This window comes from Rhizobium sp. NFACC06-2 (genome assembly GCF_900101425.1).
GTDB lineage: Bacteria > Pseudomonadota > Alphaproteobacteria > Rhizobiales > Rhizobiaceae > Agrobacterium > Agrobacterium leguminum.
In genome coordinates this window covers 1-57,075 of record NZ_FMVA01000010.1, presented here as the reverse complement: position 1 = coordinate 57,075, position 57,075 = coordinate 1, and the positions used below count along the sequence as shown (strand labels likewise).

At 60.1% G+C, this 57,075-nt stretch carries 53 protein-coding genes and 5 pseudogenes (1 of these 58 only partly in view); 36 read left to right on the top strand and 22 right to left on the bottom strand.

Going from position 1 to position 57,075, the window contains the following annotated elements:
• The 3 genes in view from F3H58_RS17450 to F3H58_RS17440 are tightly spaced (at most 51 nt apart) and all read right to left on the bottom strand, a layout consistent with a single transcriptional unit that may run on beyond the window.
• Positions 1-493, bottom strand: the 5' portion of a protein-coding gene (locus tag F3H58_RS17450) for a PhzF family phenazine biosynthesis protein (RefSeq protein WP_149743062.1). 353 nt of this gene lie to the left of the window's left edge; only the first 493 of its 846 coding nucleotides appear in the window; the start codon lies at positions 491-493; the stop codon falls past the left edge of the window.
• A gap of 51 nt (positions 494-544) precedes the next feature.
• Positions 545-1,174: a LysE family translocator gene (locus tag F3H58_RS17445; protein ID WP_149743061.1), complete on the bottom strand. Its 630-nt coding sequence runs from the start codon at positions 1,172-1,174 to the stop codon at positions 545-547.
• A gap of 37 nt (positions 1,175-1,211) precedes the next feature.
• Entirely contained in the window at positions 1,212-1,616 is a 405-nt protein-coding gene (locus F3H58_RS17440) for a VOC family protein (RefSeq protein WP_149743060.1), read from the bottom strand.
• A 127-nt stretch (positions 1,617-1,743) separates the two neighbouring features.
• Between F3H58_RS17440 and F3H58_RS17435 the strand changes: the two genes are divergently transcribed.
• From F3H58_RS17435 to F3H58_RS17385, 11 genes are all read left to right on the top strand, one after another.
• Complete coding sequence (locus F3H58_RS17435; protein ID WP_188128970.1) at positions 1,744-3,096, top strand: aminotransferase-like domain-containing protein; 1,353 nt, start codon at positions 1,744-1,746, stop codon at positions 3,094-3,096.
• A 51-nt stretch (positions 3,097-3,147) separates the two neighbouring features.
• Complete coding sequence (locus tag F3H58_RS17430) at positions 3,148-3,768, top strand: nucleotidyltransferase domain-containing protein (RefSeq protein ID WP_149743058.1); 621 nt, start codon at positions 3,148-3,150, stop codon at positions 3,766-3,768.
• A gap of 340 nt (positions 3,769-4,108) precedes the next feature.
• Positions 4,109-4,876, top strand: coding sequence for an aspartate/glutamate racemase family protein (locus tag F3H58_RS17425; protein ID WP_149743057.1), 768 nt, complete (start codon positions 4,109-4,111; stop codon positions 4,874-4,876).
• A gap of 16 nt (positions 4,877-4,892) precedes the next feature.
• Positions 4,893-5,831, top strand: a complete 939-nt coding sequence (locus F3H58_RS17420) for an ABC transporter permease (RefSeq protein ID WP_149743056.1) — start codon at positions 4,893-4,895, stop codon at positions 5,829-5,831.
• The gene (locus tag F3H58_RS17415) at positions 5,831-6,634 is read left to right on the top strand and encodes an ABC transporter permease (RefSeq protein WP_149743055.1); all 804 of its coding nucleotides are present in this window, start codon (positions 5,831-5,833) and stop codon (positions 6,632-6,634) included. Before F3H58_RS17420 ends, F3H58_RS17415 begins: the two co-directional genes overlap by 1 nt.
• A gap of 64 nt (positions 6,635-6,698) precedes the next feature.
• Positions 6,699-7,802: a type 2 periplasmic-binding domain-containing protein gene (locus tag F3H58_RS17410; protein ID WP_286169694.1), complete on the top strand. Its 1,104-nt coding sequence runs from the start codon at positions 6,699-6,701 to the stop codon at positions 7,800-7,802.
• Between the two features lie 71 nt (positions 7,803-7,873).
• Positions 7,874-8,932: an ABC transporter ATP-binding protein gene (locus F3H58_RS17405; protein WP_149743053.1), complete on the top strand. Its 1,059-nt coding sequence runs from the start codon at positions 7,874-7,876 to the stop codon at positions 8,930-8,932.
• A gap of 95 nt (positions 8,933-9,027) precedes the next feature.
• Positions 9,028-10,569: a hydantoinase/oxoprolinase N-terminal domain-containing protein gene (locus tag F3H58_RS17400; RefSeq protein ID WP_149743052.1), complete on the top strand. Its 1,542-nt coding sequence runs from the start codon at positions 9,028-9,030 to the stop codon at positions 10,567-10,569.
• Between the two features lie 10 nt (positions 10,570-10,579).
• Positions 10,580-11,668, top strand: coding sequence for an S-methyl thiohydantoin desulfurase family protein (locus F3H58_RS17395; protein WP_149743051.1), 1,089 nt, complete (start codon positions 10,580-10,582; stop codon positions 11,666-11,668).
• A 1-nt stretch (position 11,669) separates the two neighbouring features.
• Complete coding sequence (locus tag F3H58_RS17390; RefSeq protein WP_149743050.1) at positions 11,670-12,758, top strand: S-methyl thiohydantoin desulfurase family protein; 1,089 nt, start codon at positions 11,670-11,672, stop codon at positions 12,756-12,758.
• Between the two features lie 90 nt (positions 12,759-12,848).
• Positions 12,849-15,593, top strand: coding sequence for a LuxR C-terminal-related transcriptional regulator (locus F3H58_RS17385; protein ID WP_286169690.1), 2,745 nt, complete (start codon positions 12,849-12,851; stop codon positions 15,591-15,593).
• Between the two features lie 53 nt (positions 15,594-15,646).
• Here F3H58_RS17385 and F3H58_RS17380 read toward each other — a convergent pair.
• A pseudogene (locus tag F3H58_RS17380) lies at positions 15,647-16,316 on the bottom strand (hypothetical protein); the annotation flags it as partial.
• A gap of 200 nt (positions 16,317-16,516) precedes the next feature.
• On the opposite strand from F3H58_RS17380, the gene F3H58_RS17375 reads away from it, so the two are divergent.
• The 4 genes from F3H58_RS17375 (at position 16,517) to F3H58_RS17360 (ending at position 20,920) form a co-directional block, all read left to right on the top strand.
• The gene (locus tag F3H58_RS17375; RefSeq protein WP_149743049.1) at positions 16,517-17,446 is read left to right on the top strand and encodes an MYG1 family protein; all 930 of its coding nucleotides are present in this window, start codon (positions 16,517-16,519) and stop codon (positions 17,444-17,446) included.
• 220 nt (positions 17,447-17,666) lie between these two features.
• The gene (locus F3H58_RS17370; RefSeq protein WP_059761233.1) at positions 17,667-18,215 is read left to right on the top strand and encodes a TRAP transporter small permease subunit; all 549 of its coding nucleotides are present in this window, start codon (positions 17,667-17,669) and stop codon (positions 18,213-18,215) included.
• Between the two features lie 18 nt (positions 18,216-18,233).
• Positions 18,234-19,739 (top strand): TRAP transporter large permease, encoded by a 1,506-nt coding sequence (locus F3H58_RS17365; protein ID WP_065654907.1) that lies wholly within the window; start codon positions 18,234-18,236, stop codon positions 19,737-19,739.
• Positions 19,740-19,807: 68 nt separating this feature from the next.
• On the top strand, positions 19,808-20,920 hold the full coding sequence (locus F3H58_RS17360; RefSeq protein WP_065654906.1) for a TRAP transporter substrate-binding protein: 1,113 nt from the start codon (positions 19,808-19,810) through the stop codon (positions 20,918-20,920).
• Positions 20,921-20,983: 63 nt separating this feature from the next.
• Here the strand turns inward: F3H58_RS17360 and mctR are convergent, their stop codons facing one another.
• From mctR to F3H58_RS17345, 3 genes are all read right to left on the bottom strand, one after another.
• Positions 20,984-21,616: a two-component system response regulator MctR gene (gene mctR / locus F3H58_RS17355; protein ID WP_059761235.1), complete on the bottom strand. Its 633-nt coding sequence runs from the start codon at positions 21,614-21,616 to the stop codon at positions 20,984-20,986.
• Entirely contained in the window at positions 21,613-23,010 is a 1,398-nt protein-coding gene (mctS, locus tag F3H58_RS17350; RefSeq protein ID WP_149743048.1) for a two-component system sensor histidine kinase MctS, read from the bottom strand. The genes mctR and mctS overlap by 4 nt, the downstream gene beginning before the upstream one ends.
• 170 nt (positions 23,011-23,180) lie before the next feature.
• Positions 23,181-24,464 carry a cystathionine gamma-synthase family protein gene (locus F3H58_RS17345; protein ID WP_149743047.1) on the bottom strand — a complete coding sequence of 428 codons (1,284 nt, stop codon included), beginning with the start codon at positions 24,462-24,464 and terminating at the stop codon, positions 23,181-23,183.
• 123 nt (positions 24,465-24,587) lie between these two features.
• On the opposite strand from F3H58_RS17345, the gene F3H58_RS17340 reads away from it, so the two are divergent.
• A complete protein-coding gene (locus F3H58_RS17340; protein WP_149743046.1) occupies positions 24,588-25,046 on the top strand; it encodes an Lrp/AsnC family transcriptional regulator in 459 nt (152 codons plus the stop codon).
• Positions 25,047-25,101: 55 nt separating this feature from the next.
• Here the strand turns inward: F3H58_RS17340 and F3H58_RS17335 are convergent, their stop codons facing one another.
• Entirely contained in the window at positions 25,102-26,790 is a 1,689-nt protein-coding gene (locus tag F3H58_RS17335) for a dihydroxyacetone kinase family protein (RefSeq protein ID WP_149743045.1), read from the bottom strand.
• 235 nt (positions 26,791-27,025) lie between these two features.
• Between F3H58_RS17335 and F3H58_RS17330 the strand changes: the two genes are divergently transcribed.
• The 9 genes and pseudogenes from F3H58_RS17330 to gst all read left to right on the top strand — a co-directional run bounded on the left by F3H58_RS17330 (position 27,026) and on the right by gst (position 35,051).
• Positions 27,026-27,388, top strand: coding sequence for a hypothetical protein (locus F3H58_RS17330; protein ID WP_149743174.1), 363 nt, complete (start codon positions 27,026-27,028; stop codon positions 27,386-27,388).
• 84 nt (positions 27,389-27,472) lie between these two features.
• Positions 27,473-27,865, top strand: a pseudogene (locus tag F3H58_RS17325) (GFA family protein).
• A gap of 120 nt (positions 27,866-27,985) precedes the next feature.
• Positions 27,986-28,291, top strand: coding sequence for a hypothetical protein (locus tag F3H58_RS17320; RefSeq protein WP_065654962.1), 306 nt, complete (start codon positions 27,986-27,988; stop codon positions 28,289-28,291).
• A 26-nt stretch (positions 28,292-28,317) separates the two neighbouring features.
• A pseudogene (locus F3H58_RS17315) lies at positions 28,318-28,686 on the top strand (EAL domain-containing protein); the annotation flags it as partial.
• 83 nt (positions 28,687-28,769) lie between these two features.
• The gene (locus F3H58_RS17310) at positions 28,770-30,038 is read left to right on the top strand and encodes a sugar ABC transporter substrate-binding protein (protein WP_149743044.1); all 1,269 of its coding nucleotides are present in this window, start codon (positions 28,770-28,772) and stop codon (positions 30,036-30,038) included.
• A 17-nt stretch (positions 30,039-30,055) separates the two neighbouring features.
• The gene (locus F3H58_RS17305; protein ID WP_149743043.1) at positions 30,056-31,144 is read left to right on the top strand and encodes a carbohydrate ABC transporter permease; all 1,089 of its coding nucleotides are present in this window, start codon (positions 30,056-30,058) and stop codon (positions 31,142-31,144) included.
• Positions 31,144-32,022: a carbohydrate ABC transporter permease gene (locus F3H58_RS17300; protein ID WP_188128969.1), complete on the top strand. Its 879-nt coding sequence runs from the start codon at positions 31,144-31,146 to the stop codon at positions 32,020-32,022. The genes F3H58_RS17305 and F3H58_RS17300 overlap by 1 nt, the downstream gene beginning before the upstream one ends.
• Before the next feature lie 307 nt (positions 32,023-32,329).
• Positions 32,330-34,087 (top strand): gamma-glutamyltransferase, encoded by a 1,758-nt coding sequence (gene ggt, locus F3H58_RS17295; RefSeq protein ID WP_149743041.1) that lies wholly within the window; start codon positions 32,330-32,332, stop codon positions 34,085-34,087.
• 265 nt (positions 34,088-34,352) lie between these two features.
• A complete protein-coding gene (gene gst / locus F3H58_RS17290; protein WP_149743040.1) occupies positions 34,353-35,051 on the top strand; it encodes a glutathione transferase, Atu5508 family in 699 nt (232 codons plus the stop codon).
• A 527-nt stretch (positions 35,052-35,578) separates the two neighbouring features.
• Here the strand turns inward: gst and F3H58_RS17280 are convergent.
• The 9 genes from F3H58_RS17280 to F3H58_RS17240 form a co-directional block, all read right to left on the bottom strand.
• Complete coding sequence (locus tag F3H58_RS17280; RefSeq protein WP_149743039.1) at positions 35,579-36,340, bottom strand: SDR family NAD(P)-dependent oxidoreductase; 762 nt, start codon at positions 36,338-36,340, stop codon at positions 35,579-35,581.
• A gap of 3 nt (positions 36,341-36,343) precedes the next feature.
• Positions 36,344-38,026 (bottom strand): SMP-30/gluconolactonase/LRE family protein, encoded by a 1,683-nt coding sequence (locus F3H58_RS17275; RefSeq protein ID WP_149743038.1) that lies wholly within the window; start codon positions 38,024-38,026, stop codon positions 36,344-36,346.
• Complete coding sequence (locus tag F3H58_RS17270; protein WP_149743037.1) at positions 38,023-39,006, bottom strand: NAD-dependent epimerase/dehydratase family protein; 984 nt, start codon at positions 39,004-39,006, stop codon at positions 38,023-38,025. The genes F3H58_RS17275 and F3H58_RS17270 overlap by 4 nt, the downstream gene beginning before the upstream one ends.
• Positions 39,003-40,085, bottom strand: a complete 1,083-nt coding sequence (locus F3H58_RS17265; RefSeq protein WP_149743036.1) for an ABC transporter ATP-binding protein — start codon at positions 40,083-40,085, stop codon at positions 39,003-39,005. Before F3H58_RS17265 ends, F3H58_RS17270 begins: the two co-directional genes overlap by 4 nt.
• Positions 40,086-40,087: 2 nt before the next feature.
• Entirely contained in the window at positions 40,088-40,918 is an 831-nt protein-coding gene (locus F3H58_RS17260; RefSeq protein WP_149743035.1) for a carbohydrate ABC transporter permease, read from the bottom strand.
• Between the two features lie 10 nt (positions 40,919-40,928).
• Positions 40,929-41,855 (bottom strand): carbohydrate ABC transporter permease, encoded by a 927-nt coding sequence (locus F3H58_RS17255; protein ID WP_149743034.1) that lies wholly within the window; start codon positions 41,853-41,855, stop codon positions 40,929-40,931.
• A 70-nt stretch (positions 41,856-41,925) separates the two neighbouring features.
• Positions 41,926-43,197, bottom strand: a complete 1,272-nt coding sequence (locus F3H58_RS17250; RefSeq protein WP_149743033.1) for an ABC transporter substrate-binding protein — start codon at positions 43,195-43,197, stop codon at positions 41,926-41,928.
• Positions 43,198-43,221: 24 nt separating this feature from the next.
• Complete coding sequence (locus F3H58_RS17245) at positions 43,222-44,388, bottom strand: mandelate racemase/muconate lactonizing enzyme family protein (protein ID WP_149743032.1); 1,167 nt, start codon at positions 44,386-44,388, stop codon at positions 43,222-43,224.
• Positions 44,385-45,293, bottom strand: a complete 909-nt coding sequence (locus F3H58_RS17240) for a dihydrodipicolinate synthase family protein (protein ID WP_149743031.1) — start codon at positions 45,291-45,293, stop codon at positions 44,385-44,387. The genes F3H58_RS17245 and F3H58_RS17240 overlap by 4 nt, the downstream gene beginning before the upstream one ends.
• Positions 45,294-45,408: 115 nt before the next feature.
• Between F3H58_RS17240 and F3H58_RS17235 the strand changes: the two genes are divergently transcribed.
• Positions 45,409-46,320, top strand: coding sequence for a 2-dehydro-3-deoxygalactonokinase (locus tag F3H58_RS17235; protein ID WP_149743030.1), 912 nt, complete (start codon positions 45,409-45,411; stop codon positions 46,318-46,320).
• A 65-nt stretch (positions 46,321-46,385) separates the two neighbouring features.
• Positions 46,386-46,634: pseudogene (locus tag F3H58_RS27730) on the top strand (lysophospholipase); the annotation flags it as partial.
• Here the strand turns inward: F3H58_RS27730 and F3H58_RS27265 are convergent.
• A complete protein-coding gene (locus tag F3H58_RS27265; RefSeq protein ID WP_188128968.1) occupies positions 46,558-46,893 on the bottom strand; it encodes a hypothetical protein in 336 nt (111 codons plus the stop codon). The pseudogene F3H58_RS27730 and the gene F3H58_RS27265 sit on opposite strands and share 77 nt — an antisense overlap.
• A 233-nt stretch (positions 46,894-47,126) precedes the next feature.
• Between F3H58_RS27265 and F3H58_RS17225 the strand changes: the two genes are divergently transcribed.
• The 5 genes and pseudogenes from F3H58_RS17225 to F3H58_RS27395 form a co-directional block, all read left to right on the top strand.
• Positions 47,127-47,414, top strand: a complete 288-nt coding sequence (locus tag F3H58_RS17225) for a BufA1 family periplasmic bufferin-type metallophore (RefSeq protein ID WP_149743029.1) — start codon at positions 47,127-47,129, stop codon at positions 47,412-47,414.
• Between the two features lie 67 nt (positions 47,415-47,481).
• Positions 47,482-48,363 (top strand): MNIO family bufferin maturase, encoded by an 882-nt coding sequence (gene bufB / locus F3H58_RS17220; RefSeq protein ID WP_149743028.1) that lies wholly within the window; start codon positions 47,482-47,484, stop codon positions 48,361-48,363.
• Positions 48,360-49,142: an HvfC/BufC N-terminal domain-containing protein gene (locus F3H58_RS17215; protein ID WP_149743027.1), complete on the top strand. Its 783-nt coding sequence runs from the start codon at positions 48,360-48,362 to the stop codon at positions 49,140-49,142. The genes bufB and F3H58_RS17215 overlap by 4 nt, the downstream gene beginning before the upstream one ends.
• Positions 49,139-49,639 carry a DoxX family protein gene (locus tag F3H58_RS17210; RefSeq protein WP_149743026.1) on the top strand — a complete coding sequence of 167 codons (501 nt, stop codon included), beginning with the start codon at positions 49,139-49,141 and terminating at the stop codon, positions 49,637-49,639. The genes F3H58_RS17215 and F3H58_RS17210 overlap by 4 nt, the downstream gene beginning before the upstream one ends.
• Positions 49,640-49,867: 228 nt before the next feature.
• A pseudogene (locus F3H58_RS27395) lies at positions 49,868-50,051 on the top strand (hypothetical protein); the annotation flags it as partial.
• Positions 50,052-50,310: 259 nt separating this feature from the next.
• Here F3H58_RS27395 and F3H58_RS17200 read toward each other — a convergent pair.
• Entirely contained in the window at positions 50,311-50,955 is a 645-nt protein-coding gene (locus tag F3H58_RS17200) for a TetR/AcrR family transcriptional regulator (RefSeq protein WP_286169679.1), read from the bottom strand.
• 161 nt (positions 50,956-51,116) lie between these two features.
• Here F3H58_RS17200 and F3H58_RS17195 point away from each other — a divergent pair, with 161 nt between their 5' ends.
• The 3 genes from F3H58_RS17195 to F3H58_RS17185 are packed head-to-tail and all read left to right on the top strand — an operon-like array spanning position 51,117 to position 55,524.
• Positions 51,117-53,252, top strand: a complete 2,136-nt coding sequence (locus F3H58_RS17195) for a TonB-dependent siderophore receptor (RefSeq protein WP_149743024.1) — start codon at positions 51,117-51,119, stop codon at positions 53,250-53,252.
• 7 nt (positions 53,253-53,259) lie between these two features.
• The gene (locus F3H58_RS17190) at positions 53,260-54,384 is read left to right on the top strand and encodes an ABC transporter substrate-binding protein (protein WP_210246919.1); all 1,125 of its coding nucleotides are present in this window, start codon (positions 53,260-53,262) and stop codon (positions 54,382-54,384) included.
• An 18-nt stretch (positions 54,385-54,402) separates the two neighbouring features.
• Positions 54,403-55,524 carry a siderophore-interacting protein gene (locus F3H58_RS17185; RefSeq protein WP_149743023.1) on the top strand — a complete coding sequence of 374 codons (1,122 nt, stop codon included), beginning with the start codon at positions 54,403-54,405 and terminating at the stop codon, positions 55,522-55,524.
• Positions 55,525-55,584: 60 nt separating this feature from the next.
• On the opposite strand, the gene F3H58_RS17180 is transcribed toward F3H58_RS17185, so the two are convergent.
• Positions 55,585-55,878, bottom strand: a complete 294-nt coding sequence (locus tag F3H58_RS17180) for a type II toxin-antitoxin system RelE/ParE family toxin (protein ID WP_149743022.1) — start codon at positions 55,876-55,878, stop codon at positions 55,585-55,587.
• Positions 55,875-56,183, bottom strand: a complete 309-nt coding sequence (locus F3H58_RS17175; protein WP_080854968.1) for a type II toxin-antitoxin system RelB/DinJ family antitoxin — start codon at positions 56,181-56,183, stop codon at positions 55,875-55,877. The genes F3H58_RS17180 and F3H58_RS17175 overlap by 4 nt, the downstream gene beginning before the upstream one ends.
• 28 nt (positions 56,184-56,211) lie before the next feature.
• Here F3H58_RS17175 and F3H58_RS27260 point away from each other — a divergent pair, with 28 nt between their 5' ends.
• Positions 56,212-56,382: a hypothetical protein gene (locus tag F3H58_RS27260; protein WP_188128967.1), complete on the top strand. Its 171-nt coding sequence runs from the start codon at positions 56,212-56,214 to the stop codon at positions 56,380-56,382.
• 229 nt (positions 56,383-56,611) lie between these two features.
• Here the strand turns inward: F3H58_RS27260 and F3H58_RS17170 are convergent.
• The coding region (locus F3H58_RS17170) for an ATP-binding protein (protein WP_188128966.1) at positions 56,612-57,075 on the bottom strand (464 nt) is incomplete at its 5' end.

Here is a 57,075-nt window from a genome sequence, read left to right as displayed (position 1 = left end):
GCCTGATTCCGAGCCAGCCGGGGCCATTGTCGACCCAGGCGGCATCGATGATATCGCGAGCCTCGATCCCCAGGAGCTGGCGCGCCTCTTCCAGTTCGACCGGCGTCGGTGCGCCGGAACGGATCAGCGGCGGAGCGGCAAAACAAAGTCGTCCATGCGAGCGCCGGATCGTGACGAGCCCCGCGCCGCATTCCTGAACGATAGCGGCTTCATTGCTGGGCATGCCATTGGCGGAGAGCCAGGCATGACAGCTGCCCAGTGTGGGATGCCCGGCAAAGGGCAACTCCCTGTCCAGCGAGAATATCCTGACCCGGTAGTCAGCCTGCGGGTGGGTGGGCCGCAGCAGGAAGGTGGTTTCGGAGAGGTTGAACCATCGCGTCAATCGCTGCATTTCATCCGTCGATAAAACATCGGCACCGCTGACGACCGCCAGCGGATTGCCGGAAAACGGCCCGGAGCCGAATACATCAATCATATGGATCTCGAAGGTCATGACACGGTTCTTTCGGTTGGGATCGATTGGCAATGGGGACGGGTCGGCCTGTCAATTCTGCCAGAGAAGCAATTTCAGCCCCGCGGCGGCAAATACCGCAGAAAGTACGGATTCGATCCAGCGCCGAAATCTGGTATAGAGCGCAATCATCGAGGCGGTGGAAAAGAGAATTGCATAGCTTCCGAACACGATGATGCCGAGAAGGGCGCAGCCGCCAATGATCGCCGGCAACATGCCCGCGGGCGCGTCCTCGCGAAATCCCAGCGACATGATCGCTATCCAGGCCATGATCGCCTTCGGGTTTCCGATATGCATGAGGAGACCCTGCCGGTAGAGCGCCCGATAGGGCGGCGTCGCACGCCCGGTATTCGTCCCGGCAAGGTCGGAGACCGGCTTCAGGGCCGACCGGCCCGCTCGAAAGGCCAGATACAGCAGGTAAATGCCGCCCAATATCTTGATGATGAAAAGCGCCTGGGCATAGGCCGCCAGCACGGCGGACATGCCCGTCGCCGCAAGGATCGCCCAGAAGAGTGAGCCGCTGATGACACCGGCCGCCAAAGCAAGGGCGGGCAGCCGGCCGTCACGCATCGCCGTGCCCATGATCGCCATGTTGCTCGGCCCCGGGCTGGCGGTGGCGACGATATAGGTGCCGTAGACGAGGGCGATCTGGCTGACGATCATTCCGATTTTCTCCGCAAACAGGACACCTCTCCAAGCACTATTGCTGGAGATCTCCGCGATGAACGATGTGGACCTTGTTGCCATCAGGGTCACGCAGATAGGCGCCAAAATAGCCGTCTCCGTAATGCGGGCGTGGCCCCGGACCTCCTTCATCCGTGCCGCCATGCGCAAGGCCGCCGGCATGGGCCGTCTCCACCGCCTCTTTCGACAATGCCAGAAAGGCGACCATGCCGCCGTTGCCAACCGTGGCCGGCTCGCCGTTGAAAGGGCGATAGACATAAAACCGGGGCAACGGGGAGTGTGCTCCTATCCAGCAAAGCGCCGCAGGCCCGCCATCCGGGGCAACGACCCGCTGCGTCAGACCGAGCGGGGCAAGCACGGCATCGTAGAAGTGTTCCGCCCGCTCAAGATCACGCGTTCCGACGGTCACATGGCTGAACATTCGATCCTCCAGGCACGCCGCATGATCGCCGCCCGCCGTAAAGTGTGGATTTCAATCAGCCTCGTCATAGCCTATGTTACACTTGCTGTTTATTGAAATAGTGTAACGTGACACTTTTATCGAAGGTATGATCGTGCTGCTGCAATCCGCCTGGACTCCCCGTCTTGCAGACATTGAGGCGAATGCCGCAGAGCGGCTGGTGCTTGCGCTTGCCGATGACATCATCGAGGGGCGGCTGACGGGCGGCGACCGTCTGCCCGCCCATCGCGATCTCGCATGGAAACTGGGGGTGGGGCTTGGCACGGTGACAAAAGCCTATTCAGTTCTCGAACGGCGCGGGCTGACACGCAGCGTCAAGGGACGGGGAACATTCGTGGCGCTTCAGGAGGCGCACAAGGATGGGCAGTTCGACCTCTCCTCCAATGCGCCGCCGGCCACGCTTAATGCCCGCATTCTGGCCAGAACGCTAACGGGGATCGCCCGCAGGATCGATGCGGATCACATCAATCTTTACGCCCCGCCCGCCGGACATCTGGAACACCGCCGCATTCTGGCCCACTGGCTCGAAACGCTGGGCCTGACCGTCGATCCGTCACATCTGGTGCTGACAAGCGGCGCCCGCCAGGCGCTGGCCCTGGCCTTCGATCTCGCCTGCGGCCCGAAGGGTCTGCTCCTGACCGAACGGATCACCTATCCCGGCGCGATCGCACTGGCCCGGCGTAAAGGATACCGGATGCAGGGCGTTGAAATCGATGCCGAAGGCATGGTGCCGGAAGCGCTTGCCGCAGCGCTCGCCGGCACGACGTCGCGTGACGGCACAGCAGTATATCTGACGCCGACGCTGCATAATCCGACAACCGTCACCATGGGCGCAGCGCGGCGGCAGATCATTGCGGATATTTGCCGCCGGGCGGGCGTATGGATCATCGAGGACGGTGTTTATGCAGCATCGGCCGAGGCCTTGCCGCCGCTCGCCTCATTGGCTCCTGAAATCTCGTTTCATGTGAACGGGCTCTCCAAGTCCCTTGGTCCCGGCCTGCAGATCGGCGTGCTTGCATTGCCGGAAGGGCTGCACGACACCGCCGAAGACCTTCTGCAGGACATGCCGATGGCCCCATCCACACTCTCCTGCGCGGTGGTTGGAGATTGGCTCACCTCCGGCATCATCTCGTCAATCCAGCGGGACTTGCGCCATGAGGCCCGACGGCGCTCCAGCCTGGCTGTTTCACTGCTCGGCACGAACCAGCTTGGCTCGCATCCCGATGCATACAACGTCTGGCTGCCGATGGAACGCGACGCCGCCAATCGTTTCGCATTCGCCGCTGCGGCGATGCGTATCAAGTTGACCCCTCCCGAATCCATGCTGGTGAATCCCGACGATCCGGCGAGCGGTATTCGGCTCTGTCTCGGCGGCCCGTCATTCGACGATCTCACGGAGGCGCTGAGGCTTCTGGCGGGGCTGCTGAAGCGTTGGCCTTGAGGCCACCGGCAAATAAACGACAATACGAAAATTGCATGGAAGCGACCGTATATGATGAGTGATCACCCGCTTGTGCCGGACCAGAATGCGTGGAACCCCTGGAGCCCTGCCGAACTGTCCCAGCGACTGGACGGCGTATCGCGGCCATGGTGCGTTGTCGGCGGCTGGGCTCTCGACCTGTGGCAGGGGAGCAAGACGCGCGAACATGACGATCTCGAATTCACCGTCCTGCGCGAAGATCTGAGTATTTTTCGCCGGAAACTGGGTGACATGGAGTTCTATACCGTCAACGATGGCACTATCGAACCGCTGCCGGCGGACCAGCACCCGGCTCCCGAGATTTTTCAAATATGGTGCTTCGATCGCCCTGCCGGGTGCTGGCGCGCCGATATGATGATCGAGCCGGGGACGAATGACACGTGGGTTTACAAGAGAAATCCGGAAGTAACGCGGCCTCGGATCGAAATGGTGTCGCTGACCGCAGACGGCATCCCTTATCTCAATCCCGCCGCCGTGCTTCTGTTCAAGGCAAAGCACAGGCGCCCCAAGGACGAGAACGATTTCGCAAGCGCCCAGCCAAAGCTATCTCTTTCGGAACGCCTCTGGCTGCGAGAATGCCTTGACCGCCTGCACCCGGCTCACGACTGGGTGCGGGCGCTGCGCCTCCCGTAAGCCCGCTTGCAGTTAAACGGTTCGCGAAACGCCAAAAGCGCCTCATTTTACGACTTTGATCGCCCAATGTTTAGTCAAACATCGCAGGCGCATCTGTTTTATGCAGCGGCACCTATCTAAACGGATAGGTACTGCGCTTTCAAACCAGCCATACTACCCACCCAAAAGAGTGAAGCCCCTATTCGCCTAAGCTCTTTCGTCCGGCGGCAAGCCGATGCACCGTAAGGCATCGGAACAAGCGGCGCAGTCACCGGAGGCTCGGCAAGCGTCGGATACGCAGCTTCAGGCCTGGTTTTGCCCGCATATGCAAGTCGTTGCGGTGCTGAAGGAGATATCGAGAATGCGTGACATCCATGTTCGTGTCGTATCCCCCATCGTAACGCGCGGCTTTCGCAAGCTGGCGGATCTCAAGGCGCTGGAATATCCCGGCATCAGCCTTTCCCACGCCGAAATAGCCACCGGGCCGGGCTCGATCGAAAGCGAGTTCGAGGCGGCGATGTCCGTTCCCGGCACCCTGCTTGAAATAGCGCGCGCCGAACGTGACGGCGTCGATGCCGTCATCATCGATTGCATGGGCGATCCCGGCCTGCGCCCGGCCCGGGAGATTTCCGGCATGGTCGTTCTCGGGCCATGCCAAACCGGCATGCATGTTGCTTCCATGCTGGGACACAAATTCTCCGTCATCACCGTCATGCGCCGCCTGATCCCGTCTTTTGAAAACACCGCCGCCCTTAGTGGCCTTTCCAGTAAGCTGGCCTCGGTGCGCAGTGTCGATATTCCCGTGCTGGAGCTCGAAACGGACCTTGCCGCCACCGCCCGCCGCCTCGTCGAGGAAGGCAGGAAGGCGGTGGAGGAAGACGGCGCGGAAGCCCTGATCTTCGGCTGCACCGGCCTGATGGGATGCGCCGCCGGCCTGCATGAAGGGCTGCTTGCCGAGGGCATCGACGTTCCCGTCGTCGATCCCATCCCGACAGCCGTTTCCATTGCCGCCGGCCTCGTCCGCGCCGGCCTTTCCCAGAGCAAGACGACCTATCCGGCACCGCCGGAAAAGGAATTGATCGGCTACGACGCACTGCACAGGGCCATGTTGCCGCAAGCGGCCGAATGACGGGGGACCACGCAACATGGCGGTATCCGCAATGACGACAACGGACAAGCAGATGGACGGCCTGCCCCTCGCTCAGGTTCCGCCGGCGCGAAAACGCTTCGATGACGGTTTCGGCTTCTGGCTGCTCCTGCTGCCCGCCCTGATTTTTTTCATCGCCTTTTTCGTCGTGCCCACCGCCTCGCTTTTCGCCCTCGCCTTCAACAAATCGGTGGCCGGCGTCATCACATTGTCGAGCGCAATCACCTTCGACAATTTCGTGCGCATATTCACCCGCGCCATCTATTACGAGGCCATCTTGCGTTCCGTCGGCATTGCCGCCGTGGTGGCGCTCGTCTGCCTGGTGCTTGGATATCCGCTTGCCTATGTCATCGCCAAAACGGTCAATCCCGGCCGTAACACCCTGCTGATGATCCTCGTATTATCGTCCATGCAGCTCGACATGGTCATCCGGCTCTATGGGCTGATGGTACTTCTCGGCGATAACGGTCTCATCAACGGCGCGCTCATCCGAATGGGCATCGTTTCGCAGCCGCTGCCGCTGATGTACAACATCTTCGGCGTCGTGGTCGGGCTGGTGCAAATCACGCTGCCTTTCATGATCTTGTCATTGATCGGCATCATCAAATCCATCCATCCGGCGCTGGAAGAAGCAGCCAGATCGCTTGGCGCCTCCCGCATGCGAGCCTTCTTCTCCATCGTGCTGCCGCTTTCCATGCCGGGAATTCTGGCGGGCACGTTGCTGGTCTTCGCACTCGCCATTTCATCCTATGTTGTGCCGGCGCTGATGGGCGGCTGGAAGGTCATGGTCATGCCGATCCACATCTACCAGCAGGTGGCGGAAACCGGGCGCTGGCAATTCGGCGCGGCAATCGCCGTGGTGCTCTTCGTCACCAGCCTGATGGCGATCGCCGTCTATCACCGCGCTGCCATGCGCACCACGGGAGGGCGCAGCTGATGCGTGAAGAATCATCCATTCCGCTTGTTTTCAGGCTTCTGTCGGTCCTGACGCTGACGGTTTTGCTGGTCCCCGTCATCATCGTCATCCTGTCCGGGCTGAACGCCGGCGACTACCTGACCTTTCCGCCTCAGGGTTTTTCGTTGCGCTGGATCTATGCCTTCCTGACCTCGCCGACCTTCCTTTCGGCCTATGGCGTTTCCTTCCTCGTTGCCGGCATCTCGACAGCGATTTCGACGGTACTAGGCACCATGGCCGCCCTTTTCCTGACGCGCTCCTCCGGCCGGCTTGTCGCACCTTTGCGCGCCTTTTTCATGATGCCCATCGTCCTGCCGGGGGTGGTGCTTGGCCTTGCGCTCTATGTGTTTTACGTCACCACCGGCATCGGGCTGGCGCGGAGCATGGCGGGCCTGATCGTCGGCCATGTCATCGTCACCTGCCCCTTCGTCATCGCCACGGTCACCGCAGCACTCGTCGGCTTCGACCGCAGCCTGGAAGAGGCGGCGCGCTCGCTCGGAGCCTCTCCCTTCACCGCTTTCCGCCTCGTGACGCTGAAGATCATTTCGCCGGCCATCTCGGCGGGCACCATCTTCGCCTTCATCATTTCCTTCGGCCAGTTCGAGGTGACGCTGTTTCTCTCGACGCCAAACCTGCAGACGCTGCCGATGGCGATGTATGTGGCGCTGCGCTACGCCTTCGAACCCACCGCGGCTGCGGCAGGCATCTTCGCCATCCTTCTCGTCGTCGTCTCGATGGTGGCAACCTCCAGGCTCATCAATTTGAAGCGCATTTTCGGCGGCTAGGGCTCCGCCGGACATTCAATGAAATACCCGTATCCATAGATTCAAAAACAAGGGGAACATGGACATGACAGGAATGACATTCGATCCCGGCCGCCGCAGGCTCCTCAAGATGGGTGCCGCAGCGGCAACCTTGCCGCTCTTCAACATCAACCATGCCTTCTCGCAGGATGTGACCTATGACGGTTCCGTTTTCGATGCCGGCGGCGCGGTGTTGCGGGTAGGCGAATGGGGCGGCCCCTGGGGCGAACTGGTGCACAAATATCTGCTGACCGACTTCGCGAAAGACTTCAACTGCAAGATCGAATATGATTCCACCTGGCCGTGGTTTCCGAAATTCGTCGCCAACGGGCCGAAGAAACCGCCGCTCGACATCACCAATTGGAACCTGCCGGAAATGTTCAAGACGGCGGCGGCGGGCGATTTCTTCCACACGATCGCCGAAATCCTTCCCAATGTGCCGAACGGCAAAAATCTCTGGCCCTTCGCCACCTCGAACGGCGTCGGCGTCACCTGGGCCTTCAACCAGTATGTGCATGCCTATCGCACCGACCTCGTCACGCCGCCGCCGACCAGCTTCAAGGACATGTGGAAGCCGGAATTCGCCGGCAAGCGCGGCACCTACATCACCTCCAACACGCTGCAGATGGACTTCTTCCTCGTCGCCTGCTCGCTGTTCGGCAAGGATCAGTATGATCTCGATGCCGGTTACAAGGCGATGAAGGAATTGATGCCCGCCAAGATTTCGGATTTCACCGGCAACATGCAGACGCTGATGGATCGCGGTGAAGTGGTCATGGCGGTACAGAGCGACGCCGAACCGATGCAGGCCCGCGACAAGGGCGCTCCCTTCGCCGTGATGTACTGGAAGGAACTTCAGCCGATCCTCACCCAGACCTACACGGTCAGCCGCTATTCCGAGCCGACCCAGAAGAAGCTTGCCTATGCGCTTCTCAACCGTGCGCTGGAGCCGTCCTTCATGACCAATATGGGCAAGGAATTCTACCTGCGCCCCACCGTCTCCAACGCCGTCCTGCCGGACAATCTCGTCAAGGCCGGCATCGTCAACAGCGCCGACGCCACCAAGGATTTCTGGCTGCCGGACTGGAAGGCCTATCTCGAAAACGAAGACGATATCGTCGAGACCGTGAACGAAATCTTCGCGGGCTGACCCTCGCACCCGCAGAACGTCGTGGCCGGCCCCGCCGGCCACGCCCCAGAGGGAAAGGACAACGGAAGCCGATGTCGGATATTCAACTAAAAAGCCTCGTCAAATCCTATGGCGACAATGTCGCGGTCGCGGGCATCGATCTGCACATAGAGCAGGGCGAATTCTTCTCGCTGCTGGGACCTTCCGGCTGCGGCAAGTCGACGACATTGCGCATGATCGCCGGCTTCATCCGCCCATCATCGGGGCAGATTCTGATCGGATCGGATGATGTCACCCATCTGCCGCCCGAAAAGCGCGACATCGGCATCGTCTTCCAGAACTATGCGATTTTTCCGCATATGAGCGTGGCGGAAAACATCGCCTTCGGCCTGAAGCTGCGCAAGAAATCCAGGGAGGAAATCGACAGCTCCGTCGCCTTCGCGTTACGCCAGGTCGGGCTGATGGGATATGAAAACCGCTATCAGCGCCAGCTCTCCGGCGGGCAGCAGCAGCGTGTGGCCCTTGCCCGCGTGCTGGTCACCGAACCGCGCATCCTGCTTCTTGACGAACCGCTTTCCGCGCTCGACAAATCGCTGAGGGAGGAGATGAAATACTGGATCAAGGACCTGCAGAAGAAGCTCGGCATCACTACCGTTTACGTGACTCACGATCAGGATGAGGCGCTCACCATGTCCGACCGCATCGGCGTGATGCAGAAAGCCAAAGTTGAGCAGGTGGGCACGCCGCAGGAAATCTATGAAAGGCCGAAGACGCTTTTTGTCACCACCTTCATCGGCCAGTCCAACGTCATCGATGCCACGGTGAGAGGTCGCGAAGGCGAAAGACTCGCGGTCCGCTTCGGCGACAGCACGGCGCTGACCCGGCTTCCATCCGACAATTTTGCCGAAGGCAAGGCCGTCAAGCTGGTGGTCAGGCCGGAGAACATCATCATCGGCGAGGCCGGCACCGGCCTTGCGGCAACCGTCGTTTCGGAAACCTATCAGGGCGCCCTTGTCCGTTACCATCTTTCGGTCGGCGGGCAGGATATCGTCGCCGAGCGGCAGAACCAGTCCCATCTCGCCAGGCTGTCGCCCGGACAGGCGATCGGCGTGACGTGGGACCCGGAACGATCCGAAGTGCTGGTGGCCTGAGGCCCGGCACCGGAACCAGAAAATCGGGAAAGGATGCAATGTGCGGCGACCGGCCGCGCAGGCGCCCTTCCCTTGTCAATCGACAGGAGAAAGACATGCGTATTGGCATTGATGTGGGTGGCACGAATACCGACGCCGCCCTTATGGATGGGGCAGCGGTCATCGGCGCCTGCAAAAGCCCGACAACGGCCGATGTCGGCTCGGGCATCGTGGCGGTGCTGAAAAAGCTTCTCGGCATGACGGGCGCATCCGTCTCGCAAATTCAGGCGGTGATGATCGGCACGACCCATTTCACCAATGCCGTGGTCGAGCGCAAGCGCCTGCTGGAAGTCGCCGCCATCCGCCTCGGCCTGCCGGCCACCAAGGGCCTGCCGCCGCTGACCGACTGGCCGAAGGACTTGGCCGACACGCTTGGCCGCCACACATTCATGCTGCGCGGCGGACATGAATTCGACGGGCGCACCATCGCGCCTCTCGATGAAAAGGGATTGATGGAGGTTGCCGCCACCGTGCGCGAACGCGGCCTGAAGACGGCGGCCATCACCTCGGTTTTTTCGCCGGTCACGCCGGAAATGGAGCTTCGCGCCGCCGAAATCCTGCGCGACGCGGTTCCCGACATCGCCATCTCGCTCAGCCATGAAATCGGCAGGGTGGGTTTCCTTGAGCGTGAAAACGCCTCGATCATGAATGCCTCGCTGGCCGAGCTCTCCCGTAAGGTTGTCTCCTCCTTCCGCAGCGCGCTGAAGGAACTGGACATCAAGGCGCCCTTTTTCATCAGCCAGAACGACGGAACATTGATGTCTCCCGACTATGTGGAGCGTTATCCCGTCCTCACCTTCGCCTCCGGCCCCACCAATTCCATGCGTGGTGCTGCCATGCTGGCGGGCGTCAAGGAAGCCATGGTGGTGGATATTGGGGGCACGACATCGGATGTCGGCATGCTCGTTCACGGTTTTCCGCGAGAATCGGCGGTTGCGGTCGATATTGGCGGTGTGCGCACCAATTTCCGCATGCCGGACGTGCTGGCCATCGGGCTTGGCGGCGGCTCGCTGGTGCGTGACGAAGGTGCGCGCATCGGTCCCGATTCCGTCGGTTACGAGATCACCAGCAAGGCGCTGGTTTTCGGCGGCGATACGCTGACAACCACGGATATCGTCGTGGCGGCCGGTCTGGAGGATATTGGCGACCGCTCCCGCGTTGCGGATATTCCCGCAAAAACCATCGAAACCGCACTGGACACCATGCACCGCATGGTCGATGAGGCCGTGGACCGCATGAAGACCAGCGCCGATCCGCTCCCCGTCATTCTGGTGGGTGGCGGCTCCATTCTGGTGTCGCGCGATCTTCCTTCGGCATCGAAAGTCTTGAGGCCACAAAACGCCTCTGTCGCCAACGCCATCGGTGCGGCCATCGCGCAGGTGGGCGGCGAGGTGGACCGCATCTTCTCGCTGGAAGGCACCTCGCGCGACGCCGTTCTGGCAAGCGCCAAGGCCGAGGCTTCTGAACGGGCGGTAAAGGCGGGAGCGACTGCAGCCTCCGTCAAGATCATGGATATCGAGGAAGTGCCGCTTGCCTATCTGCCCGGCAGCGCCACCCGCATCCGCGTCAAGGCGGTCGGCGACCTGGTGATCGGTTGAGGGCATGGCGATGAAACTCACACGCGAACATCTTGCCGATCTCGCCGTCGGCGCGGCTTTTCTCGGAACCGGCGGCGGCGGCGATCCCTATGTCGGGCGCATGATGGTGCAGCAATGCCTGGACGAAGGCTGCGAGGTCGAGTTGATCGACCCCAGTGAATTGCCTGATGACAGTCTCGTCATCCCGACAGCCATGATGGGTGCGCCGACCGTGCTGGTGGAGAAAATCCCGTCTGGCGAAGAGGCCATCTTCTCGCTCCGTCGCCTTGAGAAAAGGCTCGGCAAAAAAGCCGGCTACACCATGCCCATCGAGATAGGCGGCATCAATTCCACCATTCCGCTGGTCGTCGGCGCCCGGCTCGGTCTGCCCATCGTCGATGCCGACGGCATGGGTCGCGCCTTTCCGTTTCTGGAAATGGAGACATTCGGCGTTTACGGCATATCCGGCTCCCCGATGGCGGTCAGTAACGAATGGGGCGATTGTGCGCTGATCGAAGCCGTCGATAACAGGCAGATGGAATGGCTCTCCCGCGCTGTCGCCATTCGCATGGGCGGCTGCGCCTATATTGCGGAATATGCCATGAGCGGCGCGGAGGTGAAGCGCACGGCAATTCCCAATACGCTGACACTGGCGATCCACATCGGCAAGGTGTTGCGCAAGGCGCAGGAGGACCACATCAATCCCATCGAGGCGCTTCTCGGTTTCCTGCCATCCACGCTTTACCGTTACGGTCGCGTCATCTTTCAGGGAAAGATCGTCGATGTGATGCGCGAAACCAAAGCCGGCTTCACCATCGGCCGCGCCCGCATCGAGGCCATCGCGCCATTCACGTCGCAGATGGAAATCGAAATCCAGAACGAGAACCTGATAGCCAGGCAGGATGGCAGGGTAAAGGCCATTGTGCCGGACCTGATCTCGATCATGAACACGGAAACCGCCGAGCCAATCACCAGCGAAAACCTGCGTTACGGCCAGCGCGTCACCGTTGTCGCCGTCTCGGTACCCGAGATCATGCGCACCCCGGAAGCGCTCAACGTCTTCGGACCGGCCTGCTTTGGCCTGAAGGAACCCTTTACCTCGATCGAGGAGATCGACTGACATGGCAATCATCACGGAGCAGGACATAGACGATCTGGCCGTCGGCGCGGCCGTTCTCGGCACCGGCGGCGGCGGCGATCCCTATATCGGCAAGCTTCTGGCCAAGGCCGCCATCGAAAAATACGGACCGGTGGACCTGATCGCGCTCGACGCGGTGCCCGATGGTGCAGCCGTCGTCGCCTGCGGCGCGATGGGAGCGCCCACCATCCTCATCGAAAAGATTCCCTCCGGCGAAGAGGGCGATCTTGCGCTTGAGACCTATGAGGATCACACCGGCATCGATGTCGGCGCCATCATTCCCTTCGAGGCGGGCGGCATCAATTCCATGATACCCATCGTGCTGGCGGCCAAAAAGCGTGTGCCCGTCATCGATGCGGACGGCATGGGCCGCGCCTTCCCGCAGCTTGAAATGGAAACCTTCAACGTCTACGGCGTGCCGGCAAGCCCGGTGGCGGTGGCGGACGAACGCGGCAACCGCGTACTGATCGAGACCGAAGACGCCGCCAAGGCCGAGTGGCTGGCCCGCGGCGTGACCATCCGCATGGGCGGGCAGGCCTATATCGTCAATTACGGCATGGATGGCGAGACGGCAAAACGCGTTTCGGTGCCGGCCACCATGTCGCTTGCCATCGGCATTGGCCGGACCCTGCGCGAGGCGGCCGCAGAACATCTCGACCCGGTCCGGGCGCTTGTCGATTTTTTTGCGGGTACGCATTACGGCCATGCCGAAATCATCACCTCCGGCAAGGTTTGCGATGTCGCCCGCAAGGAGGAAAACGGCTGGTCGGTGGGGACCGCCACCATCGAACCCTTCGACGCCTCGAAACCGAAGGTCAAAATCCGCATCCAGAACGAAAATCTCGTCGCCGAGGAAGAAGGCGGACGCGTGCTGGCGATCGTCCCCGATCTCATCACCGTGCTCGACATCGACACGGCCGAAGCCATCACCACAGAGAGGCTGCGTTATGGTCAGCGCGTAAACGTGCTTGCCGTGCGTGTGCCGCCCATCATGCGCACGCCGGAAGCGCTTGCCGTCTTCGGTCCCGCCGCCTTCGGCCTGCCGCAAGCCTACCGGCCACTCGGCTCTTGACGAACGCCCGGCATCAGGCGCTGATAATGCCCTGCCCTTTTCGGATGTCATTCCGGCCGGGGCCGGTCGTTCAGTGACGAAAGAGGACCGATGCCAAGCCGTGTCTTGCGTGAAAAGCCGTTGCATGCCGTAAGAACATTTACCGGCGCCGGATTGCGCTTCAGCCCGCCGCGCATGCTTTTTTCAGGCATCGAAAGACCCTATCTGCTCTCCAAGCTGGCCGCAGGGCTTTCCAGACAGATCGTCGTTCTTCGCGCCCCGCCCGGTTTCGGCAAGACCGCCCTGATGAAAGCGGCCTATGAGCGTCTGGTGGACGGCACCCTCACTTTGCCGGGCATGCGCGATACCGCGGTTTCCCACTGTTCCTGGCTCAACGCGTCCGGCATTGCGTCGCCTGAGCGTTTCGTCGGTGAATTGCGTCAATCGCTTGGCCTTGCCGCAATGGCGGACACGCAGGATGCGATGACGGACGCCATGGAAGCGGTGGCGCGGCGTGAGGGCCTGACCATTCTTTTCATCGACAATGTCGACGAAATCGACACCGGCAGCCGATACCGGCTTCTGGAGCAGCTCATTCTTTCCGCGCCCGATACGCTCCGCATCGCCTGCTCGTCCTGTTCTCCCGCGCAATTGCCGCTTGCCCGGCTGAAGGCACGCGGGGTATTGACGGAGGTGACCGCGCGAGAGCTCGAATTCGGGCGATCCGACCTGCGGCGGCTGCTGGCCCGTGGCGCGATGGTGGCGCTTGTCGATCCCCTGATGGAAATCACCCGCGGCTGGCCCGCGCTGGCGCAACTCGCCACCGGCATCGTGACCGGAGGCCCGACGGAAGAAGAGCGGCGCCTGTTGCTCGCCGGGACCCATGCCGATCTGATGGACTACACGCGCGAAACCGTTATCAACCGGCTTTCTCCGGCGCTCCTGTCCACCCTGCGCCGATTGTCGCCTTTCTCGGAATTTCGTCTTGATCTCGCATCCGACCTCGGTTTGCCCAGCTTGACGGAAGAGGATCTGGCCATGCTGGAGGCCATGCATCCCATTATCGAAAACGGGCCAAATGGCTGGCTCTCCCTGCACCCCGTGCTTCGCACCTCCCTCGAACGGGACACCGCCTTCGTTTCGGAAACGGAAAAGAAGGCGTTGCATCGCCAGGCCGCCCTCTGGTTTGCAACCCGCGCCCACCTGGAACGCGCCGTTTCCCACGCCGCCCAGAGCGGCGATTTTCATATGGCGGAAGAAATCATCGGCAAGGCCGGCGGCGTCGATATTTTCCTGCGGGCCGGGCATCAGGTGCTGGAGCACCTGATCGATAATTTTCCGCCGGAAATCCTGCATGCATCGCCCGGCCTGATGGTCTGTTATGCCGTGGTGCTCTCCAAGCGCGGCAATGCGGCGGCCGGGCGCGAACGGCTCGATATTCTGAAAGAAAACGGCGAATGGTCCGCTGCCGCACTTGCTGCCGTCGACCGTAGCGTCCTCGACCATATCGACAGCCTGATCGATGTTTATGAAGACCGCCGCATGAGCCCTGCAGAGGCGCAACGGCTGGAACGGGCCGCCGCCGCCCTGCCGCCGCATGCCACGTGGGAACTCGCCTGGCTCTTCAACCACCTCTGCATCATTTACACCCGGACCGGCGAGCTTGAGGAGGCGCGGCGGGCGGCGCTGAAGGCGCTCGGATATTATCGCGAGGAGAAAACGCCCTATGCACAGGTCTTCATGCTCATCCACCTCGGCCTCGTCAGCACGCTGACCGGTGAATTTTCCGCCGCACTGCAATTTTGCCGGGAGGCCGAAGAACTGGTGGAACGGGTGCATTGGACGGACCGGAACCTGCTCGCCATCGTCCGCCTCGCGACCGCCGACGTGCTTTATCAGCAGGGTGAAGTGCTTCATGTCGAGCAGACGCTGACGGAATGCGTGGAGCCGCTGATACGCGGCGAAAGCTGGGTCGACCTTTTCATGCGCCTGTTCTGGCTGCTGGCCCGCAGCCGTCTTCAGGTCAGCGGCTTCGACGCCGCCGCTGCCGCAATCGACAAGGCTGAGGAAGTGGCCGTGGAGCGCAACCTGCCCCGCCTGAAGACTGCGGCTGCGATCATGCGTGTCGATCTGCTTGTCAGGGCCGGCATGATCGAGTCGGCAACGCAGGCGATGGAACGGGTGGAAACCCTGAAACAGGCGGGCGGTGCCGGAAACTGGACCTGGCGCGAGGCCTATGATTTCGACATCGCCAGCGCCCGGTTTGCGCTTGCGCAGGGGCAGGCGCCGCAGGCATTGCTAAGGCTCGAAGCCCTGATCCTTTCCGCCAAGGCGTCCGGCCGCGCCTATCACCGTATGCTGGCCGAAATCATGGCGGTACAGGCATCGTGGAAAGCGGGCCGACAACAACAGGCCTTCGCCTATCTGCAATCGGCCATCGCCCTTGCCCGCGCTCACGAGGCGACGCAGCTCTTTACCGATGAGGGGCACGATCTTGCCACCACATTGCGCGCCATCGTGCGCCGTTTCGGGCTGAAGGTATTCAGCCCGAACGCGGTGGAATTCATGAGCCGGATCGTCGGCCACGGCCTTGGCCGCCAGCCACGCATGGTGATGCCGCTGGGCGGCAATGACGACGGTACAACACATGCCGCCGGACTGCTGAGCGGGCGGGAAACCACCGTTTTGAAACTTCTCTCCGAAGGCCGCAGCAACAAGGAAATGGCCCGCGATCTCGGCCTTTCGGAAGCGACCGTGAAATTCCACCTGAAGAACATCTATGCGAAGCTTGGCGTCAGCCGGCGCGGCATGGCTGTCTCCGTCAGCAAACACCTCAAGCTGACCGACCGCGAATGACGCCGACATCGATATGCGATGTCGGCCGGTTGACATGAGGTTCTTAAACTGGACTACCCTTGAACCAGGTTGAGGCAAATGACGGTCCTGTCATCGCTGAATTCCGCCGTTGTCGAACCTTTGACGGACGGATACTCACGCAGCTTGTGGAAATCCGCCGCTTCGACACGCGCGAATTCCGCTTCCCAGGCCGCAATATCCGTTCCCGCCGGCAGGGACAAATAGCCGTCAGAGAATATTTCAATGCTCGAGAGCTCGTCTTTGGCGATGCGGAGATCAACCGCCCCCTCCTGCATGACGGTTCCGCCATTCACCGAGGCGTAACCCAATACATGCCCATGCCGGTTTGCGAATTGCGGCTGGACGCGGATTCCACCCATCAGGAATTCCTCGACCGTTTCAATGTCGTTCTCAAGGCCGCTCATCCCGGCCGCGGCAATGACGACATTTTCCGCGTCCCGCGCCGTCATGATACCGTTTGCGACCGCCGAACGCAGGCCGGAGAAAATCGTCGCACGAGTGCGCGCCTCGGCCGCGTCACCGTCACCCATGGCGGCGAGAAGCTGTTTGAACACGAATATGCGCGCCGACGTGCTTACCGTATCGATCAGCTTTGTATTCTGGACCAGACGCGTTGATCCTGACGCCGGAATCGCCGGCAAGCAGCAGGCGGAAGCTGTCGCCCATATCCGCGACGATCGCCAGAGTGGTCGATGGCGGACGACCCGTCGGCACCCAACCTGTCGATCCTGAAGACGGCTTGAAACGCGGTGACAAACCGCCTTTCATTCAGATCACGACGTCCAGCATATCCTTGCTTTTAAGCCTCCATTGCGAATGGCGGGTTGAGATGCAGTCCGGCAAAGGGTATCAGGTGCCCACTCCCAGGCGGAGCTTCCGCAAGCAACAAGGCGCATCCTGACATGATCCCGGACTTCCTCGTCACCCATTCCGGTGGCTTCCATGCCGACGAACTGCTGTCGAGCGTCGTGCTGACCCGGCTTTTCCCGCAGGCACGCCTGATCCGCAGCAGGGCGCCCGAATGGATCGCACCCGGCGCAGACCGCATCGTCTACGACGTCGGCGGTGTTTATGACGCGGCGAAGGGCGCCTTCGATCACCATCAGCGCGGTGCGCCGTTGCGCGAAGACGGTCAGCCCTATAGTTCGTTCGGACTGATCTGGAAGCATTTCGGCCGCGATTATCTCGCCGCCTTCGGCGTTCCTGAAGACCATATCGAAACCGTTCACGCCTCTTTCGATGCCAGCTTCGTGCTGCCGGTCGATCTGGTCGACAATGGCGCGCTCAGCCCCTCCACCGCGGGGGCACTCGCGGGGCTGACCCTGCCCGTCCTGCTGGAAACTCTGAAGCCTGTTTTCGACGAGACAGATCCCGAAGCGGACAATCGCAGTTTCCACGCGGCGCTGGCGATCGCACGCAGCTTCGTGGTGGCAAAGATCGCCAACAGCGCCGCGAAATTGCGGGCTGAAGCGCTCGTGAGCCGGGCTATCGTTGATGCCGGCGAGAGACAAATTCTGGAACTGCCGATGGGAATGCCGTTTCGGCCCGCCATCAAGAAGGCGGGCGCCGACCATCTGCTGTTCGTCGTTCATCCACGCAACAACGACTGGTGCCTGACGGGCATCCGCCGCGCGGATCAAGGCTTTGAACTGCGGGCGGATTTGCCGGCGGCCTGGGCCGGCCTGACGGACAAAGATCTGGAAGCGGTTTGCGGCGTCGAAGGCGCGAGCTTCTGCCACAACGGCCGATTTGTCGCGGCTGCCAGAACCCGCGATGCGGCACTCGCCATGGCGGAGTTGGCGGTAAAAGAAGCGACCGCAGCCAAACAGTGACATCGCAGTCGACCATGCAAACCACGCATTCGGCCCGGCAACAGGAGGCGAAATTAAGCCCGGGTGCGGGTTTTGAACTCGCCCATACCCAGTTCTCGGTACGTCTGAGGAAATTCGCCGGCGCGCGCCCTTGAGCGTCCGGCCACCATGGTTATCCTGCCCGAATTATGGCGGTCACACACGTATTGAGGAGTACGCGGCCGCTTTCGGGGAGGATATCATGAAGTTTCTGTTGGCCGTTTCGCGCGCCATCGATGCCGCCAATGCAGCCATTGGCAAAGGCATTTCCTGGCTGCTTCTCGCGGCTATTTTCATCAGCGCCATCAATGCCGTCATGCGCAAGGCGTTTTCGATGAGTTCCAACGCCTGGCTTGAATCGCAGTGGTATTTGTTCTCCGCCGTGTTTCTGATCGCCGCCGCCTACACGCTTCTTAACAACGAGCATGTGAAGGTCGATCTGGTCTACGGAAATCTTCCGCGCAAAGGGCAGCTGTGGGTCGATATTCTCGGGACCATTTTCTTTCTCATGCCCTTCTGCCTCATCACGGTCTATCTCTCCTGGCCGGTGTTTCTGCAGAAACTTGCTTCCGGTGAGGTTTCAAACAACACGGGCGGCCTCATTCAATGGCCCGTCTGGGCGCTAATACCGATTGGCTTCAGCCTTCTCGCCATCCAGGGCGTTTCGGAACTCATCAAGCGTGTCGCGATCCTGCGCGGCGATATCCCCGATCCGGTTGCCGAGGCTGACGCCGCGGCGGCAATGCTCTGATCGAAGGAAAAAACAACAATGGCATTCATTGCGGAAAATCTCGCGCCCATCATGTTTGCGGCGCTCATCATCGTGCTGTTGCTCGGCTATCCCGTGGCCTTCGCGCTAGCCTTTGTCGGCTTCTTCTTCGGCTTCATCGGAATAGAACTCGGCCTGCTGCCAGCGACGCTGTTCCAGGCCATTCCCGATCGCATATTCGGCCAGATGTCAAACGAAACGCTGCTGGCGATACCGTTCTTCACCTTCATGGGGCTCATTCTTGAAAAGAGCGGCATGGCGGAGGATTTGCTGGACACGATCGGCCAGCTGTTCGGACCTGTCCGCGGCGGCATTGCGTTTGCCGTGATCTTCGTCGGGGCAATTCTGGCCGCCACCACCGGCGTCGTCGCCGCCTCGGTTATCTCGATGGGCCTTATCTCGCTTCCCATCATGTTGCGCTATGGTTATGACCGCAAGGTCGCCGCCGGCACGATCGCGGCTTCCGGCACGCTGGCGCAGATCATCCCGCCCAGCCTCGTGTTGATCGTGCTGGCCGACCAGCTCGGCCGTTCGGTGGGCGACATGTACAAGGGCGCGCTCGTTCCGGGTCTCATGCTCGTGGCGGCCTATGCGCTCTATATCATCGTGACCTCGATCATCAGCCCCACGAAAGTCCCGGCCCTGCCGCTGGAGGCGCGGACCCTGCGCGGCACCAAGCTGCTGCTCAAGGTCATCACCTCGCTGGTGCCGCCGCTCGTCTTGATATTCCTCGTGCTCGGCACGATCTTCCTTGGGATCGCCACCCCCACGGAAGGCGGTGCCATGGGTGCTGTCGGCGCGCTTGCCCTTGCGCTTGCCAACCGCAAGCTCAATTTCGGTCTGATCCAGCAGTCGCTGCACGCCACGGCGAAGCTGTCGTCCTTCGTGCTGCTCATCCTGCTCGGCGCGCGCGTCTTTTCCCTGACCTTCTATGGCGTGAACGGCCACGTCTGGGTCGAGCATCTGATGACATCGATCCCGGGCGGCGAGATCGGCTTCCTGATCGTCGCCAACCTGCTGGTCTTTTTCCTGGCCTTCTTCCTCGATTATTTCGAGCTGGCCTTCATCATCATCCCGCTGCTGGCGCCGGTCGCCGATGCGCTTGGCATCGACCTGATCTGGTTTGGCGTGATGCTGGCGGTCAACATGCAGACGTCGTTCATGCACCCGCCCTTCGGTTTCTCGCTGTTCTTCCTGCGGTCCGTCGCACCGACGCGGGCCTATAAGGACCGGATCACGGGACAGACGATCCAGCCGGTCACCTCGTCCCAGATCTACCTGGGCGCCATTCCCTATCTGTTCATCCAGCTGACCATGGTCGTCATCATCATCGCCTTCCCCGGCATCGTGATGCACTACAAGTCAGGCGCCAAGGTGGCGGATCCTTCGTCCGTCCATATCAACGTTCCAATGCCGAGTGCGGGAACGGACGCCGATCCCTTCGCCAATCCTTTCTCGGCACCCGGCAACAGCGCACCGAGCTTCGGAAAGCCGGCCACCCCATGACAATCGGCCGGGCGCAAAAGCGCCCGCCGCAACAAAAATCGCTGACGTTCAATAGGAGGAGGTAATCTATGAAGGTCAACCCAGGTCGCAGACAACTCTTGTCGGGCGGCGTACTTGCAGGGGCTGCTGCGGCTGCTTCGGCACTTGCGACACCCGCCATAGCCCAGTCTTTGCCAACCGTTCGCTGGCGTCTCACGTCCGGCTTCCCGAACAATCTGGACACGATCTATGGCGGCGCCGTCGTCATGGCCAATGCATTGAAGGCGATTACAGGCGGAAAGTTTGAAATCCAGGTCTTCCAGGCCGGTGAAATCGTTCCCGGCGCCCAGGCCATCGACGCCGTAAAAGCCAATACCGTCGAGATTTCCCATACCTGCGGCTACTATTTCACCGGGAAAGATCCGACATTCGCCATCGGTTCGACCATCCCCTTCGGCCTGAACGCCCGCCAGCAGAACGCATGGCTCTACCACGGCGGCGGCAACGAGGCTTACAACGAATTCCTTTCCGACTACGGCGTCATCGGCATTCCCGGTGGAGCGACGGGCGCCCAGATGGGCGGCTGGTATCGCAAGGAGATCAAGAGCCTCGAGGATATCAAGGGCCTCAAGATGCGTATTGCCGGCGTCGCCGGACAGGTGCTCGCCAAGCTTGGCGCGGTGCCACAGCAGCTTCCGGGCGGCGACATCTATCCGGCGCTGGAACGGGGCACGATTGATGCCGCGGAATGGGTCGGTCCCTATGACGACGAAAAGCTCGGCTTCTACCAGATCGCGCCTTATTACTACTATCCCGCGTTCTGGGAGGGTGGGCTGACGATCCACTTCTTCGTCAACAAGGATCAATACGCAGCATTGCCTGATGAATACAAGGCAGCGCTCGACACCGCCTGCAAGGCCGCCAACATCAACATGCAGGCGCTGTACGACGTCAAGAACAAGGATGCGATCCGCTCGCTGGTTTCCAAGGGCACGCAGCTTCGCCCGCTGCCCCGCGATGTGCTCGACGCCGCCTACAAGGCGACCTTCGAGCTTTATGACGAGTACACGCAGAAGCATCCCGCATGGGCCAAGATCTATCCGGGCTGGAAGAAGTTCCGCGACGAGAGCTTCGAATGGTTCCGCGTCGCCGAATATACCTATGACAGCTACGGCTATGCCATGCAGACGGCCGGCAAATAAGCCGACATAGACTTTACCGAGGCCCCCGGATGGCGACATCCCGGGGCCTCGGGCCTTTGGCGGCTATTCTTTGATAAGCCCGTTATCGATCGCATAGCGGATGAGACCGGCGGTCGTCGCTATATCCAGTTTCCTCTTGATGTTCTTGCGATGGGTTTCCATCGTGCGCTCTGCAATATCGAGCGCCAGGGCAGCGTCGCGATTGCTCTTTCCGCGCGCGATCAGCAGCAGAACTTCCTGCTCGCGTGTCGTCAGCGCCTTCAGCCTGCCCGAAGACCCCTCCATCAGCACATCGCGAACGCCAGAGGAAAAATAGGTGCCGCCGGCAGCCACGGTTTCGATTGCGGCGACTATTTCTTCGGTCGCCACGTCCTTCAGAATGTAACCGGCCGCACCATACATAACCGATGTCGATATATATTCCCGGCTGTCATGCATCGACAGCATCAGCACCCGGGCGGAAAGCTGCTTTTCCTTGAACAGCTCCAGGGCATCGATGCCATTGATCTGCGGCATGTTGATATCCATCAGCACCACATCGGGCCGCGTGGCGACAGCCGCGTCGATACCAGCCATGGCGGACACCGCGGTTCCAACGACTGCGAGATGCTCGTAAGTCTCGAGGACGGCCCTCAACCCATCCAGAACCAGAGGATGGTTGTCGATCAACAACACACGGATCGGATGAACGGTCACTCGGCGGCCTCCTGCAAGCTGCCATTGCGATCCTTCATGGCGGTGATGGGCAGCACCGCCCGCAGAACGGTTCCCTTTGCCGAGCTTTCGACATCCAGCCTGCCCCCGAAATGCGTCATGCGTTCCTGCATGTTTCTCAAACCGAGCCCCTTGCTTGCCGGCATCCCGTTTTCCGTCCGAACGGCCGGAAATCCACGGCCATTGTCGCTGACATCCATCTGGACCCGTTCGTCGCGACTGGAAAACCGGATGGCGACCTGCGTCGCGTCGGCATGGCGCTCGATATTGGTCAGCGCCTCCTGTGCGACACGGTAAAGCGCAACCCGTGCCTCCGGGACAAGCATATGCTTGAAGGCCACGGATTCAAGCGTCGCCGCAATTCCCGTGCGTTCGGAAAAACTCGAGATCAGGGATTCCAGAGCTGCCGTCAGCCCCAGATCGTCGAGAACACGCGGGCGAAGATCGTGGGAGATGCGGCGGACTTCCTTGATCGCTTCGTTCAGCGCAATGGCGCCTTTGCCGATTGCCTCGACAGCGCCGACATTATCCGGCGTGACCTTGCGCCGCGCGAGATCGATCGCAAAACGCACGCCGACGAGATTTTGGGAAATGCCGTCATGCAGTTCCCGGGCAATGCGCAGACGCTCCTCCTCCTGGGTATCGATGATCCTTTGCATCAATTCCTTGAGCCGGCCATCCGCCAGCCGCTGCTGGCGCAGATTGAGCAGCATGCAGGTGGCAAAGACCAGCAATACGGCGGGAACCGCAAACAGGGCGACGATCAGGAAGGTCCAGGTGATCGAATGCCGCAACTCCTCCTTCGCCGCCGCCGTCGTCGCAAAAACGTCGTCGAGGTAAACGCCAGTACCGATCATCCAGCGCCATTTGTCGAGGCCGGCCGCAAAGGAAAGCTTGTCGGCCATTTTTTTGGTGGAAGGCTTTTCCCACTTGTACTGGACCAGCCCTCCCCCCTTTTTCGCCTCGACGATCAGATCGTAGATCACCCGGTTGCCATCGGGATCGTGGAGATCCAGCCAGTTGTTCCCCGGACGGAAATTCTGTCGCGGATGGACCACGTTCAGCCCGTCATAGTCATAGACGAAGAAATAGCCGTCAGTGCCGTAGTCGAGACCGGTCAGGATGCGCTTGACCTCTTCCTTCGCGGCCTCGTCATCAGGTCCTGCCCTGTCATAGACCGAGCGGATCGCCGAAAGGGCAAGATTGGTGAGGTTAAGGAGTTCAGCCTCCTTTGCAGCGAGCATGTTTCGTTCGAACGCATCGATGCTCGTGCGCGCCAGCGTCATGGACTGCCACGTGATCAGCGCTGTGATGACGATAATCGCAAGAACGAGCGGCCCGATGGCCAATGCGAGAATCTGGCTCCTGAGTTTCATGCGCCCCCCGACACATTCATCTTGCACACTTCACAACACTTAATGCCGCAAATCGGCGACGTTGGAAAGCGAGCCGCGCGACGCGACCGTGAGTGACCCTATCCAGGTTTGCAACGTGAGGGCAGCTTTCAATCATTTCTGTGGCGCGTGGGGTAAGCCGCGTTCCCTCGTCAGGCCTGATCCAGGGCAAGGGTCAGGTCGGCGACAAGATCGTCGGGATGTTCGATGCCGATTGACAGCCGGATCGTGGAATCCAGCACACCGATGCGCTGGCGGACATCGGCAGGAACTCCCGAATGCGTCATCGTTGCAGGGTGAGACGCAAGAGACTCCGTGCCGCCGAGGCTTACCGCGAGTTTGAATATGTTGAGCGCATTGAGAAATTTGAAAGATGCGGCCTGCCCGCCGACGATGTCGAACGAGAATGTCGATCCCGCGCCGGAGCATTGAGCGGCGAATACCCTGCCAACCGCCGACGCCGGATCGCTGAACGGCAGGTAATGGATTTTCTCGACCTTGGGATGCGTGTTCAGGAATTCCGCCACGATCCTGGCGTTGCTGTCCGCCCGCTCCATCCGGATCTGCAGCGTCTCAAGGGAACGTCCGAGCATCCAGCACGAGTGCGGATCGAGTTGCGTGCCGATTGCTCCACGCAACGCCTTCACCTGTTTCATGACTTCCTTCCGGCCGAGTGCTGCCCCGGCAATGAGGTCGGAATGCCCACCAACATATTTCGTCAGCGAATAGAGCGAGATGTCCGCACCGTATTCGATGGGCCGCTGGAACACCGGGCCGAGAAGCGTATTATCGCAGGCGATGATCGGCCTGTGCCCCTGCCTTTCGCTGATCACATCGGCGACCCGGCTCATCATCGAAATATCGACAATGCTGTTTGTCGGATTGGCGGGGGTCTCGATGAGGATGACGGAGACCCTGCCTTTCGCCATCGCCTCTTCTGCCGCAGCCATCACCGAGGTTTCGCTCACACCATCGGCGAAACCCACCGCCGAGACGCCGAAATTATGGAAGGTCTTGGCCAGCAGCGTCTCCGTGCCGCCATACAGTGGCTGGGAATGCAGCACGGTGTCACCAGGCCGGACAAAGGCGAAAAGCGTCGTTGAAATGGCGGACATGCCCGAGGAGAACAGCGCACAGCTCTCGGTACGCTCATAAACCGCAAGACGATCCTCGACGATCTCGCTGTTTGGATGGTTGAAGCGCGAATAGACGAGGCCCGCGCCCCTGCCCTCGGGCGGCTCCTTGCGGCCGGAGACGTAGTCGAAGAAGTCGCGCCCGTCTTCCGCCGATTTGAAAACGAAGGTCGATGTCAGGAACACGGGAGGCTTGACGGCACCCTCCGACAATTCCGGATCATAACCGTAATTGAGCATCTGGGTTTCAGGATGGAGAGCGTGGTTGCCGATATGGGTTTTGGACGGATGCGGCGCGGTCATTTCCGATGATCCCTCAGCTGGCGTTGAACTACCCGCAGGTTACACGCAGTGAAACCAAAATACCTTGCATTCTGAAGCGCCAAGTTATCTCATGAAGCAACATATTGCGGAGAATGGTCATTTATGTCGCAAAAAATTGCAGACCCGATCGACAGGCGGATACTCAAGGAATTGTCTGCCGATGCGCGGATCACGAACAACGAACTTGCCGAGCGGGTCGGACTGTCGGCATCGGCGTGCCTGCGGCGGCTTCGACGTCTGGAAGAGATAGGCGCCATCAAAGGGTACTCCGCGATCATTGATCCGGCAATCGAGGGATGGACCATGACCGCCCTTGCGTCCGTCCGCCTCAGCCGCCAGCACGATGACGAAATCCGGATGTTCGAGGCAGCCGTTCTTGACTGGGAGGAGGTTCTCGAATGTCATCTCGTCACCGGTCCGAGGGACTACATGCTCAAGGTCATGTGCGGTGGGCTGGAGGATTACGAGCGTTTCATCAAGGACAAGATTGCAAAGCTGAAATGCGTCGAGACCATCGAGACCAGCTTCGTCATGAACACCATCAAGGCGCGGCGCATCTGAGCTTCGCGGCCACGGCGGCAATCCGCTTTCTCATCAGGCCCGCCGCCCATCGGCGCTAATCGTTCCCGATTGCTTCAAGCCAGATGCTGACGGCGACAGCTCCGGCATCGGGATGTCCTATAGCCCGCTCGCCAAGATAGCTCGCGCGCCCGAGCCGCGGCTTCATCGACGCCGTCGCCTCGGCGCCTGCAATGCCCGCCGCCGAGGCGGATCGCCAGGCCTCGTCGGCCGAAGCGCCGGCTGCGAGCTTGTCTCGGAACGTTTCCGCCGCCGGATGAAGCGCATCTATCATCGTACGGTCCCCCGGTTTCGCACCACCGAGTTCCGAGACGGCAAGAACGGCAGCCACGAACGCCTCCGCCATCTTTGGGGCCGTCGGCTTTTCGATCCCGGCAAGATGGCGCGAAGCGCGCATCAGGCCCGTGGCGTAAAAGGGACCCGAGCTTCCGCCGATTGCCTTCCGCATCGCGTTTGCCATCGCCATCAAGCCACCGGACACATCTGCGAAACTCTCCCGAGGCAGCGCCAATATTGCTTCCGCGCCTCGCACCATGCTTGTCCCAAGGTCGCCGTCGCCCGTAACACTATCCAGCTGCGTCAGCGTGGGCTCCGCGGCGATCAGGGCTCGGGCGACCCGCTCCGCCACGGAACGCAGTCGCTCACCGGCGGCTGTTATCCTGATTTCCGCAGTCACGCTCTTCTTAACACCTGCTGAAGGCAAGACGCGGTTGCGGTTCACCGCACCGCCGCGCGGCCATGCGCCGGCGTCGGTCGGCGCATCGATGAGGTTGAGCATTGCGTCGTCCACATGCATGACTGACAAAGAAAAGCCGGGCATATCGAGGGCGGAGAGGAAGGTACCGGCCCATGCCCGTTCGACCACGACGCCCTTTGCTTTCAGGCGCGTGACGGCGGATCGCGCCACGACCGCAAGTTCCATCGGCGGCGTCGATCCCAGTCCGTTGACCAGAAGCGCAACCCGGTCTCCGCTCTTCAGCCTGCCATCGGCTTCGATCGTCTCGAAGACCAGCTTCACAAGCTCGTCCGCCGATGCGATGGACATCCGCCGGACGCCCTGCTCGCCATGGATGCCGAGCCCGACTTCGATTTCAGCGTCGCCAAGGACAAAGCCCGGCCTGCCGACGGCAGGGAGCGTGCAGGACCCCAGCGATATTCCCATGGAGGACAATTTTTCGGCAGCTTCCCGGGCGATGCGGGCCACCTCTTGAAGGGGAAGTCCCTGCTCCGCGGCTGCGCCGGCGAGCTTGTGAACGAGCACTGTGCCTGCAATACCCCGGCGGCGATCGTCGGGAACTGTGTCCTTCAAGGCGACATCATCGGCAACGACCACGATTTCGACCGGAATTCCCTCAGCTCGCGCCAGCTCCGCCGCCAATCCGAAATTCAGCCGGTCGCCCGTGTAGTTCTTGACGATAACCAGAGCACCGGCAGGTCCGGCTGCAGCCCTGATGCCGGCAAGAACCGCATCGGTGCTCGGCGAGGTGAAGACATCGCCTGCCACCGCAACGGTGAGCATGCCCGCGCCGACATAACCCGCATGGGCTGGCTCATGGCCACTGCCCCCGCCCGACAGCACCGCCACCCTGCGCTTTTCCGGGGCCTGAAGGCCAGACCGGATAACGACATTCTCATCCGCAAGCAGGACCGTCGCGGGGCTGAGGGCCACCACGCCTTCGAGCATGTCCCGCACGACGGTGGCTGGATCGTTGATGAGCTTCTTCATGCCTTACTCCTCGATGCAGTTCGTTGGCCGGCGGGGACACGCACGTGCCCTGCTGACCGTGAACAAGCACGATCTCCCGGCCAATTTCAAGTTCCGGGCATTCGAACTCGCGACATCGATTGAGGGCGTGCGAGGGAAACACAGGTGCATATCCGCCATTGCCTCTGGCGGCGGAGGCGCTATCATGATCGCGCTGTAGGACGGTAAGCTTTGGGAGGAGCGATACGTGAGACGGATGTGGCCAGACGAATTTGCGTTTCTGCTGGACAGTGCAGAAGAGGTTGACCTACATATTCCATCGGCGGCGCATGACGATGGTTCGCCCGGGAAAACAATATCCAGAAAGGCCTTGAAAGCACGGATCAGCCAGCAGGATTTTGAAAATATCTGGCATCTCGCAGAGGCCCGCTACCGGCTTAACGGCAAGTTCTCTCACAAAGCGATTACGCTGATCACCAATAACCCCCACTACCAGAAATGGCACCCTTCCGACGGCGGCAGCATCGAAAGCGTCTCCGATAGCGGTCAGAAATACACGACACGCTATGTGATCGTGCACTTTCTTCTGGATGATGTCAGCGAAGCTGTCGAAGCCTGAGATCCGGAGAGGCGGTTCCTGCCGGTGAGTGGTGGAGGGGCCTCGAAAGCCATATTTCGGGGATTTAGAACTGGGAGCAACAGTTTGCGCTTGGCCCATTGCTCATGTCGTCAGCTAACTGTCGTGACAAACGGAGAACCCCGCAAGGTCTCCGTTTGTCACTGCCGTGCGTGCCAGCATCGTACCGGCTCAGCGTTCGGTGTCGCGGTATTTTAAGAAGCCGATCAAGTTACTGCATCGGGGGAATACCAAACCTACATGCGGCCCGGAGATAGCGGGAAGAGCCTGGAGTTCCGCTTCTGCCCCGCCTGTGGATCGACCGTCTATTGGATGCCGGAATTTCGGCCCAATCTCGTCGCCATCGCCTTGGGCTGCTTTGAGGATTCAAGCGCCATGGAACCAACGCAGAGCGTTTATGAGGAGACCCGCCATGCTTGGGTTTCCCTTTCTTTTCGAGATCCTGGAGAGAGACGTTAACGGGCAAATTCATAGCAGGGACATCGAATTCCGTCGGATCGATACAGGGTCATACAAAGTTTGAGTTGACCCTCTTGGACGGTGAGGTGAGACTTGAATGCCGAAACGATGGGGGAAATGATGGACCAACCACACCGATGGCGCCATATGGCAAGCGCGCCGAAAAACGGAGATAGGATTCTCATCACGATACGTCCGTCCGAACAAGGGCCATCCCAAGTAGACCTTGCGTACTGGTCGAAAGGCGACCAGTACGGTTCAGAAGGCTGGCGTGCCTCAGACTCTTCGCCAGGGCGGATCATCGAATACTCGGAGCCGGAATTGAAGTGCTGGATGCCTATGCCCTCAGCAAATACCGATGGCCTTGCGATGCCCGCTCCCTGGGAAGGTGACGATGCCCGGGAGCTTGATGGGTCCGGGATCTGAGGATAAACGCCAAAGCAATGAGCCCGCGCAAGGCGGGACATTCCATCGCGATAGACGATTTCGGCACCGGCTATTCCAGCCTTCAATATTTGCAGGGGCTCCCCATGGATGCCCTGAAGATCGACAAGTCCTTCGTCGACACGATTGGCAGGAAATCCGCAACCAGCACCGTTACGCTGCATATTATCTGAATGGCGCGTGAACTTGGCCTGTTCACCGTCGCCGAAGGTATCGAGACGGAGGAGCAGGCAGCCTATCTGCGGGAACACGGCGTGGACTTCGCTGAGGGCTGGCTTTTTTCGAGGGCCCGGCCTGCCCCCGAAACGCTTTCGCTCGGCTCCTTCACCTCTCCGTGCTGTTTATTTTTCGAACGCTTCTTCTGGTCGCGTTCCTGAGAAGGTGCAGCGCCAGAACACAAATTTTCTGCGGAACAATCGGTAGATGTTGAAGTTACTCTTCTTCAGGAGGAGGACAATCTATGATCACCAAAGCCATTTTTGTGGGGGCAGCCGCTGCCTTGACGACGCTTTTTTCCACTGTGGCACTGGCTCAGACCGACCTGACCATGTGGTATCACGGCGCGGGCAATGTGGAAGAACGCAAGATTCTGGCCGGCATCATCGAGGACTTCAATTCGTCCCAGTCGGACTGGCGGGTCTCGCTTCAGGAATTTCCCCAAACCGCCTATAACGAATCCGTCACCGCCGCCGCACTCTCCAACAAGCTGCCAGACATTCTGGATGTCGACGGCCCGAACATGCCGAACTGGGCCTGGTCCGGTTATCTGCAGCCACTGCAGATCGACGAGGCAAAGCTTGCCAATTTCCTGCCCGGCGCTGTCGGGAAGTGGGGAGGCAAGCTCTATTCGGTCGGCCTGTGGGACGCGGCTGTCGCGGTCTTTGCCCGCAAGTCGGTTCTCGATGAAAATGGCATTCGCATTCCAACGCTGGACCGGCCGTGGAGCGGCGAGGAATTTGATGCAGCGCTCGAAAAGCTCGCGGCCAGCGGCAAGTTCGAATATGCGATCGACCTCGGTATGGCCGATAAAACCGAATGGTACAGCTATGCCTTCAGCCCATTTCTGGAAAGCTTCGGCGGAAGCCTGATCGACAAGGAAAATTACCAGACCGCCGAGAACACCCTTAACGGAGAGAATGCCATCAAGTTCGGAGAATGGTGGCAGTCCCTGTTCCAGAAAAAACTGGCACCCGGAACATCGCAATCGCCTGCCGACCATGAAACCGGCTTTTTGGAAGGCCGTCACGCGCTGCAATGGATGGGCAACTGGGTTGCGGTGAAGGCTCTGGAGAAATATGGAGACGACCTGCTGTTCCTGCCCGCCCCTGATTTCGGGAACGGTCCGAAGATAGGTGCAGGATCCTGGCAGTTTGGTGTATCGGCCACCAGCAAGCATCCCGAAGGCGCATCCGCCTTCATCGAATTCGCCATACAGGACAAATATCTCGCGCAGTTCTCCGATGCGATCGGCCTGATCCCGGCCACGTCTTCGGCAGCCCAGATGACGGAGAACTATAAACAGGGTGGCCCGCTCGAAGTTTTCTTCGAGCTCTCCAAGCGTCAGGGAACGTTGCGCCCGGTGACGCCGGCTTACGCCTTCATCTCGCCGGTGTTTTCCAAAGCGTTGTCAGACATTGCCAATGGCGCGGATGTCGCCGATACGCTGGACAACGCCGCCGACGAGATAAACAACAACATAGAACGCAATTCCGGTTACCAACCCAAATAGGGGAAGGTTGTCTGTCGATGGCGCTCTTGTCTTCAAAGGGGAAATTGACCCGGGACAGCTTTACGGGCTGGTTCATGGCTGCACCGGCGATGGTGCTGATCGGGCTGTTCCTGATCGCGCCCTTTCTGCTGGGGCTCGGGTTTTCCTTCACCAACCAGCGGCTGACATCTCCCAATCCGACCGAGTTTGTCGGCGTTGAAAATTACACCCGGCTGCTGGGTATCGGCGTGCTGAAGCTTGAGCCGGAAAGGGAGGCGGATGGGAGCCTCAAGCAGGATGCGGATGGCGCAACCTCCTATCCGCGCATTCGCACTTTCACCCGCAACAATCCAGACTATCCCCATCTGGACGGGATGCGGGAATATAAGAGCTTCAGCTGGGGTGAGAACCAGATCGTCATTCTGGCGCGCGACGTGGTGTTTTTGACAGCGCTCGTCAACACGCTTTCCTTCGTGGCGGTCGTTGCCCCGGTGCAGGCGGCGCTGGCGTTGTTTCTTGCCCTGTTGGTGAACCAGAAGATTCCCGGCGTCACGATTTTCCGCGCGGTCTACTTCATGCCCGTCGTGCTGTCGGTTGTGGTCGTGGCGCTGCTCTGGCGGTTTATTTATGCGGCGGATAACGGGCTCCTGAACAGCCTTTTGAGTTACATGAGCTTCGGGCTGTTCCAGCCAGTCGACTGGCTGGGCAGAACCGATACCGCCCTGTGGGCCATCCTGGTCATGTCCGTCTGGCAGGGGGTCGGTTTCCACATGGTCATATGGCTTTCCGGCCTGCAAACTATCTCTCCGGATCTTTACGAGGCAGCCGATATCGAAGGCGCGAGCCGCTGGCAGAAGTTCAGCATGATAACCTGGCCGCTGCTGCGCAACACGGCCGTGCTAATTATCATCGTCATCACCATGCAGGCTTTTGCCCTTTTTGCGCAGATCGATGTGATGACCAAGGGCGGCCCCCGCGATTCGACGCAAAGCATCGTCTATCAGGCGGTTGAGCGGGGATACCGACAGCAGGACATCGCGGCAGGTTCGGCAATCTCGGTCGTCCTCTTCCTGCTTGTCCTGTGCATCTCACTGACCCAACGATACCTGACAAGGGAGAAGCAGTGATGCAGGCCGGACAACGCAAGAGCCTCGCTTTTCTCATCTGCAACTATCTACTCATGCTCGCTTTCGCGGCGATCTTCATTTTGCCTCTCTTGTTCATGGGCTTCTCGTCGCTGAAACCGAACGACCAGCTGCTCAGTGATGCGACCTCGATACGCGCTTTCCTGCCGGTTGGCGATCTGTCGCTTCAAAACTACACCGCGGCTTTCGCTCGGGCGCCGATTGCGACCTTCATATTCAACTCGGTTCTGGTAACGGGCGTTACCGTGTTTCTCGCCCTGCTGCTTGGCTCGCTTGCCGCATTCGCCTTCACCTTTTTGAACTGGCGTGGAAAGGATGTTCTCTTTTCGATCATCCTCGCCACGCTCATCATTCCCTTTGAAACCATTGCCGTGCCGCTGCTGCTCGAAGTGAACAATCTGCCATGGATCGGCAGCAACGGGTTTACCTGGGGATGGCTCAATTCGTGGCATGTGCAGATCATCCCATGGATCGCAGACGGGCTGACGATTTTCCTTTTCGTGCAATATTTCAAGGATCTGCCGAAGGAGTTGCTGGAGGCGGCGCGCATCGACGGAGCCGGCTGGCTGCGGATTTACGCGCAGGTGGTGATGCCGCTTAGCGGCCCGGTCATCGCAACGGCTGCGATCCTGAAGTTTCTCGTCATGTATAGCCAGCAGTATCTGTGGCCGCTTCTCGTTACCCAGTCCGAGGCCTACAGGCCGGTGATGGTGGGGCTGCAGTATTTCTTCCAGCTCAACACACCCTGGGGTGAGGTGATGGCTTATCTCACCATCATCACGCTGCCGGTGCTGATCTTTTATCTCTGCCTGCAGAGGCTGTTCATCTCCAGTATCGCGGCGAGCGGGATAAAGGGATAGCGCCTCATCCTGCGCGGGGTGAAGGCCTGACACAGGGCTTTAGTGAGAATGCACTGGGACTTGCGGGAGCTTGCTGCATTCCATTAGCGCCGAATATTCTGGCCAACCCGGAGGCTGTTGTGTTTTCTTACGAACTTGAACGCTGAACGGCGCCCGGCAGATCGTCGTTCCAGATTGGCTGATTACACTGCCATTAAAATCGAATGTTTGACCGGGAAGGGCAGTCGCCCAAGAGTTGATCTTAAGCGCCCTGCGAGATTTGCCCATCTCACATTCATGGTTTGCGCCGCTCTGAAGGATGAGGCCGATGAAAATGAGATTTCTCTGTGAGGCTGTTCTTGCCTTGATGTTTTCCACCGCAATCGACTCCGCCCAGCAGGCGTCCGACACGGTGGCGCCGGAAAGGGCAACCGGGCTTGCCACCGCCAAACGCGTCCAGTCGAAGAAACTCATGGTCGCGGCAGCCAATCCACTGGCGGCCCAGGCGGGGCGCGACGTGATCGCCGCGGGCGGCAACGCCATAGATGCGATGGTGGCGGTGCAGACTGTGCTGGGCCTCGTTGAACCGCAGAGTTCCGGTCTCGGCGGCGGCGCCTTCCTCGTCTATTACCACGCTAAAAGTGGCAGGCTGACGACGTTGGACGGCCGGGAGACGGCACCGATGGAAGCCACGCCAAAGCTCTTCCTGGATGACAAAGGTCAGCCGCTTAAATTCATGAACGCAGTCATCGGCGGTCGTTCCGTTGGCACGCCGGGAACGGTGCGACTTCTGGAGGAAGCTCACAAACGCTATGGAAAGGCGGAATGGGCAAGCCTGCTGAAGCCGGCGGAAACGCTGGCGACCGACGGTTTTCAGGTGTCGCCGCGCCTTGCCTCTCTGATCGCATCAGAGGGTGACCGGCTGAAGACATATCCAGAAGCGCGGTCCTATTTCTTCGACACCTCCGGGGCCGCGCTGCAGGCCGGTGCTCCGTTGAAGAACCCGGCCTATGCCGAGACGCTTGCAGCGATCGCCAAGGGCGGCGCCGATGCCTTTTACAAAGGGAAAATTGCCGAGGCGATCGTCAAGACCGTGCGCGAGGCAGCCGACAATCCCGGCGTGCTGTCGCTTTCCGATCTTTCCAACTATCGCGTCATCGAGCGCGAGCCAGTCTGCTTTATCTATCGTGCACATGACGTTTGCGGCATGGGACCGCCATCGTCAGGCGGCATCGCCATCGGCCAGATGCTCGGCATGGCGGAGAATTTCGATCTCAGATCTCTAGGCCCGAAAAATGTCGACAGTTGGCGCATTATCGGCGATGCGCAGCGTCTGGCCTTCGCCGACCGCGAGCGTTACGTCGCTGACACCGATTTCGTGCCGCTACCGGTCAAGGGCATGCTGGACAAGACCTATCTAGGCGAGAGGGCAAAGCTGCTCGACGGCGACAAGGCGCTGGCCAACGACGCCGTCAATGCCGGTGAGCCGGAATGGGACCACGCGCTGCTTTTCGGCCGGGATGCCGCGCTTGAGTTGCCGTCGACGAGCCATTTCGTCATCGTCGACAAGGAAGGCAACGTGGTCTCGATGACGACGACGATCGAAAGCGGCTTCGGCTCGCGTCTGATGACGAATGGCTTCCTGCTGAACAACGAGTTGACGGACTTTTCCTTCAAGACGCATGACGGGGGTCTGCCGATCGCCAACCGCGTCGAACCCGGTAAACGACCGCGCTCCTCCATGGCCCCCACTATCGTGATGAAGGATGGAAAACCGCTGCTCGCCATTGGTTCGCCCGGAGGAAGCCAGATCATCGGCTATGTAGCGCAGGCGCTGATCGCCTATATCGACTGGGGCATGCCGGTGGAAGTGATCGTCGCCCAGCCGCATCTCATCAACCGGTTCGGCACCTATGACATCGAGGCCGGCACCAGCGCGGAAGAACTGGCCGGTCCGCTGAAGGCGCTGGGTTACGAGGTGAAACCGGGTGAGATGAATTCCGGTCTGCATGCTGTCGAAATCACCGCCGAAGGCTTGGCCGGCAGCGCCGACCCACGACGCGAGGGAGTGGTGATGGGGGAGTGAACGCTCAGCCTGCGGAAAAACGGCGGCCTCAAGAGGCTGAGCATAGCGTTCGTGTGGAGGTTAGATGACTACCCCGCAGGCTGTTCTGTTTTAGCGAGGAAATCGTAAAGAACAGGGCCTTACGTCCAAAAACAACTCTTGCTGCGCCATTGGAGCCGTCAAAGCGTCAGAGCATTCCTTGAGTTACATTTTTACTCTTAGTGCACGTCGGGGAACTGGTAACAACCAACTCCGTTCGTTGTTTGCATGACCAATGGAGGAAGGCATGAAAAACTTCGCCCTTTATTACTGGCCAGTTCCTTTTCGAGGTCAGTTCATCCGCGGAATTCTGGCCCATTGTGGGTACTCCTGGGATGAACACGATGCCGATGCGATTGAAGATATTATGGATTGTGCGGTGGAAAAGCAGCCGGTTGCCTTCATGGGGCCACCGGTTCTGATTGACCGTGAGCGCAATTTTGCGATCTCCCAGATGCCGGCGATCGCCATCTACCTGGGTGAACGGCTGGATATGTTGCCGACAACTATTGAGGGCCGCGCCCTCAGCGCCAAGATCGTTAACGATGCCAACGATGTCCTTGATGAGTTGACTCTCAACGGCGGGCGCGAAATGTGGACACCTGAAAAATGGGAAGAGTTCGTCCCACGCCTCCAAAAATGGATCCGTATTTTCGCGGATACCGGGGCACGAAACGGCTTGAGCCCTACTTCCGGCTTTATGCTCGGAACAGAAAAGATTGGCGTAGCAGATATAGCGACTGCAATCCTTTGGACTACGGTCGCCGACCGGTTCCCTGTCATTCAGGGGATCATTGAGGATACGTCACCGACAATCTGGGGCCTTTCCAGAAGAGTGGTAGCCACAACTTCGCTGGCCGCCTTGAACGATAAAAGTTTCGAGGAATACGGCAACGCTTATTGCGGAGGAGAGATTGAGAAATCGCTCCGGACGGTAGCGGGTTGATTCACGTCTGCGCGGCGCCATTGCTTCGTCTGCTTTGCAGCCGGACAAAAGTCTTGAAGAGATACACACCGCCGACGCACCATTTCACGGCCACGCAGTTGAAAGGGACCCGAACCAACGCCACTGTCATTACAAAGTCCGATGGCGGAAGATTAGTCACTTGGATTTACAACTCTGCTGGGTCGTAAGCGCGCCGGCGCGCTCTGATGGTGTCCAGCTTGTCGTGAACCCAGAGGTTAAATTCCTCAAGGGCACGCAAAGCTCCGTGTGAGCGTCAGCATGCGCTGGGTGATCTCACCGACCTCTTTTCAAAAGCGAAGCTGATGATCTTCCGCGAGACAAAGACGCCAAAGAACCGGCACAGTCCATTTGTCACTCAGCAGGCTGCAGACTCCGTTTGACGGAATGCGTCTGAAGTGTCTGTCGTTCTCTGATCCGCGCGATGGGCCGGCATCCCGAATATGCAGGAATCTCGGGATACGCAGCCTTGTTGCGAATGCTGGTAGCAAGCCGTGCCAGCAAATTCGTCAATATCCACCTGTCAGAAAAATGTTCTCCCCGGTCATGAAACTGCAGGCCTGCGACGACAGGAAGATGGCGGCCCCCACCATTTCTTCCGGCTGTCCGGCGCGGCCCATCCAGTTCAGCGTCCGGACGTATTCCGCCCAGCCTTCGGGGTCCTCATCACGACGGTGGGCATTGCGGTCGGTGTCGATGAGGCCGGGCGCGAGTGTGTTGAGCAATACATTATCGCGCGCATAATCCCGCGCCTGACTCTGGATCAGATTGTGCTGTGCAGCCTTGGTGGCGGCATAGGCGGTGACGACGCCCTTCGGCCGCAGCTGATTGACCGAGCCGATGGAAACCACCCTGCCCCATTTACGGGCCGCCATGCGCGGCAGGGCCGCCTGCAGCATATCCACCGTCGAGCCCAGATTGACCGCCAGCTGAAACGCCAGATCGTCGGGTGTCAGTTCCGAAAGCACGGCGTTGATCTGGGCGCTGGCATTGATGACAAGAATATCGACCGGCGCAATCGCCTCGGCCCGTTCGATGAGATCACGACCGGCACCGGGTTCGGACAGATCGCCCGCCAGTTCCTGCGCCGTGCCGCCGCTTGCGACGATCCGGTGCTGCACGGGCGCGGCAGCGCCCGGCTTTATGCCATGCAGGATGACATGGGCGCCCGCGCCCGCCAGCCCCTCGGCAATGGCGGCGCCTATGCCACGGCTGGAACCGGTGACGAGCGCCGTGCGGCCCGTCAATCCAAAGACGCTTTCGAGACGCATCCCTTATCCTTCAAACAGCGATATGCGCGCGCCGGCAATTCCCGGGCGGCAGGAAAACAGGCCGCCGGAGAGCGGCGCATCGGCGAGTGTGGAGGCAGGCAGGCGCGTGCGGGCGCTGGTGATGAACAGCGTCGACAGGTCCGGCCCGCCAAAAGCGATGCTGGAAGGGCGTGGCACCGGCATGTCGATCACCTGGTCCAGCTTGCCGTTCGGAAGATAACGGCGCACGCACCAGCCATCCCAGATGGCGCACCAGACACCGCCTTCGGCATCCACCGCCAGACCATCCGGCCGGCCATCGGCCACCGGAATGCGGGCGAATTCACGGCGCTGCGACAGCGCGCCCGTCGCCGGATCGCAATCATAGGCGTGGATGAGACCGGGCACGGTATCGACGAAATAGAAGGTCCGGCCATCGGGGCTCCAGCCGAGGCCGTTGGAGACGATGATGCCGCCTTCCTTGCGCTCGGACGCGCCATTTGCATTGATGCGATAAAGTGCACCGGTGGGCTTGGAGGCATCGATGCGCATCGATCCGACCCATATCGCGCCATCCGGCCCGCATTTGGCATCGTTGAGGCGGTTGTCGACGATCCCCGCCTCCGGGCTGACGAAGGGTGTCAACCGGCCGGAAGCGAAATCCAGCCATTCGACGCCATCCTGCGATGCCACCAGCAACCGCCCGCCGGTGACCGGAATGACGGCGCTGACCAGCTTGCCGGTCTCACAGGTTTCGTTGCGACCAGTGGCGGGATCGAAGCGGTGCACCGCCGGATGCAGGATATCCACCCAATAGAGCGCGTTTTCCCCCTCGTGCCAGACCGGGCTTTCCCCCAGCTGCGCACCCCAAGGCAGAATGCAGCTGAGTTCGGCGCTGGGGCGGCCCGTTGCCGAACGCGGGCGTGGCCGCGAGCTGATCGCCACGGCCCCGGCTGCACCGGTAATGCGGCGGGCGGCGGCAATCAATTCACGCCCGGCGGGATGGATATTGGAGGAATCGAGCCGCGACGACGGCCCGAGCGCAACAAGCACGCCCATCGGCGTATTGTCCCGGCCCATGACGGGCGCAGCAACCGAATTCACCCCGGGCAGATGTTCCTCATAAGAAATTGAATAACCCCTCGCCCGCGTCAGCGTCAGATCGGCCTGCAGCGCATCGAGGGTGGTGATGGTCTTGGGTGTCAGCAGATCGAGCGTCAGGCGATCCAGCAGGGCACGGCCAACGGCGGGGTCCTGAAAGGCGAGCAGCGCCTTGCCTGGGGCCGTGCAATGCAGGGGAACGCGGCGTCCAACCTCGACGCGCACGGAAAGACCGTTCGGCGAACGCTCCGCGAGATATTGCGTCATCGTCCCGTCTAGCCGGCACAGCGCAACCGTCTCACCCAGTTCGGCGGCCAGCCGCTCCAGTTCCGGGGTCGCCGCCGAGACGAGATCGAAGCTCTCCCAGACCTTGTGGGACATTTCCAGAAAACGCTGGCCCAGCACATAGGTGCCGCGGGCCTCATCCTGACGGACGAGGCCATAAGCGATGAGGGTGCGCAGGATGCGCGCGAATGTCGGCTTCGGCAGACCGGAGGCGCGCAGCAGCTCGGCAAACCGCAGCGGTTCCGGCGCATCGGCAACCATGTCGAGCAGGGTCAGGCCCTTGGCCAGCGCCGCCGTGCCGCCCGGCGTCTCGGGTTTCATTGCCTCTGCTCCTTCGCGAGTCGCTGCCGCCTTGCGGCCGCCGCGTCGTCCAGCATCCGGTCCATCGTCCATTCCGCTTCAAACCCCAAAGTGTTTCTGATCAGCTCGTTGGACGTATGGTAATAAACGCCGTCGCCGGGAAAATCGACTGTCACGATGGGCAGGCCGGTCAGCGCCGCAATCTTCGGCAGAAGCGCCGCGAAATCGGCCGGCTCATCCGCCCCGAGATTGAAGATGCCGCCCGCCGCGCCGGGATGGTCGAGGGCAAGCAGAATGCCCGACACCATGTCGCGCGTATCGGTTATATGCATACGGAACGGTCGGCCGTTTTCATTGCGCGCCAGAATGTGCGACGGCTCACCGATATCGCGGGACTGGAGCAGTTCGGCGATGGCAGTGTTTCCGAAATTCTGCTGCTGGCGAATGCGCGGCCGCAGGAAAAATCGGGGACCGGAAAAGAAACTCTCCTCATCCAGCAGTTCCGTCGCATCCTGCGTATGCGAAAACCGCAGGATCACCGTTTCCATGGTGCCGCTTCGCTGGTGAAAGCGCACCAGCTCTTCGCCCAGAAGCTTGGTCAGACCATAGGGTGAATTGGGGCAGAGCGGATGGTCCTCGGTGACCGGCAGGAACTCCGGCCGGTTTTCCGGATAGACTTCACCCGAGGAAGCGAAAACGAACCGCCGCACGCCAGCTGCTGACGCCGCGTCCAGAAGCCGGCGCGTGCCCTCGACATTGACGGCGAACATGCGGTCACGATCCGCCGGAGCCCATGACATGAAGGCGCCCAGATGCAGGACGGCACTCACGTCCTTGATGGCCTCGGACAATGCCTGCGCATCCTCCAGCGACCCGACGACTTCCTCGCCGCCGGTTGCCGATGGCCTCAAATCAAAACCGCGAACGGCGCGGCCCTGTGCGCGCAAGGCAGCGACAACAGCACGGCCGACACGGCCTGCCGATCCGGTGACGAGGATCATAACCGCGCTCCCGTCTTTGCATCGAAGAGATAAAGCTGGGCCGGATCGAAACCGAGCCGGAGCGCCTCATTGCCGGGAAGGCTGCCGGTATGCGAGACGCGCGCGATCAGCCCTTTGGACTTGCCCTCCTCGCCATCCGCGACCCTTGCACCCTCCGCATCGAAATAGACGTATTTTTCCGATCCGAGGCTCTCCACCAGCGTCGGACGGACATCGAAGGTAACAGGCGCATCGCCCAGAACGAGATGTTCAGGCCGCAGACCGACAATCACACTGCCCTGGCGGCCGACCGCACCCGGCAGGGAGACCTGTTGCCCAAACAGGGTAACAGTGCCGTCACGCAGTTCCGCATTGAGGAAATTCATGCCCGGCGAGCCGATGAAACCGGCAACGAAAAGATTGGCCGGATTGTTGAAAAGCTCGTCGGGTGCGGCGATCTGCTGGATGATGCCGCCCTGCATGATGACGACGCGATCCGCCATCGTCATCGCCTCCACCTGATCATGCGTCACATAAACGGTGGTGACACCGATGCGCTTGTGCAATGCGCCGATTTCGGCGCGCATGTGGACTCGCAGCTTTGCATCGAGGTTGGACAGCGGCTCATCCATCAGGAAGGCCTGGGGCTGGCGCACGATGGCACGGCCAAGTGCCACGCGCTGGCGCTGGCCGCCCGAGAGATCCTTGGGCTTGCGATCGAGATAGGGTGTGACTTCCAGAATGCGCGCCGCATCATCAACCCGGCGGTCGATCTCGGCCTTGTCCGTGCCGCGCATTTTCAGGCCGAAGCCGATATTCTGGCGAACGGTGAGGTGCGGATAAAGCGCATAGTTCTGGAACACCATGGCGATGTCGCGGTCACCCGGCGCAAGGTCCGTCACTTCATTGTCGCCGATGAAAATCTGCCCTTCGCTTGCCGGTTCGAGACCGGCGAGGATTTTCAGCATCGTCGACTTGCCGCAGCCGGAAGGCCCGACAAGCACCACGAACTCGCCATTCTCGATCTCAAGCGAAAAGGGCCTGAGAACGTTGAGCGCGCCATAGGACTTGCTGACGTTGCGAATGGAAATATTGGCCATGCTTATTTCTCCGCGCCAGCGGTGAGGCCGCCGACCAAATAACGTTCAAGGAACAGGTAGATTGCGATGATCGGCAGCGCGATGAACACGGATGCGGCGGAGATGTCGTTCCAGTAGGTGACATACTCGCCCTGCATCGTGGTGATGCCGAGATTGGCCGTCCAGTTGTCCGGCGAGTTGACGAGGAAGGTGCGCGCATAGGCGTAGTCTGCCCAGCTGAGCACGAAGGCATAAAGTGCGGTGGCGGCAAGACCGGGCGTGGCGATGGGAAGCACGACGCGCACCATCGCGCCGATCGGCGAACAGCCGTCGACCATGGCAGCCTGTTCCAACTCTTTCGGAATGGTGTCGAAATAGCCTTTCAGCATCCATGTGGCGAAAGGAATGATCATTGTCGAATGCGCCAGAACCAGCGTCCACAGGCTGCCGATCAGGCCGAAGCTGGAAAAGATCGAAAACAGCGGAATGACCAGCAGCGTCGCGGGCAGCATCTTCGCCGTCAGGACGAAGAGACCCATGGTCGCGCCGCCCCGCATGGAATAACGCGACAGCGCATAACCGGCGCTGACCGAAACCAGCATCGACAGCGCCACCGAGCCGATGGCCGCTAGCATCGAGTTCCACAGCCACAGCAGGATCGGTTTTGCCGCCCAGACGCGGGCGAAGATGTCCCACTGCGCATCATCCGGCCAGAAGGTCGGCGGCAGGCGGTAAAGCTCATCGGTGGTGGAGAGCGCCGTGACCAGAAGCCAGTAGACCGGGAACAGGATCATCACCAGCGTGAAGACCACAGTCGCGTAAAGGGCAAGGCTCTGTAAAAATGTCCGTTTCATCAAAGCCTCCTCAATAGATCGATTTCGAACGCCGGCCGAGCATCAGAAGGCTCGCGACGATGCAGATCACTAGCGTCAGGACGCCGACGGCGGCGGCACGGCCGAAATTGTGATACTGGAAGGCCTGATCGTAGGTCATGATCGACAGCGTCTGGGTTGAACGCAGCGGCCCGCCGCCGGTCAGGACCTTGATGATGGAAAAGTCGCGGAATACCCACAGCAGCGTCAGCACCAGCGTCACGCCCAGCACCGGCATCAAAAGCGGCATGGTGATCCAGCGGAAACGCTGCCACACACTGGCGCCATCCACCTTGGCGGCCGCGTAATAATCGGCGGGGATGGACTGCAGGCCAGCCAGACACATGATCGAGACGAAAGGAAAACCCTTCCAGACCATGGTGATGGCAACGGCCCAGAAGGCGGCTGTCGAACTGCTGACCCACGGGATCATCTGATCGGTGAAACCGAGCTTTATCGCCAGCCAGCCGAACAGGCCGAAGGAGGTGTCGAACATCCACGCAAAGATGACGACCGCGATGATTTCCGGCACCGCCCAGGGCAGCGCCATTCCCAGCCGCGCAACGGTTCGGCCCTTGAAACGGTTATTGGCCAGAAGCGCCGTGCTGAGGCCAACCGCGACGCTGCCGGCGGTAACGACGATGACCAGCTTTAGCGTTACCCAGCAGGCCAGCCAGAATTCCGGCGACGAGAACAGCCAGGTGTAATTGCTCAGCGAAAACGGCCGGCTGGCGCCGCCAAGCCTCGGTATCTTGACCTGCTGGAACGACAGGTCGATGGCCAAAACGAGCGGCCAGACGATGATGGCGGCAACCATCAGGACCGCGGGCGCGATCAGAATATAGCCGAGAAGATGTTGCCGGCTGGGACGCGCGAGATCGAAAAACTTGCGACGCCCAGCCCGAACGGTTTCGGTCATGGATGGTCCTCCTGCCGGATGCGGATGATGGCCACGGCCCTTTCAAGCGGGCCATGGCGAAACGACGGGATCAACCCTTGATGGCTTCGGCCTTTGCCTGCATGGTTTTCGCCACCTCCGCCGGATCGAGATCCTGAATGATCATCCGCTGGCTTTCTTCCATCACCATCTTGCTGAACTCGTTGTAGAAAAGCTCAAGCCCGGTCGGGATGCGGTCGATACCGGCTTCCGACGCGGCCTTCATCGTTTCGATCAGCACCGGAAAATGCGGGATGGTCTTTTCAACACCCGAGACATCCGCCTTCGGGCTTGGCGGGGTGTTGCCGCCAAGGGTGGCATAGCTGCGCTGGAATTCCGGCGTCATCGTCAGCTTGATGAAATCCCAGACCAATGCCTTCTGGTCGTCGGGAATATCGGCCGGCATGGCCAACACGTTGGACGAGCCGCCAAGCGGCGGATGAAGCGGCGGCGCGACATAAACGATGTCACTCTTGGCCGAACCCTTTTCGGTCGTGCCGTAAAGCCAGGGCCCATCAAGCCGCATCGCCATCTTGCCATCGGCAAAGAGCTTGCGCACGTCGCTGGCGCTCATGTCGACCGGGCTGATCCCGCTCTTCATCACGGTTTTCCAGCGTGAAAGGCCCTCCACCATCTGTGGCGTATCGATGGTGATGTTGCCGTCTTTGTCGGTCCAGTAGGCGCCGGCATCAAGGATGTAGTTCAGCATCTCCGTCAGATATTGACCCGGACCGCCCTTCGTTTCATGGCCGGTACCGAACTGATCGATAATGCCATCGCCGTTCAGATCCTTGGTCGTCGCCTTCGCAGCGGCCAGAAACTCGCCATAGGTCTTCGGAACCGCGACGCCCGCCTCTTCCAAAATCTTCTTGTTGTAGGCCATCACGAAACCGAAGTAGTTGGTCATGATGCAGACGGTTTCGCCGTTCCATTCGCATTTCTGCTGGCCGGCCCAGCCCGTCATGTCGATGCTATCCTTCTTCAGCCACGGGTCGAGAGGCTCGAGCCAGCCGCTATCGGCAAACATCTGGAATTCGAAGGACGCCAGATGCACGATCTGCGGCGGCTGGTTGGCCGCAAAAAGCGTCGTCATGGTGTCGGCATAGGAGCTGCGCTCGGCCTTGGTGAATTCGATTTTCACGCCCGGATGCTGTTTCTCGAAGGCGGCGATGGCGGAGCGCCACCATTCGCCCGTGCCCGCGTCATCCGTTTGCCAGGAAATGAACTTCAAAACGGTATCGGCCATGGCGGGAGCAAATCCGCCTACGGTCATCAACATCGCGGTCGCTGTGCCAAGCGCCAGCTTTCTTATTCTTTTGGTCATGGGTTCCTCCTCCAGAAAACCAATTCAGATACGTTCAATAAGGGCGAGCGCCGCCTCCGACGGTTTGACGCCAAGTCCCGGTCCGGAGGGCAGGTAGTATCTGCCTTCGCGGCAATCCATGTCGCCGGCGAGCAGGCGGCGGTTGGGCTCGAAAATCGAATGCTGGAACTCGTGACCCTTCAGGGTCGGCAATGTAGACGACGCCTGCAGGCTGGCGGCAAGGAAGATGCCCGCGCCGACGGTTGCGTGCGGGATCACGTCAATGCCGTGCTCGGCGGCAAGAGCGCCGATGCGGATGAAATTGGTAATGCCCTTGTGCCCCATTTCCGGCTGCACGATCGCGATGCGGCAGCGTTCGATGCGGGCACGCATGTCCCAATGGGTGCGCCATTCCTCGCCGACGGCAATTGGGAGATCTGTTCCCTTCGAAACCTTTTCCAGTCCGGCGATGTCTTCCGTCCAGACCGGCGCTTCGGCGAACCACGGGTCGAACGGCGTCATCTCGGCTATGAGTTCCAGCGCCCGCTCCGGCGTCTGGTTCCAGTGCATGTCGGCGGCAATCTTTGCCTTCGGGCCAAGGACATGCCGGAGATTGGCGATTTCCGCCGCCGGGCCATCGTCAGCCACCGGCGTTGCGAATTTGAAAGCATCGAAACCGCGATCCTGCCAATATTTCGCCAGTTCCCCGCGCGCCTTCAATGTCTTTTCAGGCAGGCCCGAAACATAGGCCGAAAAGCTGTCAACACCGCCGCCAAGAAGGTCGCGGATGGATTTTCCGGCTTCCTGCCCGGCAATGTCCCAGAGCGCGATATCGAGCGCGGCAAGCGCATCGACGTAAAAGCCGCCGGTATAACCGCGCACCCGCATCATGTCGTAAAGGTCGTCATAAACAGCCGAAGGATCGGACGCATCCCGGCCGATCACGAAACCGGCGAGAAGATCATTGATGAGGGCGGCGACCGCGCCGGGGGCGACAATGCCATAGGTTTCGCCCCAGCCGACAGTGCCGGCCTCGGTGGTCATGCGCACCAGCACGCTGCGGTCGAAGGTGGGGTAGACCGTGCGATTGCCCTTGCGCACGATGTAGCCGTTGGGATTGACCACCTCGCCTTCCCTGAGCGCACCAAGATAGGGCACCTTGCGCGGCTGGGTCAGCGTGAAGACTTCGACTGTTGCGATGGGGCTGTTCATGCGGCCTCCGCGGCAACAAGGCCGAGTTCGACCAGATTGGCGTCAATATCGGCAAGGGCCGCCGCATCAAGCTCGGGTGTCGGCGCACGCACGCCGACGCCTTCTATCACGCCGCGACGGGCGAGCACATATTTGGTCAGCCGCATGCGATAGACCGCCTGCAACACCAGAAGCGGCAGGGTGCGGACATAGATCCGGCGAGCCTCTTCCTGCCGCCCGGCAACAAGCGCCCGGTCGATGGCCACATGTTCCTCGGCGATCTCCAGCGCCGGCATGGCCGCCGTAGCACCTCGGCCATATTCGTCGAGAATATAACGCGCACCGCCGCCACCGATGACGCCCTTCAGGGTCGACGGCGCATGAGCGATGATGTGGCTTATGGCCGGGCCGGCGGGAAGCGTTTCTTCCTTAACATAGGTCACCTGCGGCAAGGCGCGCACGATCTCCACGATTGCCTGCGGTGAAAGGTCGGAGCCGCGCGGCGCAGGCGCGTTCTGCAGGATGATTTCAACCTCGGGCAACGCCTCGACGATCCGGCCGAGGAATTCGATCAGCGCCGGCGCATCCGTGCCGACCGATTTGGGCGGCTGCACCATCAGGTGGCGAATGCCAAGCGCCGATGCCGCCCGCCCATGCTCAACCACCTCACGCCAGTCGGCCGCACTGGCGCCGGCCACAACAGGCACCCGACCGGCCACCGCATCGACGACTATCTTCAGCAACGCCGCGCGCTCGGCGGCATTCAAAGTCTCCACCTCGCTGGCAAAACCGGGAAACACGACACCATCCACGCCCTTGTCGAGCGCAAAGACCACCAGCCGCTTCATACCCGCTTCGTCAATGCCGCCATCCGCCAGAAACGGCGTGGGCAGAACAGGCAAAATCCCCTTGAGGCCAGCCACCATCTTTTTCCTCCCAATTAAGTATCATATTTTGATACCTTGAATTCACTAATTGACACTACATAGACTCGCGCCCTATGACAAGCCCCAAGATGAGATGAACGAGGAGGTTCAAGACATGGCAGCAGCGGCGACATCGATTATCGTCGATTGGGGAACGACATCACTGAGGGCGGCGCTCGTTGGTGAAGGCGGCGAAGAACTCGATCATCTGGAAACCGCCGACGGTATTTCGAGCCTTGGCAAGGGTGAGCACGAGGCGGCGCTGATGGCGGCACTCGCACCCTGGTTCTCGCGCCAAGGGGCCCTGCCCGTCGCGGCCCTCGGCATGATCACCAGCCGCAACGGCTGGGTTGAAGTCGCTTACGTGCCGTGCCCGGCAGGCCCGGCGGAACTTGCCGCCGGCACGGTGCGCAGGTCGCTGCCGAACGGCTCCGACCTCGTCTTCCTTCCGGGTCTCAACGACCCCGCCCGCCAGCCCTTTCCGGATGTCATGCGCGGCGAAGAAACCCAGATCGTCGGCCACGGCCTCGGCGAAGACGCCACCCTCATCATCCCCGGAACCCACAGCAAATGGGCGCGGGTGAAGGCGGGGCGGATTGACGGCTTCCAGACATTCGTGACCGGCGAAGTCTTCAACCTGCTCATCAATCATTCCTTCATCGCGCGCGGGTCCACGCAGCCGCCGGTCGACGATACGGAGGCATATCGCTGGGGTCTGAAAGAGGCAAAACGATCCGCCGCCATGCTGTCGCTCATGTTTTCGGCGCGAACCGGCGGGCTTGCCGGCCGGCTTTCGCCGGATCAACTGCGCTCCTATGTGCGGGGACTGGTCATCGGGCAGGAATTTAGGCAGGCCCGCGATGCCGGATGGTATGCGGAGGGAGACGAGGTAGCTATCGTCGGCAATGACGGGCTGAACGATCTCTACCTGGTTGCCGCGGATGTGTTCGCGCTCAGGACATCCATGGGTGCGGATGACGCCCTCACAAAAGGCGCCCTGACTGTCCTGAAGCACGCGCTTTCGTGACCCTTGCAGATCGCAGGGTGCCTAAACGACGGCATCCTGCTTCCAAAACTTTTTCAGGACCAATCATGTACGACTTCCCAGTCAATATCGGCACCAGCCGTCACGAAAACGATGTCCTCGCCGTTCTTGCCCGTCTTCAGCGCACTGGCGTTCCAGCCAATCCGATCGCCTTTTATGGCTCATCCTCATTTCGGATCTGGAGTTCGGTCACCGAGGATCTTGGCTCGCTGGATATCGTCAATCTAGGATTTGGCGGCGGCACATGCCTCTCCGCCAGCCACTACCTGCACCAGCTTCTTGTTCACTTTTGTCCTGTGCAGATGACAGGACCGTACCGCCGTTGCCCGCGATTTCCCCGAAATGGTTCAGGTTTCCGCCCAGCGTCTCCAGCTTCGCCACCGACCTTGCGGCAAAGCTGGCGCTGGAGGTGAGCTGTGCCGCCTGTGCGAGCAGCATGCCGCCCGAGACATCGCGTCCATCATTCAGGCTGAGGTTTTGGGTGGATTTCGCGGTCAGGTCGTTCCCGGCCGTGATGCGCCCGTTGCGCGCATCGGTGCTGGACGCCTCGATCACGATACCCGAGAACGCCACCGGGACTGTTTGAGTTCTTCTTCGGCCTGACCATTCAAATCCTGCCTCTCTCTTGCACGGGCGGGCAAATTTTCACGCCTCACCCGAAATAAGGCAGGAGAAATGGCGATCACGAGCTTGTGTTCGTAGTAGAGCGTAACATTGAAATTCTCCGGAACGAATAGAAGGTTACGCAGCCGATGATCGGCCTGCGGACATTAAAGAGGAGATCATCTATGAACCGTTCCACGCTCACATTCGCTTTAGCCGGTTCGCTCGCCAGCGCAATCGCATCCGCGTCCTTCGCCGCACCGCTCGCCCCGGAGAAAATGGTTGGCAACGAGAAGTGCTATGGCATCGCGCTAAAGGGTCAGAACGACTGCGCAGCCGGCCCCGGCACCACCTGCGCGGGCACTTCGACGGTCGACTATCAGGGCAATGCGTGGAAGGCGGTCCCCGCCGGCACCTGCACCTCGATGAATGTTGACGGCCACAAGGGCATGTTGGAGCCGGTGAAAGGCTGAACCCAACCCGAGGAGGCCTGGGTTGCCAGGCCTCCGCCTCATTCGTCGATACCGGGAGCAAACAGCTATGACCGTAGCCGTAAACCGAGCCGTCTCTTTACCGCCGCGTGCCGGCCTCGGCCTCAAGCCGGAGCATTACGAAACCATTCTCGCCAGCAGGCCGGATGTCGGCTTTTTCGAAGTCCACGCCGAAAATTATATGGCTGCCGGCGGTCCGTCGCACCGGTATCTCGAGGCGGTCGCAGACCTCTATCCGCTGTCTCTCCATGGAGTAGGCTTGTCGATCGGTGCAGCACGCAACCTCGATCGAGAGCATCTGAAGCGGCTTCGTGGCCTCATCGATCGTTACCGACCACAGAGCTTTTCTGAACACCTGGCCTGGTCGACCCACGATACTGTTTTTCTCAACGACCTTCTGCCCCTGCCCTATACGCCCGAAACCTTGGCAAGGGTGGTCGACCATGTCGACGAGACTCAGCAATGGCTCGGCCGGCAAATGCTGCTTGAAAACCCATCGACCTACATATTGTTCGATGAGAGCACGATCGACGAGGTGGATTTTCTGACGGAGATCGCCGAGCGCACTGGTTGTGGGCTGTTGCTCGACGTCAACAATGTCATGGTTTCGGCGGTGAACCATCTGCTGGATCCGATTACCTATATCGATCGCTTTCCGGTCGAGCGGGTGGGTGAAATTCATTTGGCGGGCTATGACGAGACTGTCGACAGTGCCGGGGACCGGCTTCTGATTGACGCTCACGGTACCGCCGTCAAGAGCGATGTGATGGAACTTTACCGGCATACGCTGATACTGAGCGGTCCCCTGCCAACATTGATCGAATGGGATAATGACGTTCCGGATTTCGCCACCCTTCACGCCGAAACGGTCCTCGCCGATGCCATGCTGTCTGCCGTGCTCCAGTATCGCGACGCCATCCGAGTGGCATGACCATGGGTTTCAACGAGAGCCAGGATGCCTTTGCCGACGCCCTCCTGCATCCAGACCGGGCACTTCCGCAGGGCGTCACCACGGCCCGCGGCAGGGCCGATACATCGCGCTTCGCCGTTTACCGCAACAATATCTATGTCGGTTTAACGACGGCGCTCGGCCAGCGTTTCCCGGTAACGAAGCAACTCGTCGGTTCCCAATTCTTCGCCGGCATGGCCCGGGCCTATGCCGCAGATCATAAGCCGGTCTCACCGCTGATTATGCATTACGGCGATGATTTTCCGGATTTCGTCGCAGCGTTCCCGCCCGCGGCAACTCTGGCCTATCTGCCCGATGTGGCCCGAATCGAGGTCGCCTGGACCCACGCCTATCATGCCGCTGATAGTCTGCCTCTCGACGTCACCGCACTGGCCGGCACTGCACCGGAAAGACTTGCCGGCACCGCGCTCATCCCCCATCCCTCGGCCCGCTTCATCCAGTCGGATTTTCCGGCCGGCGCGATCTGGAGCGCCCATCAGGGCAAGACCCTGTCTCCGGTCGTCGACTGGCAGGCCGAGGCAGTGCTGGTTGTGCGGCCGGCGATGCACGTCGAGGTCCATATCATACCGCCGCGGGATGCTGCATTCGCGGCCTTCCTTCTTGAAGGCGTGATCCTGGGCGAGGCCGCGCAGGCGGCATTCGCCGCCAATCCCGATTTCGATTTCGGATCAGCGTTGATCGGCCTGGTCAGCCTTGGTGCATTCAGCGCTTTTGAAACTATTGAAGGGAAATTTCCATGACGATCGAACTTGCTTCCTCCCGCGGTCGCTGCTGTGCGGCGCTTGTCTCTTTTCATCGTCGCGCCGAACGCCTGCTCGCATCCATTCCACAGTCGCTGCCGCTGCTGGCGCTGCGCATCGGCCTGGCGATCCCGTTCTTTAAATCGGGGCTGACGAAGTGGGACGGATTCCTGACCCTCTCGACCGGTGCCAGATTTCTGTTCGAACAGGAATTCAAGCTACATATATTTGGCAGCCAATTCCCCTACCCCATGCCGCTGACCATGGCAGCAGCGGCCGGAATTGCCGAAATCGTCTTGCCCCTCCTCTTGGTGCTCGGCCTTTTCACCCGCTACGCGGCTTTGGGCCTACTCGCGATGACGGCGGTGATCCAGCTTACCATTCCGGAGGGATGGGCCAATTTTCATCTTCCCTGGGCTGCCATGGCGTTGACACTTGTCGTGTACGGTGGCGGCAGGATTGCCCTTGATCCCTTTCTTACAATTCATCGAGATTGATCAATCTGATTGCCATTGAGAACTGATGGAGTTGTCTAATCGTAGCTGGGGCGTCAAGATGAAGATCGCTGCCGGGTGCATGGTTGTCTTCGCGATCGACATCAGGCGCCGCACGATTGAAGCTACGCAGCACGAGCCTTCAATGTGGACGGCGCATTCAACTGAGACAGCGATGCACCCCATCAACGGAATGGCTCGCCTCACGTCCCGGCAGGGACGCTTCAAGCACTCGAGGATTGGCTAAGGCCACACTTCGATCGAGGAGATCTGGTGCCGGTGATGGAAGAATGGTGGCTGAGGTTTTCCGGCCCGTTCCTCTTATTGCCCTGGGCGGCGCCTTGTGCCCGCGCCATTGCGGGCATTTATCGATTTCGTGAAGCAATCGCACAAGGTATGGATCGGGGCAGAATGAGCGGACGCTTCGGCTTGATCTTGAAGATCGGTCCTCGCCTTGAGAGGGAACCGAACCAATGAACCTGTTATTACAATGTTCCCTCGGCAGGCGATCCGCAAGCCAACCAAGAACTTGGCTTAACTGTATCACTGATTTGTGGTCGAGACCGGACTGCCTTTTTTTTAACGATACGGACTGGAATGGCGGCTATTTATCAACAGCTCTAAAGGAGGCAGTTTCGGGATATTTGTGATAGCAATATTCGAATGTACGGCAATTAGCTATCTGCCGATATTCCTCTGTAAAGCCAGTTCCAAGTCCTGTCGAAATATAGATCGACAGACTGCCTTGTATCAAATTCGGCGCTGCCCATCATCGCCGATGAGGTGGGCAATGCGACAAGACAGTGGATGAGATGGTTGGCGATCAGGCTCACATCCCCGGTCGAAACCATGCCCGCATCCTGCGCTGTCTGTACGGCATCGACGAGCCGGTTCATGATCGGATCGGGCTGCGGCGGGATTGGTCTTTTCTTTTCGAACACGACAGCTTCACTGAAGGTGATGCGCTTCAGTGCAATGAGGTCCGGCTCCATGTTGATATGCAGCAGTTCGCGCATCAGGGTCCGCAGGCGCTCAAGAGCGTGGCCCTGTGCCATCGGCAAGTCTCTCAGCCGCGCCACCGCTCGGGCATGAGCATGTTCCACTACGGCCTCGAACAGGGCGACTTTCGAGGGAAAGCGGCGATAGACAGTATCCTTGCCTGCGCCGCACTGCGAAGCGACCTGCTCCATGGATGTACCGGCAAAACCGCGCGTCGCAAAGAGCGTGGTCGCAGCGTCGATTATCCTTTCCGCTGCGGCGTTCTGTTCCGCCTTCAGAGGACGACCTACCCGCGCTGTTGCGTTCGTTCTTTCCGACACCAGATTCCTCCGCATTTGCCCGTGCCCGACCTGTTTGAAGACGTCGACCAGGATTGCCAACATAAAAGTTGACCAGCGCCTTCATATTAACTGGACAGGACGGTCCCGTTTGATTTATTCACTCTAGCAGATTTCCCAAGCTTCGACCATGGGGGCGAATAGTGAAGCAAGGTCTTTCCTTTAAAAACATTCTGACAGCCACAACCTTTCTGGCGGCAACCCATGCCCTGGCTCAGGAGCAGGGCACACGGTTGGAAACAATCGTTGTGCAGGGCAATGCCGACGCCGCTGGGATTGCTGCCAAGTTCACTCGGTCGGCAACAAAAACCGGGACACCTTTAGCGGAAACGCCGCAATCTGTTACGGTGATAACGCGCAAACAGATCGACGACCAGAACCCGCAAACGGTCAGTGAAGCGCTGCGTTACACGGCCGGTGTATTGTCCGACCGGGACTCGAACTCGCGTTACGATTCCGTATTTCTGCGCGGCTTCGGCGCATTTGGCACGGCGACCAATTATGTGAACTATCTCGACGGTTTGAAACTTCAACGTGGTCAGGCCTTTGCAACACCCTCCATTGATCCGTTTCTCCTTGAGCGCATCGACGTCCTGAAGGGGCCGGCAGCACTTCTTTATGGCCAGGTAAGCCCCGGCGGCCTCGTCAATCAGGTCAGCCGCAAGCCATCGAGCGTACAGTCAAACGAGGCAAGACTCGAAGTCGGGACCGATGGAAGGGTGCAAAGCGGTCTTTATTCCACCGGCCCCATCGCCACGGATGGAACATGGCAATATGGTATTGGCATTGTTGGCCGTTCCTCCGGCACACGCTATGACGATGTGGATGAAAAGCGTCTCGGCATTGCGCCATCCCTCAAGTGGCAGCCGGACGAGGATACCTCGCTCGTTATTTCTGGTTATTATCAGCGCGATCCGGAAGGTGGCTATTTCAACTCGCTTTATCCGAAGTTTCTGGCGCCCGCAGGCTATGCCGGTTTCCTTAGTCGGGACCTCAATGTCGGGGACCCGAACTACGACGCGTTCAGGCGCACCCAGTACGGCGCCGGTTACGAGTTCGAGCACAGGTTCGATGACCAGGTGACCATCCGCTCCAACTTCCGATATTCCGCGGTGGATACCGATATGCGTTCGCTCCAGATGAACGGGCCAATGTCCGCGACGGGTATTATTCCCCGCTGGGCTGTCCATTCCATCGAGGACGCCGAAGGCTTTTCCTTCGACAACCAGGCTGAATTCAAGTTCGAAACGGGCGCCATCGGCCATACGATTCTTGCTGGCCTCGACATTCAGCACTCAAGCAGCAATTGGGAATATCTGCTGGGCGGCGCGACGCCGCTTGATGTGGCGAATCCCGTCTATGGCCGACCGGTAGGCCCGTTCATGACGGCAGTGGACAATGATCAGTCGCTTCGCCAGACAGGTATCTACCTCCAGGATCAGATCGAGATCGGCGGGCTGCGCGGCATTTTCGGGGTGCGGCACGACTGGGCCCGTCAGGACACTGACAATCTTCTTGCCGGAGCATCGTTGAAACGATCCGACAGTGCCACCAGCTATCGCGCCGGCCTGCTTTACCTTTTCGATAACGGCATTGCGCCTTATGTCAGTTATTCCACCTCGTTCGAACCTTCCACCAGCGTTGGCGCCAATGGCAGTCCGTTCAAGCCGACGGAAGCGCAGCAATATGAGGTGGGCGTCAAGTACCAGCCCTCGGGGCTGGACGCCATGTTCACGCTCTCCGCTTTCGATATTCGTCAGCAGAATGTGGTCTATTACAACGCCTCATCAGGCTTCAACGAACAGCAGGGAGAAATCCATTCCCGCGGGCTGGAGTTCGAGGCGAGAGGAAACCTCACCAGCAATCTCGAACTGATCGCTGCGGTTTCCCTGCTCGACACGGAAGTTTCCGAATCCGGCATCACATCGATCATAGGCAACCGCCCGCAGGCCGTGCCGCGTTATTACGGTTCTCTCTGGGCGAACTACACCGTCTCATCCGGTGCGCTGGAAGGCTTGAGCATCGGCGGCGGACTGCGTTTCGTCGGCTCCAGCTATAGTAACGACACAAACACGGTGAAAGCCGATGGCTACACCCTGCTTGACGCCGCACTTCGCTATGATTTCGGAGCAACGAACCCGAAACTCAAGGGGCTGCAGGCGACACTGAACGTCACCAACCTGCTCGACAAGGACTATTACTCCTCCTGCAGTTCCGAGTATTATTGCCAGTACGGCAACGGCCGCACGGTGCTCGCCGGCCTCAGATACAAATGGTGATGTCGCCGTGATCATAACGAGACGAGGCTTTTGCATCTCCTTTGCGGCGGCCGGCATCCTTTCCGGCATTCAGCCCGCCGTAGCCGAGCAGCCGGTTACCGTGAGGGATATGGCGGGGCGCGAGGTGCGCCTCCCTGCCCTGCCGAAAAGGATCGTTCTGCTGGAGGCGCATGACCTGCTGACGATGTCGCTCCTGCATCGCGATCCTGCGTCGCTGGTCGTGGGCTGGGCCGCCGTCGATCGGCTCGACAGCGGTGAATTGCAGACGATCCTGCTGAACGGCCATTCCGTCAGCACGGTCGGAACGCTGAGCCCGGACACGCTTTCCCTTGAAGGACTGATCGCCCTGTCTCCCGACCTGATCGTGACCACGGCCTTCATGACGCCGCAGGGGGATGAGAATTCCCTGCTGCAGAGGCTGAAGGAGATCGGCATTCCCGTGGTGTTCAGCGACGCCGCCTCAAACGCGGTCGATGAGGCGCGGGCAAGCGGCCCTGTTGATGCGATGAAAGCATCTATGCGCATGTGGGGAACACTTCTGGGCGCTTCAGACAAAGCCGAGGCCTACATCGCATTTGTCGAACGGGAACTGGCGGGCATTGCAACGCGCATTTCAGGTGCGAAGCCCGTCACGACCTATCTGGAGGTCCAGTCGACGCTCGACGACTGCTGCTGGGCGGCGGGCAGAAAGAACTGGGGCGAATTGCTGGCGCTGGCCGGTGGTCAGCCGCTTCCGGGCGTGGTCGCGCCGTGGTTTGAGAAGCTGGCGCTCGAATATCTTCTCGCCACACCGCATGAGGTCTACATCGCCTCCGGCGGCGGCTGGGCCTCGGGTGGCCGTCCGTCCATCGGCCCTGGAATCGACGCCGAACAGGGTCGACAAGGATTGCAGCATCTGATTGAGGGCCGCCGGAGTTTCGAACATCTGCCGAGCGTTCGTTCAAAGCGTGTTTACGGGATATGGACCGGGTTGATTACCAACTTGCCCCTCAACGTGCTGTTTATCGCCCAGGCAGCCAGATGGCTGCATCCGGAACGATGTGCCGATATCGATCCAACCTCCATTCTCGACACCATCAATCGCGAGTTCGCGGCGTTTCCCATAAAGGGACCGCTGTGGGCGGCGATCTGAGACAGGGAGCCACGCCCGATGCCACCGACCAGCAGCAACCGATACCGCGCACATGCCGCCGTCCAATTTGAAAAGATCGACGACTATATCGAACCGATTGTCGAATCGATTGCAACGCACGACATGACCGTCGAAAAGGCAGGTGGCATTCATCATATCCACTCGCCATTCGGCGACGCCACATTCGAGGCGACCGGAAACGGTTTCCGGTTGACGGCGGAAGCTTCCGATCCCGGCGGTCTGAACCGGCTGAAACATGCTCTGGTCGGGCCGATCGGTTTCATCGCCGCCCGTGAAAATCTCGATATTCAATGGGAAGGCGACCATGCGGATCCCGCCTTACCTGACGATCTGCGCATTTTGCAGGTGCAGACCATTGAGGACCTGTCGCCCCGCTTTCGCAGGATCGCCTTCAAGGGCGAGAACCTCGAACGTTACGACCGTAAAGACCAGCTCCACTGTCGTCTCATTTTCCAGCCGCGCGACATCGCCGCGCCACGCTGGCCGCTACTTGACCATCGCGGGCATGTCGTCTGGCCGGACAATACTGCGGTTCCCACGCGTGTCTACACGATCCGCTTCATCGACATGGCAAGGCAGACAATCACGATCGACTTTGCGCTTCATGCTCATCCCGGGCCGGCGACCCAGTGGGCGATGAATGCGCGGACAGGCGATGTCGTCGGCATTCTGGGGCCGGCGGCCAACGGCCCCAGGCCGGCAGACTTTTATGTTCTCGCCGGAGACGAGACTGCATTGCCGGGCATTGCCAGAATTCTCGAGTATCTGCCGCCGACGGCAACCGGCCATGCCTTCATCGAAGTCGACACCTCCGCCGATAAACTGCCGCTTTCCTCTTCCAGCCGCGTTTCGATCCAATGGTTGTATCGCGACGGTAAGGGTGCAGGCACAACGACGCTGCTTCAGGACGCAATTCGCTCCGTTCGCTGGCCGGAATGTCCGGCGGGCGCCTTCTTCTGGGGTGGATGCGAACACAAAGCATTCAGCGCGATTCATCGTCATCTGAGGAAGGAGGTCGGGCTTCCGCGTGACCGCTTCGTGCTCTATTCGCACTGGCATCGGTCTCTCAGCGAGGAAGACATCATCATCAAAGGGGCCGATGCTTATCTACCTCAGTGAAAACAATGAGTTTTGCAATTGATAAGATTCTAACCGTCGGCCCCATGGGAGAGAATCGATTTAGCTTGTCGGCACAGACTCTGGCCATTCCTGCGCGCCATGCAATACACGAAGAATTCGAACCGTCCTGTCGGTAACGGCATAAGCAGCTACGTAGGGCGTGCCGTTGATGACGAGTTCGCGTGTACCGGCAATTCTACCAACACGGCCGCTGGCGGGAAAATCGAGCAAGCGACGTGAGGCTGCGACTATCCGTTCGTCGACCAAAACGGCGGCCGCAGGATTATCTGCCTCAATGTATGTGAAGATGGCGTCGCGATCCGATAACGCGAACGCAGACCAAGTAAGTTTCACGACTTGAGCGCACCAGCTTTAAGACGGGCAGCCGCTCGACGTTCGGCAAAATGCGCCTCAACCTCGTCGTCGGATACGTCCGGGCGAGTATCGTTTAGCGCTTCGAGCACCTTGTTGCGAAACCAAGCGTCATGAGCCTCACTGCCTGAAAGGAGCTCAAGGGGGAGCGCCCCTTCGTTGGCAGTCCGTGTAAGCAATATACGGACCGCATCGGATACTGTAAGGCCCATGCTCTCAAGAACGGCAGAGGCACGATCCCGAACTTCGGCATCAATACGTGTTTGGACAAGTGCGTTTGCGGCCATGGCTATCTCCATATCTGACGAGATAGTAATGCAATTGAATGACGAATTCTATACAAAGTTTCAGGTTGTCGTTGTCCACCTCGTCTTTCTTAGTCTTGATAAAGGATACAAACCACCGACCCCGCCGTTCGGCAACCGCTTTGCTCTTGAACCAGAACGAACCTTCGACACACAGCTCAAAGCGAGCACGACCGCCTAAGCGAATGGCGCCATGCTCGCATGTTTCGATCCAATTTGAGTTTGGGGAGCGCGGCCTCGAAGTCGCGCTCGCCTTTCTCCCTACGGCGCTCTGCCTTAAAGAGCAGAACATTGGGCCGTGCAAGATAGGGAGTACCCAGTGCGTTTCTTCGAACGGCTGTTGGTTTCCACGCGGAACTGAGCCGGTTTTTCCACCGAGAAGTGAGCCACCTCTGAGTATGGTTTTCTGATCAGGCTTTGGTCAAGGGATTTGCCTTTTCTCCTCTCTTCTGTGCGACTGCAGCCGAGCTGGCTTTGAATCGGAAGCTGTCGTTTCCTGTTTCGAGGATGTGACAACGGTGGGTCAGCCGGTCCAGCAGAGCCGTGGTCATCTTGGCGTCGCGGAAGACCGTGGCCCATTCGCTGAAGCTGAGGTTGGTGGTGATGACGACACTGGTGCGCTCATAGAGCTTGCTCAGCAGGTGGAATAGCAGCGCTCCGCCGGAAGCACTGAACGGAAGGTATCCGAGTTCATCAAGGATCAGCAGATCGAGACGGACCAGCGTCTCGGCGATCTGGCCTGCCTTGCCCTTTGCCTTCTCCTGCTCGAGCGCATTGACCAATTCGATGGTCGAGAAGAAGCGAACTTTTCGGCGATGATGCTCGATAGCCTGAACGCCGAGAGCGGTCGCGACGTGTGTTTTGCCTGTACCCG

Bases quoted from the DNA above. Each gene is read 5' to 3' on its own strand.
- F3H58_RS17445 (WP_149743061.1), bottom strand. From the start codon at position 1,174: ATGATCGTCAGCCAGATCGCCCTCGTCTACGGCACCTATATCGTCGCC.
- F3H58_RS17440 (WP_149743060.1), bottom strand. From the start codon at position 1,616: ATGTTCAGCCATGTGACCGTCGGAACGCGTGATCTTGAGCGGGCGGAA.
- F3H58_RS17435 (WP_188128970.1), top strand. From the start codon at position 1,744: ATGATCGTGCTGCTGCAATCCGCCTGGACTCCCCGTCTTGCAGACATT.
- F3H58_RS17430 (WP_149743058.1), top strand. From the start codon at position 3,148: ATGATGAGTGATCACCCGCTTGTGCCGGACCAGAATGCGTGGAACCCC.
- F3H58_RS17425 (WP_149743057.1), top strand. From the start codon at position 4,109: ATGCGTGACATCCATGTTCGTGTCGTATCCCCCATCGTAACGCGCGGC.
- F3H58_RS17420 (WP_149743056.1), top strand. From the start codon at position 4,893: ATGGCGGTATCCGCAATGACGACAACGGACAAGCAGATGGACGGCCTG.
- F3H58_RS17415 (WP_149743055.1), top strand. From the start codon at position 5,831: ATGCGTGAAGAATCATCCATTCCGCTTGTTTTCAGGCTTCTGTCGGTC.
- F3H58_RS17410 (WP_286169694.1), top strand. From the start codon at position 6,699: ATGACAGGAATGACATTCGATCCCGGCCGCCGCAGGCTCCTCAAGATG.
- F3H58_RS17405 (WP_149743053.1), top strand. From the start codon at position 7,874: ATGTCGGATATTCAACTAAAAAGCCTCGTCAAATCCTATGGCGACAAT.
- F3H58_RS17400 (WP_149743052.1), top strand. From the start codon at position 9,028: ATGCGTATTGGCATTGATGTGGGTGGCACGAATACCGACGCCGCCCTT.
- F3H58_RS17395 (WP_149743051.1), top strand. From the start codon at position 10,580: ATGAAACTCACACGCGAACATCTTGCCGATCTCGCCGTCGGCGCGGCT.
- F3H58_RS17390 (WP_149743050.1), top strand. From the start codon at position 11,670: ATGGCAATCATCACGGAGCAGGACATAGACGATCTGGCCGTCGGCGCG.
- F3H58_RS17385 (WP_286169690.1), top strand. From the start codon at position 12,849: ATGCCAAGCCGTGTCTTGCGTGAAAAGCCGTTGCATGCCGTAAGAACA.
- F3H58_RS17375 (WP_149743049.1), top strand. From the start codon at position 16,517: ATGATCCCGGACTTCCTCGTCACCCATTCCGGTGGCTTCCATGCCGAC.
- F3H58_RS17370 (WP_059761233.1), top strand. From the start codon at position 17,667: ATGAAGTTTCTGTTGGCCGTTTCGCGCGCCATCGATGCCGCCAATGCA.
- F3H58_RS17365 (WP_065654907.1), top strand. From the start codon at position 18,234: ATGGCATTCATTGCGGAAAATCTCGCGCCCATCATGTTTGCGGCGCTC.
- F3H58_RS17360 (WP_065654906.1), top strand. From the start codon at position 19,808: ATGAAGGTCAACCCAGGTCGCAGACAACTCTTGTCGGGCGGCGTACTT.
- mctS (WP_149743048.1), bottom strand. From the start codon at position 23,010: ATGAAACTCAGGAGCCAGATTCTCGCATTGGCCATCGGGCCGCTCGTT.
- F3H58_RS17345 (WP_149743047.1), bottom strand. From the start codon at position 24,464: ATGACCGCGCCGCATCCGTCCAAAACCCATATCGGCAACCACGCTCTC.
- F3H58_RS17340 (WP_149743046.1), top strand. From the start codon at position 24,588: ATGTCGCAAAAAATTGCAGACCCGATCGACAGGCGGATACTCAAGGAA.
- F3H58_RS17335 (WP_149743045.1), bottom strand. From the start codon at position 26,790: ATGAAGAAGCTCATCAACGATCCAGCCACCGTCGTGCGGGACATGCTC.
- F3H58_RS17330 (WP_149743174.1), top strand. From the start codon at position 27,026: ATGTGGCCAGACGAATTTGCGTTTCTGCTGGACAGTGCAGAAGAGGTT.
- F3H58_RS17320 (WP_065654962.1), top strand. From the start codon at position 27,986: ATGGACCAACCACACCGATGGCGCCATATGGCAAGCGCGCCGAAAAAC.
- F3H58_RS17310 (WP_149743044.1), top strand. From the start codon at position 28,770: ATGATCACCAAAGCCATTTTTGTGGGGGCAGCCGCTGCCTTGACGACG.
- F3H58_RS17305 (WP_149743043.1), top strand. From the start codon at position 30,056: ATGGCGCTCTTGTCTTCAAAGGGGAAATTGACCCGGGACAGCTTTACG.
- F3H58_RS17300 (WP_188128969.1), top strand. From the start codon at position 31,144: ATGCAGGCCGGACAACGCAAGAGCCTCGCTTTTCTCATCTGCAACTAT.
- ggt (WP_149743041.1), top strand. From the start codon at position 32,330: ATGAAAATGAGATTTCTCTGTGAGGCTGTTCTTGCCTTGATGTTTTCC.
- gst (WP_149743040.1), top strand. From the start codon at position 34,353: ATGAAAAACTTCGCCCTTTATTACTGGCCAGTTCCTTTTCGAGGTCAG.
- F3H58_RS17280 (WP_149743039.1), bottom strand. From the start codon at position 36,340: ATGCGTCTCGAAAGCGTCTTTGGATTGACGGGCCGCACGGCGCTCGTC.
- F3H58_RS17275 (WP_149743038.1), bottom strand. From the start codon at position 38,026: ATGAAACCCGAGACGCCGGGCGGCACGGCGGCGCTGGCCAAGGGCCTG.
- F3H58_RS17270 (WP_149743037.1), bottom strand. From the start codon at position 39,006: ATGATCCTCGTCACCGGATCGGCAGGCCGTGTCGGCCGTGCTGTTGTC.
- F3H58_RS17265 (WP_149743036.1), bottom strand. From the start codon at position 40,085: ATGGCCAATATTTCCATTCGCAACGTCAGCAAGTCCTATGGCGCGCTC.
- F3H58_RS17260 (WP_149743035.1), bottom strand. From the start codon at position 40,918: ATGAAACGGACATTTTTACAGAGCCTTGCCCTTTACGCGACTGTGGTC.
- F3H58_RS17255 (WP_149743034.1), bottom strand. From the start codon at position 41,855: ATGACCGAAACCGTTCGGGCTGGGCGTCGCAAGTTTTTCGATCTCGCG.
- F3H58_RS17250 (WP_149743033.1), bottom strand. From the start codon at position 43,197: ATGACCAAAAGAATAAGAAAGCTGGCGCTTGGCACAGCGACCGCGATG.
- F3H58_RS17245 (WP_149743032.1), bottom strand. From the start codon at position 44,388: ATGAACAGCCCCATCGCAACAGTCGAAGTCTTCACGCTGACCCAGCCG.
- F3H58_RS17240 (WP_149743031.1), bottom strand. From the start codon at position 45,293: ATGGTGGCTGGCCTCAAGGGGATTTTGCCTGTTCTGCCCACGCCGTTT.
- F3H58_RS17235 (WP_149743030.1), top strand. From the start codon at position 45,409: ATGGCAGCAGCGGCGACATCGATTATCGTCGATTGGGGAACGACATCA.
- F3H58_RS17225 (WP_149743029.1), top strand. From the start codon at position 47,127: ATGAACCGTTCCACGCTCACATTCGCTTTAGCCGGTTCGCTCGCCAGC.
- bufB (WP_149743028.1), top strand. From the start codon at position 47,482: ATGACCGTAGCCGTAAACCGAGCCGTCTCTTTACCGCCGCGTGCCGGC.
- F3H58_RS17215 (WP_149743027.1), top strand. From the start codon at position 48,360: ATGACCATGGGTTTCAACGAGAGCCAGGATGCCTTTGCCGACGCCCTC.
- F3H58_RS17210 (WP_149743026.1), top strand. From the start codon at position 49,139: ATGACGATCGAACTTGCTTCCTCCCGCGGTCGCTGCTGTGCGGCGCTT.
- F3H58_RS17185 (WP_149743023.1), top strand. From the start codon at position 54,403: ATGCCACCGACCAGCAGCAACCGATACCGCGCACATGCCGCCGTCCAA.
- F3H58_RS17175 (WP_080854968.1), bottom strand. From the start codon at position 56,183: ATGGCCGCAAACGCACTTGTCCAAACACGTATTGATGCCGAAGTTCGG.
- F3H58_RS27260 (WP_188128967.1), top strand. From the start codon at position 56,212: ATGCAATTGAATGACGAATTCTATACAAAGTTTCAGGTTGTCGTTGTC.